The 57,671-nt window shown below is 28.7% G+C and carries 54 protein-coding genes and 1 tRNA gene (2 of these 55 cut by a window edge); 30 read left to right on the top strand and 25 right to left on the bottom strand.

Translation table 11 applies throughout. From position 1 onward, the window contains the following. The 3 genes in view from XO10_RS07035 to XO10_RS07025 are tightly spaced (at most 6 nt apart) and all read right to left on the bottom strand, a layout consistent with a single transcriptional unit that may run on beyond the window. On the bottom strand, positions 1–2,272 hold the 5' portion of the coding sequence (locus tag XO10_RS07035; RefSeq protein WP_175421325.1) for an N-6 DNA methylase. It extends 620 nt beyond the left edge of the window; only the first 2,272 of its 2,892 coding nucleotides appear in the window; it begins with the start codon at positions 2,270–2,272; the stop codon falls past the left edge of the window. Positions 2,273–2,278: 6 nt separating this feature from the next. After that, positions 2,279–2,986: a hypothetical protein gene (locus XO10_RS07030; protein WP_014296885.1), complete on the bottom strand. Its 708-nt coding sequence runs from the start codon at positions 2,984–2,986 to the stop codon at positions 2,279–2,281. Between the two features lie 4 nt (positions 2,987–2,990). Beyond that, complete coding sequence (locus tag XO10_RS07025) at positions 2,991–4,724, bottom strand: NAD+ synthase (protein WP_014296884.1); 1,734 nt, start codon at positions 4,722–4,724, stop codon at positions 2,991–2,993. A 915-nt stretch (positions 4,725–5,639) separates the two neighbouring features. Between XO10_RS07025 and pgeF the strand changes: the two genes are divergently transcribed. Next, complete coding sequence (pgeF, locus tag XO10_RS07020; RefSeq protein WP_175421324.1) at positions 5,640–6,407, top strand: peptidoglycan editing factor PgeF; 768 nt, start codon at positions 5,640–5,642, stop codon at positions 6,405–6,407. 56 nt (positions 6,408–6,463) lie between these two features. Then, on the top strand, positions 6,464–7,834 hold the full coding sequence (locus XO10_RS07015) for an MATE family efflux transporter (RefSeq protein ID WP_014296882.1): 1,371 nt from the start codon (positions 6,464–6,466) through the stop codon (positions 7,832–7,834). Between the two features lie 35 nt (positions 7,835–7,869). Here XO10_RS07015 and prfB read toward each other — a convergent pair whose 3' ends face one another. From prfB to XO10_RS06990, 5 genes are all read right to left on the bottom strand, one after another. Next, positions 7,870–8,976, bottom strand: a complete 1,107-nt coding sequence (gene prfB, locus XO10_RS07010; protein WP_175418407.1) for a peptide chain release factor 2 — start codon at positions 8,974–8,976, stop codon at positions 7,870–7,872. Between the two features lie 7 nt (positions 8,977–8,983). Further along, a complete protein-coding gene (secA, locus tag XO10_RS07005) occupies positions 8,984–11,434 on the bottom strand; it encodes a preprotein translocase subunit SecA (protein WP_014296880.1) in 2,451 nt (816 codons plus the stop codon). A gap of 8 nt (positions 11,435–11,442) precedes the next feature. Next, positions 11,443–12,783: a hypothetical protein gene (locus tag XO10_RS07000; protein WP_175421323.1), complete on the bottom strand. Its 1,341-nt coding sequence runs from the start codon at positions 12,781–12,783 to the stop codon at positions 11,443–11,445. A 110-nt stretch (positions 12,784–12,893) separates the two neighbouring features. Further along, positions 12,894–14,234, bottom strand: a complete 1,341-nt coding sequence (locus XO10_RS06995) for a hypothetical protein (protein WP_014296878.1) — start codon at positions 14,232–14,234, stop codon at positions 12,894–12,896. A 20-nt stretch (positions 14,235–14,254) separates the two neighbouring features. Next, the gene (locus XO10_RS06990; RefSeq protein ID WP_014296877.1) at positions 14,255–14,725 is read right to left on the bottom strand and encodes a hypothetical protein; all 471 of its coding nucleotides are present in this window, start codon (positions 14,723–14,725) and stop codon (positions 14,255–14,257) included. Positions 14,726–14,912: 187 nt separating this feature from the next. On the opposite strand from XO10_RS06990, the gene ruvC reads away from it, so the two are divergent. Genes ruvC through XO10_RS06955 form a run of 7 tightly spaced genes read left to right on the top strand, consistent with a single transcriptional unit; the run spans position 14,913 to position 21,146 of the window. Next, complete coding sequence (gene ruvC / locus XO10_RS06985) at positions 14,913–15,386, top strand: crossover junction endodeoxyribonuclease RuvC (protein ID WP_014296876.1); 474 nt, start codon at positions 14,913–14,915, stop codon at positions 15,384–15,386. 47 nt (positions 15,387–15,433) lie between these two features. Beyond that, positions 15,434–16,444: a rod shape-determining protein gene (locus XO10_RS06980; RefSeq protein ID WP_014296875.1), complete on the top strand. Its 1,011-nt coding sequence runs from the start codon at positions 15,434–15,436 to the stop codon at positions 16,442–16,444. Positions 16,445–16,461: 17 nt separating this feature from the next. Beyond that, positions 16,462–17,127 carry a hypothetical protein gene (locus tag XO10_RS06975; RefSeq protein ID WP_171814212.1) on the top strand — a complete coding sequence of 222 codons (666 nt, stop codon included), beginning with the start codon at positions 16,462–16,464 and terminating at the stop codon, positions 17,125–17,127. Then, complete coding sequence (locus XO10_RS06970) at positions 17,127–17,537, top strand: hypothetical protein (RefSeq protein WP_075780642.1); 411 nt, start codon at positions 17,127–17,129, stop codon at positions 17,535–17,537. The genes XO10_RS06975 and XO10_RS06970 overlap by 1 nt, the downstream gene beginning before the upstream one ends. Further along, positions 17,518–19,230 carry a penicillin-binding transpeptidase domain-containing protein gene (locus tag XO10_RS06965; protein WP_014296872.1) on the top strand — a complete coding sequence of 571 codons (1,713 nt, stop codon included), beginning with the start codon at positions 17,518–17,520 and terminating at the stop codon, positions 19,228–19,230. The genes XO10_RS06970 and XO10_RS06965 overlap by 20 nt, the downstream gene beginning before the upstream one ends. Further along, the gene (locus XO10_RS06960) at positions 19,227–20,477 is read left to right on the top strand and encodes a hypothetical protein (RefSeq protein WP_014296871.1); all 1,251 of its coding nucleotides are present in this window, start codon (positions 19,227–19,229) and stop codon (positions 20,475–20,477) included. Before XO10_RS06965 ends, XO10_RS06960 begins: the two co-directional genes overlap by 4 nt. A 15-nt stretch (positions 20,478–20,492) precedes the next feature. Then, positions 20,493–21,146: an HAD family hydrolase gene (locus XO10_RS06955; protein WP_175421322.1), complete on the top strand. Its 654-nt coding sequence runs from the start codon at positions 20,493–20,495 to the stop codon at positions 21,144–21,146. Between the two features lie 28 nt (positions 21,147–21,174). Here the strand turns inward: XO10_RS06955 and XO10_RS06950 are convergent, their stop codons facing one another. After that, entirely contained in the window at positions 21,175–21,447 is a 273-nt protein-coding gene (locus XO10_RS06950) for a stage V sporulation protein S (RefSeq protein WP_014296869.1), read from the bottom strand. 51 nt (positions 21,448–21,498) lie between these two features. Then, positions 21,499–21,575: transfer RNA gene (locus XO10_RS06945), tRNA-Arg, on the bottom strand. 152 nt (positions 21,576–21,727) lie between these two features. Between XO10_RS06945 and XO10_RS06940 the strand changes: the two genes are divergently transcribed. The 10 genes from XO10_RS06940 (at position 21,728) to XO10_RS06895 (ending at position 31,887) form a co-directional block, all read left to right on the top strand. Further along, complete coding sequence (locus XO10_RS06940; protein ID WP_175421321.1) at positions 21,728–22,195, top strand: metallophosphoesterase; 468 nt, start codon at positions 21,728–21,730, stop codon at positions 22,193–22,195. Continuing rightward, positions 22,171–23,151, top strand: coding sequence for an ExsB family protein (locus tag XO10_RS06935; protein ID WP_368494263.1), 981 nt, complete (start codon positions 22,171–22,173; stop codon positions 23,149–23,151). The genes XO10_RS06940 and XO10_RS06935 overlap by 25 nt, the downstream gene beginning before the upstream one ends. A gap of 16 nt (positions 23,152–23,167) precedes the next feature. After that, on the top strand, positions 23,168–24,646 hold the full coding sequence (lnt, locus tag XO10_RS06930; RefSeq protein ID WP_175421320.1) for an apolipoprotein N-acyltransferase: 1,479 nt from the start codon (positions 23,168–23,170) through the stop codon (positions 24,644–24,646). Positions 24,647–24,671: 25 nt separating this feature from the next. Then, a complete protein-coding gene (locus XO10_RS06925) occupies positions 24,672–25,520 on the top strand; it encodes a carboxypeptidase-like regulatory domain-containing protein (RefSeq protein ID WP_175418404.1) in 849 nt (282 codons plus the stop codon). Between the two features lie 28 nt (positions 25,521–25,548). Beyond that, complete coding sequence (locus XO10_RS06920; RefSeq protein ID WP_014296864.1) at positions 25,549–26,439, top strand: bifunctional enoyl-CoA hydratase/phosphate acetyltransferase; 891 nt, start codon at positions 25,549–25,551, stop codon at positions 26,437–26,439. 260 nt (positions 26,440–26,699) lie between these two features. Next, a complete protein-coding gene (locus tag XO10_RS06915) occupies positions 26,700–27,725 on the top strand; it encodes a hypothetical protein (protein ID WP_014296863.1) in 1,026 nt (341 codons plus the stop codon). Between the two features lie 13 nt (positions 27,726–27,738). Continuing rightward, entirely contained in the window at positions 27,739–29,037 is a 1,299-nt protein-coding gene (locus XO10_RS06910) for a TolC family protein (RefSeq protein WP_175421319.1), read from the top strand. Then, a complete protein-coding gene (locus XO10_RS06905) occupies positions 29,034–30,014 on the top strand; it encodes an efflux RND transporter periplasmic adaptor subunit (protein WP_014296861.1) in 981 nt (326 codons plus the stop codon). Before XO10_RS06910 ends, XO10_RS06905 begins: the two co-directional genes overlap by 4 nt. A gap of 11 nt (positions 30,015–30,025) precedes the next feature. After that, on the top strand, positions 30,026–30,712 hold the full coding sequence (locus XO10_RS06900; RefSeq protein ID WP_014296860.1) for an ABC transporter ATP-binding protein: 687 nt from the start codon (positions 30,026–30,028) through the stop codon (positions 30,710–30,712). Next, on the top strand, positions 30,709–31,887 hold the full coding sequence (locus XO10_RS06895; RefSeq protein ID WP_014296859.1) for an ABC transporter permease: 1,179 nt from the start codon (positions 30,709–30,711) through the stop codon (positions 31,885–31,887). Before XO10_RS06900 ends, XO10_RS06895 begins: the two co-directional genes overlap by 4 nt. Before the next feature lie 50 nt (positions 31,888–31,937). On the opposite strand, the gene XO10_RS06890 is transcribed toward XO10_RS06895, so the two are convergent. The 14 genes from XO10_RS06890 to XO10_RS06825 are packed head-to-tail and all read right to left on the bottom strand — an operon-like array spanning position 31,938 to position 45,913. Further along, positions 31,938–32,858: a nucleoside hydrolase gene (locus XO10_RS06890; protein WP_014296858.1), complete on the bottom strand. Its 921-nt coding sequence runs from the start codon at positions 32,856–32,858 to the stop codon at positions 31,938–31,940. 35 nt (positions 32,859–32,893) lie between these two features. Then, positions 32,894–33,796 carry a GTPase Era gene (gene era, locus XO10_RS06885; protein ID WP_075780637.1) on the bottom strand — a complete coding sequence of 301 codons (903 nt, stop codon included), beginning with the start codon at positions 33,794–33,796 and terminating at the stop codon, positions 32,894–32,896. Beyond that, positions 33,796–34,908 (bottom strand): TM0106 family RecB-like putative nuclease, encoded by a 1,113-nt coding sequence (locus tag XO10_RS06880; protein ID WP_014296856.1) that lies wholly within the window; start codon positions 34,906–34,908, stop codon positions 33,796–33,798. The genes era and XO10_RS06880 overlap by 1 nt, the downstream gene beginning before the upstream one ends. A gap of 26 nt (positions 34,909–34,934) precedes the next feature. Next, entirely contained in the window at positions 34,935–36,971 is a 2,037-nt protein-coding gene (gene glyS, locus XO10_RS06875) for a glycine--tRNA ligase subunit beta (protein ID WP_232223893.1), read from the bottom strand. Beyond that, positions 36,964–37,821 (bottom strand): glycine--tRNA ligase subunit alpha, encoded by an 858-nt coding sequence (locus XO10_RS06870; RefSeq protein WP_014296854.1) that lies wholly within the window; start codon positions 37,819–37,821, stop codon positions 36,964–36,966. The genes glyS and XO10_RS06870 overlap by 8 nt, the downstream gene beginning before the upstream one ends. Positions 37,822–37,835: 14 nt before the next feature. After that, complete coding sequence (locus XO10_RS06865) at positions 37,836–39,500, bottom strand: DAK2 domain-containing protein (RefSeq protein ID WP_014296853.1); 1,665 nt, start codon at positions 39,498–39,500, stop codon at positions 37,836–37,838. A gap of 12 nt (positions 39,501–39,512) precedes the next feature. Next, positions 39,513–39,854, bottom strand: a complete 342-nt coding sequence (locus XO10_RS06860; protein ID WP_014296852.1) for an Asp23/Gls24 family envelope stress response protein — start codon at positions 39,852–39,854, stop codon at positions 39,513–39,515. Positions 39,855–39,878: 24 nt separating this feature from the next. Further along, the gene (gene amrB / locus XO10_RS06855) at positions 39,879–40,685 is read right to left on the bottom strand and encodes an AmmeMemoRadiSam system protein B (RefSeq protein WP_175418401.1); all 807 of its coding nucleotides are present in this window, start codon (positions 40,683–40,685) and stop codon (positions 39,879–39,881) included. Between the two features lies 1 nt (position 40,686). Next, entirely contained in the window at positions 40,687–42,885 is a 2,199-nt protein-coding gene (locus XO10_RS06850; RefSeq protein ID WP_175421318.1) for a type II secretion system protein GspD, read from the bottom strand. Then, positions 42,882–43,469 (bottom strand): hypothetical protein, encoded by a 588-nt coding sequence (locus XO10_RS06845; RefSeq protein ID WP_014296849.1) that lies wholly within the window; start codon positions 43,467–43,469, stop codon positions 42,882–42,884. Before XO10_RS06845 ends, XO10_RS06850 begins: the two co-directional genes overlap by 4 nt. After that, complete coding sequence (locus XO10_RS06840; protein ID WP_041638548.1) at positions 43,466–43,858, bottom strand: hypothetical protein; 393 nt, start codon at positions 43,856–43,858, stop codon at positions 43,466–43,468. Before XO10_RS06840 ends, XO10_RS06845 begins: the two co-directional genes overlap by 4 nt. 7 nt (positions 43,859–43,865) lie before the next feature. Beyond that, positions 43,866–44,384, bottom strand: a complete 519-nt coding sequence (locus XO10_RS06835) for a hypothetical protein (RefSeq protein ID WP_014296847.1) — start codon at positions 44,382–44,384, stop codon at positions 43,866–43,868. Further along, on the bottom strand, positions 44,378–44,788 hold the full coding sequence (locus XO10_RS06830) for a hypothetical protein (protein ID WP_175418399.1): 411 nt from the start codon (positions 44,786–44,788) through the stop codon (positions 44,378–44,380). The genes XO10_RS06835 and XO10_RS06830 overlap by 7 nt, the downstream gene beginning before the upstream one ends. Continuing rightward, on the bottom strand, positions 44,789–45,913 hold the full coding sequence (locus tag XO10_RS06825) for a type II secretion system F family protein (RefSeq protein ID WP_175421317.1): 1,125 nt from the start codon (positions 45,911–45,913) through the stop codon (positions 44,789–44,791). A gap of 170 nt (positions 45,914–46,083) precedes the next feature. Between XO10_RS06825 and XO10_RS06820 the strand changes: the two genes are divergently transcribed. From XO10_RS06820 to XO10_RS06805, 4 genes are read left to right on the top strand one after another with little or no spacing between them, the layout of a single operon-like run. Continuing rightward, on the top strand, positions 46,084–46,308 hold the full coding sequence (locus tag XO10_RS06820) for a hypothetical protein (RefSeq protein WP_014296844.1): 225 nt from the start codon (positions 46,084–46,086) through the stop codon (positions 46,306–46,308). A 41-nt stretch (positions 46,309–46,349) separates the two neighbouring features. Further along, entirely contained in the window at positions 46,350–47,174 is an 825-nt protein-coding gene (locus XO10_RS06815) for a PHP domain-containing protein (RefSeq protein ID WP_014296843.1), read from the top strand. After that, positions 47,174–48,121, top strand: a complete 948-nt coding sequence (locus tag XO10_RS06810; RefSeq protein ID WP_014296842.1) for a cation diffusion facilitator family transporter — start codon at positions 47,174–47,176, stop codon at positions 48,119–48,121. Before XO10_RS06815 ends, XO10_RS06810 begins: the two co-directional genes overlap by 1 nt. A gap of 2 nt (positions 48,122–48,123) precedes the next feature. Continuing rightward, positions 48,124–49,191: an alanine/ornithine racemase family PLP-dependent enzyme gene (locus tag XO10_RS06805; RefSeq protein WP_175418398.1), complete on the top strand. Its 1,068-nt coding sequence runs from the start codon at positions 48,124–48,126 to the stop codon at positions 49,189–49,191. Between the two features lie 32 nt (positions 49,192–49,223). On the opposite strand, the gene XO10_RS06800 is transcribed toward XO10_RS06805, so the two are convergent. Then, positions 49,224–51,794: a hypothetical protein gene (locus tag XO10_RS06800; protein ID WP_175421316.1), complete on the bottom strand. Its 2,571-nt coding sequence runs from the start codon at positions 51,792–51,794 to the stop codon at positions 49,224–49,226. A 161-nt stretch (positions 51,795–51,955) separates the two neighbouring features. Here XO10_RS06800 and rimO point away from each other — a divergent pair, with 161 nt between their 5' ends. The 7 genes in view from rimO to XO10_RS06765 are tightly spaced (at most 51 nt apart) and all read left to right on the top strand, a layout consistent with a single transcriptional unit that may run on beyond the window. Next, a complete protein-coding gene (gene rimO, locus XO10_RS06795) occupies positions 51,956–53,260 on the top strand; it encodes a 30S ribosomal protein S12 methylthiotransferase RimO (RefSeq protein WP_014296839.1) in 1,305 nt (434 codons plus the stop codon). Next, positions 53,257–53,808 (top strand): CDP-diacylglycerol--glycerol-3-phosphate 3-phosphatidyltransferase, encoded by a 552-nt coding sequence (gene pgsA, locus XO10_RS06790; protein ID WP_014296838.1) that lies wholly within the window; start codon positions 53,257–53,259, stop codon positions 53,806–53,808. The genes rimO and pgsA overlap by 4 nt, the downstream gene beginning before the upstream one ends. Then, on the top strand, positions 53,795–54,385 hold the full coding sequence (gene thpR, locus XO10_RS06785; RefSeq protein WP_014296837.1) for an RNA 2',3'-cyclic phosphodiesterase: 591 nt from the start codon (positions 53,795–53,797) through the stop codon (positions 54,383–54,385). The genes pgsA and thpR overlap by 14 nt, the downstream gene beginning before the upstream one ends. Next, complete coding sequence (gene recA / locus XO10_RS06780; RefSeq protein WP_014296836.1) at positions 54,378–55,529, top strand: recombinase RecA; 1,152 nt, start codon at positions 54,378–54,380, stop codon at positions 55,527–55,529. Before thpR ends, recA begins: the two co-directional genes overlap by 8 nt. Further along, entirely contained in the window at positions 55,510–55,980 is a 471-nt protein-coding gene (locus tag XO10_RS06775; protein WP_014296835.1) for a regulatory protein RecX, read from the top strand. Before recA ends, XO10_RS06775 begins: the two co-directional genes overlap by 20 nt. 1 nt (position 55,981) lies before the next feature. Continuing rightward, the gene (gene rny, locus XO10_RS06770) at positions 55,982–57,553 is read left to right on the top strand and encodes a ribonuclease Y (protein WP_014296834.1); all 1,572 of its coding nucleotides are present in this window, start codon (positions 55,982–55,984) and stop codon (positions 57,551–57,553) included. A gap of 51 nt (positions 57,554–57,604) precedes the next feature. Beyond that, on the top strand, positions 57,605–57,671 hold the beginning of the coding sequence (locus tag XO10_RS06765; RefSeq protein ID WP_175421315.1) for a clostripain-related cysteine peptidase. It continues 1,379 nt past the right edge of the window; 67 of the gene's 1,446 nt are visible here — the first part of the coding sequence; it begins with the start codon at positions 57,605–57,607; its stop codon lies off the right edge, out of view.

Here is a 57,671-nt window from a genome sequence, read left to right as displayed (position 1 = left end):
TATATAATTCCAGCAAATATTTTTGCTTTGTGTATTTTATTACTTTATTTTCAAAATTTTGCATTTCCTTTATTGAATGAAGAGGTGATTCTATATAATGAAGTTCAAGAGGAGATGTTTCAATTAATTGTTTTTTTATTGCTATTATTAATTTTACAGCTTTAATGAGCATTTTTTCTTTTTTTGAATTTTTATATAATCCTGGAGCAATAGGAATATTTTTCAGATCTCCAACTTCAAGATCTACACTTCCTGCTATAAATCTATATATATAAAAAGCTAATTTGCTATTTAAAAATCCCAGTAATGCAAATTTAAAATTTTCATTATCAGTAAATATGCTACTTCCTTTACAATCGAATAAAAAATTTTCAGGTAATAATCTGAATGTTGGCCCTTTTGATGTTGTCATAGAATAGGTTATTCCTGATTTAAAATAGTATTGTCTGTTAGGTAAATGATTTCCCATTTTTTTTAAAAGTTTATAATTCTCTTCATCAAAGGCTATTACCCACCATAAATTCCCATACCATTTATTATAAGGTCCTCCTTTTGCATACGGAACCCATTTTTTACCATCTTTTTTGTGGTTAAAACTTATCTCTTCACGAGGAACTTCCCAATGATATCTTAAAAATCTTTTATTGTCACCTGTTGCAATTCCCTGCCTAACATCAGCAAAATTTATTAATTTCTCATATTCAAAGATTTTTTTTACTTCTTCATTTATCCAATATACAAATGGATAGCCCGGTATTTTTTTAAATTCGTTTTGATTTTCATAATATATATATTTTATTTCTTTTCCTTTTTTTATTATGTTATCTAATACTTCCTTCTTTTTGTTATAATCTATATCCCTTAAATCTATAAATAAACTTTTATTTTCTTTATTCCCTTTTTCTTTTCTAAGAATATACATGGCGGTATCAACAAGTGCATCTTCAAATACGCCTCCAAGACCAAAATGAACAAGAGATTCTATATGCATATTTTTTATTATAAACTTTCTTAAATCTTCATAACTGCTAATAAACATAAAGGTTTGTGGGGTTATCATACCAAGCAATCCGCCATCTCTTAAAAAATCATAATTTCTTTTTATAAAGCACGAATACAGGTTTTTTCTAAAATCAAAGTATCTTTCTCTTATAAGTTTTCTCAATTCTGGCGTATAATCATGAGAATCTGCATAAGGAGGATTGGATATAACTATATCATAGTTTAGAGATAATATTATCAAATATTTTTTCATTTTTTCTGCATAATGTTTTTCTAAAACTGTTTTTTCTGTAAATAATGAATATTTTTCATATTTTTTTATTATCTTTTCTCTATTTTCTTTTGAAAGAGTTATTAAACTCCCTAATTCTTTATATCCAGAAATTTCATTTTTTATAGATTTTAATATCTCCTTAAACTCTATATCTTCAATATCTTCTTCTTTTACAATATCAAAGTTTGTAGAAACTATATTAAAATTTATTGGTTTAATATATCCATCTTCCAGTGCTTTTATTTTCAGAATTGTCTTTGCTATTTCAACACCTTTTTCATCTATATCTATACCATAAATATTTTTTTCCAGTATAAACTTTATATATTCTTCTTTCTTATATCCCTGTTTTTCATAAAATTCTTTTAAGCGGTTATATACTTTTATTAAAAAATGTCCGCTTCCACAAGCGGGATCTATAATTTTTATATTTTCAAGTTTTATTTCTCTTTCTTGTTTCTTATATTGTATTTTGTATTTATTAGCTATTTCAGAATCATCATAGATTTCGCAATAATATTTTGTCAATGTATTGTCAACAAGATATTCTATTATCCACTCAGGTGTATAAAATTGAGATTGTTTATGTATCTTCGGAATATTTTCATCAAGATTGTAATATTGATATGCCCATCCCAGAATATCATCTTTATCCCAATCTTCTACACTACTAAAATTATTATGTATTTTTTTTAATAATTTTTCTTCAATTTTTATATTATATAATTCATCAAATAATTCTGGTATATATCGTTTTAATTCATTGTAATCATACGCATTTTTTAATATGCCTTTTTTATATAATAATTTTGAAGATATAATCTTACTTAATATGTTGAAGGTTATTTCATTTATAAATTTTTCTTTATTATTATCCTTTGCTAAAAATTCCCTGATTATTAAATTTTCCTTTTTAAAATTTTCTATGTTTTTAATAATAAACTCCTTTAGCGTTTTTTTTGATTCTAAAATGCTGTTTTTCAGGTTTTTATACATACTATTTCACCTTTTTTCCACTAAATATATCCTCAAAATATAGTTTTTATGTTCTATATTTATAATATAATATTCTTTGAAAAGCTCTGTTTCCTTTTCGAATAGGTATTTATAATCATCTATTTTATAGATGTTTTCAATATTTTCAATTACGAAATTGGTATACTTAGAACTGATATAAATTACATTTTCTTTTAAACCATTTTTTAACTCTTCAGGTAAATCATTTTCATTTATCTTTTTATATTGCCCAAGCAGAAACTTTGTAAAAAGTTCATCATAACAATCTATCAAATCAATAGGCACTTTATAAAATTCATATATTTTATTATTATAAAAATAGATATTTTTTATTCCTCTAATATAAAAAGCCGGAAAAGATAGTAATACTCCATTTTCTATATATCTAACATTAAAATATTTAAATCCTCTTTCTTCCAATTCCAGATTTTTATATTTTATTAAAAAAGTGGTATCGCCCCTTTTTATAATTTCAATATTACCATCATTGGTTTCTATATACCCCTCATCAAAATACATTTCATCCCAATCTTTTTTAGCCAATCTTAAATGAGGTAAAATTGTAAATTCATTAATTACATATTCAAATTCATCCCAGACAAACCATATAACAAAATATACAGCAAATAAAATCCCAAATATAAATAAAAATGATTTAAAATTCTTTTTCTTTTCATTGTTTGGTAATCTCATTCTATTACCACCATACCTTATATCCATTTGTTATTGGCATTCTTCTATCCTTTCCAAATGCTCTTTGAGTTACTTTTATACCAGGCGCTCCCTGACGTCTTTTATATTCATTAATATCAACTAATTTAACAACGTACTTTACAGTTTCAACATCAAATCCATCTTCTGTTATTTCATCTATACTCATTTCATATTCAATATACCTTTCAAGAATTGCATCTAATATCTCATATGGTGGTAATTTATCCTGATCTGTTTGATCAGGTCTCAATTCAGCTGATGGCGCTTTAATAAATACATTTTCAGGTATAACCCAACTTCCCTTTATTCTATTAAAATATTCCGCTAACTTATATACTTCGGTTTTATATACATCTTTTATTGGCGATAATCCACCAGCCATATCTCCATATAATGTTGCATAACCTGTTGCAACTTCACTTTTATTTCCAGTTGCAAGGGCAATATGGCCAAATTTATTTGAAAAAGCCATAACAATAGTTCCTCTAATCCTTGCCTGAATATTTTCCTCAGCTACATTCATTGGTAATCCACTAAAAGCTGCATCTAATTCTTTTAATAAACTTTCAAATGTTCTTCTAATTGGAATTGTATGCGTTTTTATACCGAGATTTTTTGCAAGATCATATGAATCCTTTATACTTCCTCTTGAAGAATACTGTGAAGGCATTAAAATGCCAAGAACATTCTCAGCACCCAATGCATCTGCTGCCAATGCTGCAACAAATGCTGAATCCATACCTCCACTTAATCCTAAAACCACTTTGCTAAAACCATTTTTATGAATATAATCTTTTAATCCAAGTTTTAAAGCATTGTATATCTCTTCATATCTTTCAAGTAATAATACCTTTTTGTTTCCTTTATAAACGTTGTCCTTCTTTTCTATTGTTTTATTTATTTTAATAACTTCAACATTGTGATTTTCATATATTAAATGTCTTCTTTTAGCTTCTCTTAAATTAGCTCTTGTTGAAGAAATAGGATCAATATCAATAAACTCTATTTTTTCTTCAAATAATGGTAATGAATGCACAACTTCCCCAAATGGATTTATTACCACGCTACCGCCATCAAATACTATTTCATCCTGACCTCCAACAAGGTTTACATATACTAACCATGTAGATAATTCTGCTGCTCTTGTTTTAAGCATTTCCAATCTACTTTCTGGTTTTCCTTTGGTATATGGAGATGCTGAAATATTTACTATTACATGTGCCCCCATTTCAGCAAGATCAACAGCAGGACCATTTGGTACCCATATATCTTCACAAACAGTAACCCCTATTTTTAATTTATTTTCAAGTTCTATCATTAAAGGGCTATGCCCGGGTGAAAAATATCTTTTCTCATCGAAAACAGAATAATTTGGCAAATATATTTTATGATACTTTGCTGATTCTTTTCCATTATACACAACATATGCTGAATTATATGCATCCACATCAAAATCAAGATTACCAATTACAGAAATTGTTTCTTTACCTTTAGAATATGAAATAAAATCATTTAGTGATTTTTTTGTGTCGTCTAAAAATCCTGTTTTTAAAACAAGATCTTCAGGTGGATAACCAACAAGAAATAATTCTGGAAAAACAAGTATATCAGCCTTATTTTCCTGTGCGATATCAAGAGCATTCTTAGCCTTATCAAGATTCCCTTTTAAATTTCCCACATGGGCATTTAATTGTGCCAATCCTATTCTCAACCTCATAACATACACCTCTTTTATAATTATTTAATTTATTAATTTTATTATACCATTATAATACTCATGAGTAAAGACTTAAAAATCACAACTTCCACTTTTTCACAAACCAAATAAAAAAACAAAAATTCCTTAAAAATATTTATTGTAGAAAACTTCATAAAAAGATTCACTCATGCGACTCGATTGCTAATCCTCAAAAACTGCTCATATACGCTGGGGCGCTCAGATTCCCCATCCCTGTGGAAGCTTCGCTCAAAAAAACATCCTGTTTTTTTGTCCCTCTTCATTCGCAGTTTTTTCGGGCAATCTTCGAGCATTCGTTCATCTTTTTATTCAATTTTCTTTTATGTTTTACTTATTTTAATATAATCTAATAAAGAAAATAAAAATAATAATATGAGTGAAGACTAAGAATTTCCCGCAGCGGGGATTACAGGATAGTTGGAAAAAATAAAAGCGAGTGAAGGCTCGCAGAGTGCCTGATTGTATAATAGAAAGTAGAAAAATAATATGAACGAAGACTAAGAATTTCCCGCAGCGGGGATTACAGAATAGTTGGAAAAAATAAAAGCGAGTGAAGGCTCGCAGAGTGCCTGAGAAAATTGTGAGTGGAAGGGGTCAAAATCACACGGATGTGATTTTGAGTGAAGACGAACATGGATGTGAGTCTGCAACGACCCCTGAGAACGAACAATTTTCGAAGATCAGCACTCAAGTCGCCTGAACAAGCTTTTATTTTTTCCAACACAAAGAATTTTCAAATGGAGCAAGGATCAGAAATTCTTGCCGTTTGAATGAACATTATTTTTATTTTTTTCAATCAAACACAAAAAGAACAATCATAACCGTGAGTTTGCAACGCTCGGTAGGAATATGCTATTATAATAGTAAAAAATAGCATTAAGGAGCTGATTATATATGTTATTAAAAGAAAAAGAAGGCCTTAAATTCCTTACATTCTCTCATTTCGAAAAATTCAACAACCTCTTTCATCTATTCACAACAAGAATATACAAAAACACCAATGATTTTAATCTCAACAAAAGACTATTAGATTCAGATATACAAATAAAAAACAACTATTCAACGCTGTGCAGAATATTCAATATCCCTCCAGAAAACTTAGTCTTTTCAGATCAGGTTCATGACAATAAAATAAAAATAATAACCCAAAATAGTGATTCCATAAAAGAAATAGATGGATTAATAACCAATGAAAAAAACATCTTCTTAGTTACATATTATGCAGATTGCACTCCAATATATTTCTACGATTATAAAAAAGAAATAATCGCATTGGCTCATTCTGGCTGGAAAGGAACCCTAAAAAGAATTGCACAAAAAACTATAAACACCATGGTAACTAATTTCAATTCCAACCCTTCAGATATATTAGTTGGTATTGGTCCCTCAATAGGACCAGAATCCTTTGAAGTAAAAGACGATGTAAAATCATTATTTGAAAAGGTATTTAACTATAACGACATTATAATAAGAAAATCCGGCAAAATATACATCGATATATGGAAGACTATAAAATACCAGCTTATTGAATCTGGTATTCCAGAAAATAATATTGAATCTTCTAATCTTGATACATATAAAAGAGCAGACTTGTTTTTCTCATATAGAAAAGAAAAAACCTCCGGAAGAATGGCTGCAATAATGGGATTAATTGACAAATAAAAATTATTCTGATATAATAGTTCGTAAGACTAACTGTTTGTCTGGAGGTTTTGAAATTGTCTAAAGCTACTATTAAAAAAAATCACAGGGTTGATATATTCTCGAGATCCATATTAAGTTCTTTATTTTTATTGTCATGGCCAATGATTGTTTCCAATTTAATGCAAACACTATATAACATAGTTGATGCATATTTTCTTGGCAAGTTAGGAAAAGTAGAATTTTCAGCAACCACCATCACATGGCCTCTGGTATTTGTATTTATTTCTTTTACAATAGGATTTTCAAATGCTACTGTAACCCTTGTTTCGCAATATACCGGCGCAAAAAATAAAAAGATGTCACAAAAAACTGCGGGACAGGCTTATGTTGTATCAATAATCCTTGGATTAATCCTGTCCACAATTGGGATTCTGTTTTCAAATCAAATAATACATGCAATAACAGGTGAAAAAAGTGCTGAAGTTATTCCATATGCCATAAGATATTTTAATATAATTATGATTGGTATGCCATTTGGATTTTTATTTAATATTTCTTCTTCTATATTAAGAGGTTGGGGCGATTCAAAATTTTCAATGCACATGATGTTCTACTCTACTATTATTAATATAATACTTGACCCTATATTTATATTTGGATTCTGGTTAATACCGGAAATGGGCGTTGCTGGTGCTGCATGGGCAACAACAATTTCAAGGTTTATTACAGGTGTTGTTTCATCCTACCTTGTATTCAAGGGAGAAAGAGGATTTAAAATTAATATAGAAGATTTAAAACCTGATATTGAGATTATAAAGAAAATATTATTTATAGGTTTCCCGGGTTCTTTAAGTTATACTATCACTTCAATTGGATTTGCTGTTATTATGAAATTTGTATCTTCATTTGGACCTGTTATAGTAAGCGCTTATGGAATAGGAAACAGAATAATAAATTTAATAACCATGATCTCCTTTGGTATTGGCTCCGCTGTTACCACAATGGTTGGTCAATTTTTAGGGGCTAATGAAATAGAAAATGCTGAAAAAACTGTAAAAACTGCTTTTATAACTAACTTTTTAATAATTACAGTATTGAGTACATTTACATTTTTCTTTGGCGGTCATTTAACAAAGTTCTTTATAAATGAACCTGAGGTTATAAAAATAGGGGACATATTCTTTAAGTATGTTTCTTTTTCACTTCCGTTTTTTGCATCTATGAGTGTTTTTGTAAATACCCTTGTAGGCGCTGGAAAAACAGGGCAGTCAATGATAATAAATATTACCAGATTATGGGGAATTAGAATACCGCTCATTGCTTTAATGTCTCAAAAATGGGGGTTTTTAGGTTTATTCTATGCTATGATTATAAGCAATATACTTGCCATGATATTAGCATGGCTTTTCGTTAAATTTGGAAACTGGCGAAAAAGCATTATATAAAACAAAATGCCCGAAAAAATCGGGCATTTTTTATATTATTCTTTATTCAATTGTGCAAAGTATAAAAGTTCTGCTTCTATAAATCCGTCAAGTTCTCCATCTAAAACCGCATCTGAATTTGATGTTTCATAATTAGTTCTATGATCCTTTACCATTTTATATGGATAAAGCACATAAGATCTAATTTGATTACCCCATGAAATATCCTTAACATCTCCCATTAATTTCATCTTTTCTTCCATTTTCTTCTGCATTTCCAATTCATATAATCTTGCCTTTAAAATCTGCATGGCTGTTGCCTTATTTTGATGCTGCGATCTTTCATTTTGACATGCAACAACAATACCTGTAGGTAAATGAGTAATTCTAACTGCAGAGTCTGTCTTGTTAACGTGCTGCCCACCAGCACCTCCAGCCCTATATGTATCTATTTTCAAATCATCTGGCCTTATTTCAATATCTATTTCTTCATCTATTTCAGGTGTCACAGAAACAGAAGCAAAAGATGTATGTCTCCTATTTGCCGCATCAAATGGCGAAACTCTTACCAACCTATGAACACCAGACTCATATTTTAATTTACCATATGCAAATGGACCGCTAATTTTTACAGTTACACTTTTTATACCTGCTTCATCACCAGGTAGATAGTCTATAATTTCCAATTTGTAACTGTTTTTTTCTGCCCATCTGGTATACATTCTAAGCAACATATCAGCCCAATCCTGAGATTCTGTTCCACCTGCACCAGGATGAATTGTAAGATAAACATTGTTTGAATCGTATTTGCCAGAAAGTAGCATTGCCAATTCAAAATCCTTAACCTTTTTTTCTATCTCTCCTAATATCTCCATTGCCTGTTCTTTCATTGAAGGATCCTCTTCGCCAAATTCTATAGCAACCGCTAAATCATCAAACAATGAAGATAAATTATTGAACTCTTCCATTTCATGTTTTAAATGTTGCAATTCACGAGAAATTTTTTCTGCCTTTTTTTGATCATTCCAGAAATCAGGATCTGTCATTTTATTCTCTAATTCAGATATTCTAGCAGTTGTTTTTTCAATATTAAAAAGATTCTTTAGATTTTCAAACTTCTCCTTAAGCTCGTCTATTTTCACTTTTACTTCATAATCGAGCATCGTCGTTTCACCTCTTCACTCTAATTCTTTTGTGGGATTTTTTATTTTGCTTTCTTTTTTCTTCTCTATTAATAACGCTACCATCATTATGCACAAAGTTTAATTGATGTATCTTCTTCTTTGTTTCTTCCTCTTCTTTTGAAGTATCTACCTTTACTATTCTTAATAGATACGATACTGTATCATCATATATATTGTTTATTAATTCCTCAAACATAATATACGATTCTTTCTTAAATTCCATTGTAGGATCTTTTTGACCATAGGCTCTTAAACTTACAGCCTCTTTTAAATGTTCTATAGCTTCTAAATGTTTTCTCCATCTTTCATCAATTATTCTTAACATTATAAATTTAGCTATTTTCTTAAAGTCTTCCCCAAATTCTTCTTTCTTGGACTTGTATTTATCCCATAATATTTTAAAGATTTTATCTTTGCATTCTTCAACTGTATCAAATTCTATATTTTCAACTATTCCATATGATAATAGTTTTTTCTTTAATTCTTCTTTATCTATAGTTTCTTCATCAGTTATTGAAGATTCAATTATTCTATCCACAACATCTTCAAATATTTCCTTTAGGTGATCATCATAATCACCCTGAGATAAAATCCAATCCCTATGAGCATATATAGAAGAACGCTGATAATCCATTATAGAATCCAATTCAAATAATCTTTTTCTTATGGAAAAATGTATTCCTTCTACCCTTTTTTGAGCATCTTTTATTATTTTACTAAGCAATCCATGCTCTATAGGCTCTCCATCCTGTATCTTTAAAGCACCCATTATACTCTTTAACTTTTCACCACCAAAGAGTCTTAATAGATCATCTTCAAATGAAAGGAAGAATCTTGATTCTCCAGGATCTCCCTGCCTTCCAGACCTACCTATGAGCTGATTATCAATCCTTCTACTTTCATGCCTTTCAGTACCAATTACATATAAACCACCAAGCTCTACAACACCTTCACCGAGTTTTATATCTGTACCCCTACCTGCCATATTTGTTGCAATGGTAATCATTCCTTTTTGACCGGCTTGTGCAACTATTTCTGCTTCTTTTTCGTGATACTTCGCATTTAATACATTATGTGGTATTCCTTCTTTTTTCAACATGCTACTGAGCAATTCACTTGTTTCAATTGACGTTGTACCAACGAGCATTGGTTGCCCTTTTTTATATCGTTCTTTTATTTCAGAAACAACTGCATTCCATTTTTCCTTTTGTGTTCTAAATATTAAATCATTTTGATCCTTTCTTATAACAGGTTTATTTGTTGGAATAACCACAACATCACAGTTGTATATCTGTTTAAATTCATCTTCTTCTGTTTTTGCAGTACCTGTCATACCAGCAAGTTTTTCATACATTCTAAAATAGTTCTGGAATGTAATTGTTGCATAGGTTAATGATTCTTCTTTAACCTTTACACCTTCTTTTGCTTCAATTGCCTGATGAAGCCCTTCACTATAACGTCTTCCATGCATAAGCCTTCCTGTAAATTCATCAACAATAATAACTTCTCCATCCTGAATTATATAATCTTTATCTCTTCTAAAGTAATATAAAGCTTTTAATGCATTTAATGTATGGAATAAAAAGTGTATATTTTTTGGATCATAAAGGTTATCAATTCCCAGCATCTTTTCAAGTTTTGATATACCTTCATCGGTTAATATTACCGCTTTACCCTTTTCATCTAAGGTAAAATCTTCGTCTTTTTTCAACTTTCTTGCAATTCCTGCAAATTTTGTATATAAATGTGAAGGTGTATCAGAAGGACCTGAAATAATAAGCGGTGTTCTGGCTTCATCAATTAAAATACTATCTGCTTCGTCAACTATTGCATAATGATGTCCTCTTTGAACTTTATCTTCAAGATCATATACAAGATTATCCCTCAAATAATCAAAACCAAATTCATTTGCTGTTCCATATGTAATATCGCATTGATAAGCTTTTTTTCTATCGGCTGTCTCCATTCCTGCCTGAATAAAACCTACGCTGAGACCAAGAAATTCATATATTGGCCCCATCCATTGAGCATCCCTTTTAGCAAGATAATCATTATGCGTGGCAAGATGTACTCCTTTTCCTGTTAATGCATTTAAATAAACAGCAAGCGTGGCAACAAGAGTCTTACCTTCACCTGTTTTCATTTCTGCTATATTTCCTTCATGTAGAGCAATACCACCCATTAATTGCACATCAAAATGCCTCATATTTAATACTCTTTTAGACGTTTCCCTTACTGTAGCAAACGCTTCAACTAATAAATCATCAAGCGTTTCTCCATTTTCCAATCTCTTTTTAAATTCTTCAGTTTTTGCCTTTAACGCTTCATCTGATAATTTCTCATATTCCGGTTCTATTTTATTTATTTTTTCCACCGTTTTTCTATATCTGTTTAATGTTCTTTTATTTTTATCAAATATTTTTGATAAAATACTCATCCTTTCACCTACCTTAATATTATTAACTCTTTAAATCTATTATCCTCTTCAGAATTTAAAATTAAAACTTCACCGGGAACTGAATCGCCTATATACTCCTCGAAAAAAGAATTTATATTTATATACCAGAAATATAATACATTATTTTCCAGATTATCAATATTTTTAAATACTCCTAAATTTGATATCTTTTTAGAACTTACTATAATATATTTCATTAAAGATGGAGAATTTGAAGATATAATTAACTGTTTTTCGTTTAAATAAAGATATACCGGATCTCCAATATTTTTATAATAAATAGTATAATAAGTATAATTCCCCAATTTTTTACTTTTGATGTTCCAATGAGAAAATTTTTCTTCCAATTTTTCGACGTTAACTTCACCTGGTATAATTATGGATATCCCATCACCCTTTCTCGAAAAATATTCGCTTATATATACTGAATCTACATTTTTTACGCTTTCAAGAATATATCTTAATACATTAAGCGAATAATCGTCATCTGGTGTAAAAATTCTCTTTGCGATATTTAAAATATTTTCTTTTTTTTCTATATTTAAATATACAACAGAATCACCAAAAATTTTATAATCTTTTTTCAGCGAGGTACTTTTTAATACTTTGAAATTTGTATCAATATTAAATATGATATTTTTATTTTCATATTGAACTGTTACTGTTCCCTCAGAAGTATCCGGATATTTTTGAATATATTTTTCCTGCAAAGGTTCAACAAAAAAATTAAATTTGTGATTTTTAAAATGGATATATACATTTGTGGTTACCTGTAATTTTAACTCGTTAAAATAATCTAAAAGCCCAAAAATTTCTGTTAAGTCTATTGCTTTTCCATTATAAAATATTATATGATCTGCTATTAATTGGAATTTTAAATTTAACTGTTTTATATTATATTTTCCATTATTATATTCTACCTCATAACTAAAAAGATTTTTTATCAAATAAATTAATTTTTCTATATCATTATAATCTGTTATTATATATCCATTAAAAGTAGATATAAATTTAATACTATCCTGTATAGGAATTATCCAGAACATATTCTCCAGAGATAATGTATCATTGGTTAAAAATAAAAAATCCGAATTAATAAACTTTAAAACATCATTTTTAAGACTTTTATCTATATTTTTTTCCAGAAAAGAATATAATTGTTCCTGTCCCGCACCTTCTTTAGAATACAAATATCTAAAAAATGGTATATTCTGATATACGCTGGAATAAAATCTTCCAGGAGATTTCCAGTAAAAAGATATATCAAACCCTATTGAAAATATGGTTATATTAATAAAAATCAATATAATTATCAGGATTTTCTTCAACACAATCACCTCTAAATTTTGATAAATCAATTATATCAAAAAAATTTTTGATATAAAAGTATAAAATAAAAACAAAGCCTGACGGCTTTGTTTTTATTTTATTTTATTTTTTATTCAACTGGGGTAAGGGGCAGGTTAAAGGTATATTCTATTGATCGCTTAAGTAATAAAATATACCATTCGCTATCCCCTGCTAAATTTCCAATATAATATTCCAGAGGAGAAGTCGAAGCGATTACCCTTCCATTTCCATATCTATATTCAATATATGTTGGATATTTTTCATTTGTAGAATATTCTTTTATAAATACCACAGGGTTAATTATATCTGCCGAACTTAAATTATCAAAACCTCCGTGACTTGCATAATTACCCACTAAAGATTCTTCAGGAAAGCCTGCCAATAATGGATGTGTTCTATTTGTTATTTCATTATAACTATCATAATAATCTCTCCAGGTTACACCGCCAGGAAGAGTTCCTGTAAAATCTCCTCCATTCCAGCCATTGTCGCAGGCAATCCAGAATAACGTTCCACCATTACTTACAAAAGTATTAAATTTATCCATATTGGTTTTATATATATCATAAAAATTACCTGTCTGATCACCCTCGATAATTATAGCCCAACTTGAATCAAATGAATTTAAATTATTAATATCTTCAGAACTTTTTATTTCATATTGTTTTATACCACTACCTTCAGAGAAACCTATATTATCTAAAATATCCGTAACAGCACTTGGTTCTGACCAGGCATCTACATCTTTAAAAATAACAACATGTTTTGCCGCTTTACGTAATATCAAATCCGGTGCCACTGTATTTTTTCCGTTTTCTATAACAATTGGTGCTGCATCTGCCGAATATTCAGAGTTTTCTTCGACATCTCTTGCATACACTATATAATTACCCACAGGAACAAAATCAAATGAATAGTTTCCATTTTTGTCTGAAAATGTGTACATCCCGGGCAAAGGTTCTCCTTCTGGCGTTCTAATTTCTAACAAAATACCTGTTTGGTCTGATTTATCAATATATTTAACTTTTCCATTTAAAGTACCATAATCTCCTAACGGATATAACACCAGAGATGCTCCTAAAGTCGTTTTTTCATTATTTTTTATATCTATAAATTTTTTTGTTGGAAAATACCCATCCTTTTCGGCCTTTATTATATATTTCCCTTCTGGAATATTCTCCAATGAAAAATAACCATCTTCAATTGTTTTAGTTTTATTTAAGGTACTTATAGTATCAACTGGACTAAATCCATTTCCTGTTGCCTCTAAACCTTCTATTGATACTTTAATATTGCTATTATCCACATTATCACTTAAATTTGCATATCCATCAACATCTCCATTTTCCATTATCGGATCAACTTTTTGACATGAAAAAAACAAAAATATGGTTATTAAACCTATTATAATAATTATTTTTCTTTTCATAATTTTTCCCTCCATTAATTTTAAAATCTTAATCCAAATTCACCATATACTCCAAATATTCCAAATGTCTGTTGAAATGACAGGTCAAAAACTGTATTAACACCACCTGTAATAACAAAAGGCCCTAAATATATTGAAATTCCTGCTTTTGTAAGATACATTGTATAGGAATAAATTGAAAATTCTCCATTGTAATATTGAATAATTGGACTTATTCCCGAAAATACCTTTATTCTTTTAGTTGGAATCTGGACTAAAAAAAAGATAGTTGGTTGCAGATATGTTATTTCACCTGTATTTATAATATCCTCCGGGGAAAAAACACCTATTTCCAATCCAAATATATCCTTATCACCAATAGTTACACTTCCACCCACAAAAGCTCTTTCATATCCAGACAATTCTTTTAAATAACTTCCTGAGATTTCAAAACCTAACATAATCCCTGAAAAAACACCTATAACCAATAACATAAATACCATTTTTTTCATAAATACACCTCATTTCCTTTATTTTATTATGCGATGCCACTATATTTAAGTTAATAATATTTGAATATTTTTTTAATGTATGTATTATGATTATACTCTTATTCTTGAATTAAAGCAAATTAAATAAAAATAATTGATTTTATGTTATAATCTGAATGAAAAAATATTATATTTAAAGGAGTAGAATATGAGAATATTAGGAATAGATCCTGGATATGGAAGGATTGGTTTTGGAGTTATTGATAAGATTGGAAACACCTTTAAACTAATAGACTTTGGAGTAATAGAAACAGATAAAAATGCAGATTTAAACAAAAGATTACTGGAAATATATGAAAAAATGAATGAGTTAATAAACAAATATAATCCTGATGAAGCTGCTGTTGAAAGCCTTTTCTTCTTTAAAAATGTAAAAACTGCTATTCAGGTTGGCGAAGCACGCGGTGTAATACTGCTAACTCTGCAACAGGCTGGATTAGTTATTGCAGAATATACACCTTATCAGGTAAAACAGGCAATAACCGGTTATGGACGTGCTGAAAAGGGACAAATACAAAGAATGTTAAAAACAATTTTTAACCTCAAAAAAACACCAACCCCTGATGATGCAGCAGATGCCATTGCAATTGCCTTTTGTCACGGAAATTATAGACGTTTTTAAGAAAATATGATATAATATTAAAAACATGAATTTCGGGAGGAAATAAAATGAGAGCTAATATAGGAATAGATTTAGGAACTGCAAATACATTGGTCTATGTAAAAGGAAAGGGAATTGTTGTTAACGAACCATCTGTTATTGCTATAGAAAAGGATACAAGGGAAATCTTAACTGTTGGAAAAGAAGCAAAAAAAATGATAGGAAAAACACCTGCAAATATTATTGCCATAAGGCCTTTGAAAGATGGTGTTATTGCTGATTACAATACAGCACTTGCAATGTTAAAATATTTCATAGATGCTTCTGTTGGTTCATTTACATTTTTAAAACCCATAGTTGTTGTTGGTATTCCAACAGATGCAACAGAGGTTGAAAGAAATGCTTTACATAAGGCTACACTGGACGCTGGTGCTGGAAAAGCTTTTCTTATAGAAGAAGCTATGGCAACTGCTATTGGTGTAGGATTAAATGTTGAAGAAGCTTCCGGTAATATGGTTGTAGATATAGGCGGTGGAACAACAGAAATTGCTGTAATTTCCCTTGGAAGTATTGTTCTATCAAAATCCGTTAGAATTGCTGGAGATGAATTAGATGAAGCAATAATAAATTATGTAAAAGAAAAAAGCGGACTTCTTATCGGAGAAAGAACCGCTGAAAGAATCAAGAAAAAAATTGGAAATACCTGGCCAAATGACGAATACGATAATGAAGAAGTTGAAATTATAGGAAGGGATATTTTATCAGGATTACCAAGAAATATTGTATTAAAAGGCTATGAAATCAGGGAAGCTATAAGCAATCCTGTATCAAAAATTGTAGAACAGATAAAATTAACTGTAGAAGAAACTCCACCTGAATTATTAACAGATATTGTTATGAAAGGTATTTACCTTTCAGGTGGTGGTGCTTTATTAAAAGGACTTAAAGAACTTATTGAGCATGAAACAAAAATTAATGTTGTTGTTGCTGAAGATCCGCTTACTGCTGTTGCCAGAGGTGCGGGAATGGTGTTGGATAAGGTTAAAATACTGGATAATCTTTCAAAACTTCATAAATAATTATGAATAGAAAGTTTTTGTATTACTTAATTTCTTTAATACTTTTATCTGTTATATCAACTATATACCCTCATATAAATTTTATTATATCCAGAGTAAATTACCCTCTGGATATTGTTTTTGTTGACCTGCGAAATAATTATCTTTTAACTATAAAAAATAGAGATTATTTAAATATTTTAGAAAATAAAATAGTAGAATCCACGAAAAGCTATTCCATAAAAACTAAAGAAACTAACATATCTTTATCTTTAACGCCTGGAATATATATAAATGAAGATGAACGATATATATATATAAAAAGTTCAAAAAACGTCAGAAAAAACAGTATATGTTTTTCAAAAGAAAATATTATTTCAGGATTTGTGGAAGAAAATTTAAGAGGTGAAATTGTTGTTCAAAAGCTCGGCTGGGGAAAAAGAGAATTTTTCGGAAGATATGATGGATACGATATTTTAATAAAGGAAACAGGAAATGGAAATCTTATTATTCATATTCCAGAAGGCATAAAACTTTTTGAAAATGGCAAAAATTATAAGATTTTAATTTCATATAAAAACTGGCTTCAATCAAAAGTTTATATTAAAGGGACCGCATATATAAAATCAAATACTTCTTATTTCTTTAAAAATGACATTCCACAAGCGGATATATTCCTATTTTCAGAATTAGAGGTGGAATAATGGATATTTTATATATAACACTAATGACATTAATTTCCGTTTCCTGGGATAGATGGTTTGGAGACATACTTTTCTTTACCTTTGGTATAGTTTTTTTAATTGTTCAATATACAAAACCCGAAAAGCTGATATTCTTCTCATTTTTATACTCAATAATATACTTTTCCTCCAAATATGATATTGGAGGAATGACAATTGTATTCTTTTTAATCACAATTGCTTCTGGAAAACTCTTGGAATTTTTAGAAAAAAGTTTTTTTAGAAGTATAATAAGCACACTTCCTCCTCTATTTTTTCTGGCATTATTAAACAAAAATTTCTATACACTTATAATCTCTTATATACTAATAGCCATAGCCCATTTTATTATAACCGGAAGGGTTGGAAAAAATGAAAGAATCACGCTTTAGAAGTATAATCTATGTAATATTTATCTCCTTTGCTTTTTTAATAATGAGAAGTGGATATTTGCAAATAATAAACCATAAAAAATATGCCCGTGATGTTGATGAACTAAGTACAAGAATTATCACTCTCAACGCAATTAGAGGAAATATATACGATAAAAACGGAATCTTATTGGCCTGGAATGAAAAGGAGTATGTAATTGAAAATTTCAATGAATCATTTTCTGAAGAAACATATGAAAAATTAAGAAAAGTATTCTCAGAAATCAGTGATTCTCCTGAAACATATATTGATAAACTGCTATTTCAAAAAAAGATTACTGTAAAATTAACACCTGCTGGTATTAAAACACTAAATAATCTTAAAGGTTTTAGAATATCTGAAAAATACGTAAGGAAATATAAAGACAAATCTATATATCCTATTGTTGGTTATGTAAACTCAGATGGAAAACCATTATATGGAATAGAAAAAGTTTATAATGATATTCTTGAAGGAAAACCCGGATATCAAATAGCTAAAATAACCCCAGGCGGTCGTGTAAAAAAAGTTCTCGAAGAAGTATCGCCTATAAAAGGAAAAGATATATATCTTACAATTGATTATAGACTTCAAAAGTTTATATATGATGAAATAGAAAAATATAAAAAACCCGGCGCAGTAATAATGTCAAACCCAAATAATGGGGATATTCTGGCGTTGGTAAGTTATCCTTCTGTAGAACCCAATCTATTCTCTTCAGGACTAACAATAAGGGAATGGAAGAAAATTTTATACGACACAAAGCAACCATTGGTTAACAGGGCTATTTCTACCACTTATGCTCCGGGTTCTGTTATAAAACCTTTTTTTGCGCTGGTTGGATTGGAAGAGGGAATTTCTCCGGAATCCACAATAATGTGTGATGGAAAGTTTGAACTAAAAAATTCTTCAGGAAAAATTATAGCTGAATATTATGATTGGAATATATTTGGTCATGGTATAACAAACCTTGTAAAATCCTTACGTGTATCATGTAATTTATATTATTATGAACTTGGTCTAAAACTCGGTATTGATACAATGAGTTCATACGCCAGTGCATTTAAATTATCCAAAAAAACAAATATAGATTTAACAGGAGAAGTCAATTCAATATTTCCAAGTAGAACATGGAAACAGGAAAAATTCCATCAGGACTGGTATATTGGGGAAACTGTTTTAACTTCAATAGGTCAGGGATATATGCAATTTACTCCAATAAGTATTTTGCGATTATATAATATATTAAGCACACAGGGAAAATACTATAGATTTCATGTAATGGACAAATATATAACAAATATAACAGGAAATTTTAAAAATTTTGAAAAGCATCTTGATTTTTATCATCCAATAAATGAATTTAATTATTTTAATATATTAAAGGGATTAGTTGAAGTTACAACATATCCCGGTGATAGTTCAAACGGCGGAACGGCATATCATGTTTTTAAGGACTTCAAAGAATTAGTTGCTGGTAAAACTGGAACAGCAGAAGTAATGGGAGGAAAATCGCCTCATTCATGGTTTGCCGGATTTATGCCTGCAAACTCGCCAGAAGTATCCATTGTATCCTTTATTGAAAATGGTGGCTACGGTTCCGCAGTGGCTGCTCCAATAGCACGAAAAGCTTTAGAAAAATATCTTTATTTAAAGGGGGAAAACAAAAAATGAAAAAAATTTTAATTTTATCATTGTTAATTCTGTTTGCATTTTCAGTTTTTGGAGATAAATTACTGATATTTAGAAATACTGGAATTATAAGCAAAGAATTGCCATGGACAGAAAATTTTAAGTTTTCTCTGGAAAAAGACCAATCTGTAATCTTCATAGAAAATGCCGAATATTACAGTATATCCTTCCCGGCTCCTGAGGACGTAGCTTTTAGAATAATAGGAAACAATGAAAAACTTCATGAAGCTATAAATGGCAGGGTAAAAATATTAAACCAAAATCCTCTTATAATAGAAGATACATTTAATCCGGCATTTATCTATTACTTTGATAATAATCTAAAAATGTGGTGTAAAACAGAAAAAGAAAATCTCAATAAACTCTTTAATAATAAAATTCTAACTGCAAAAAAGATTAAAGGATTAATATTAATATCCACCCCTATGAAATGGGATATAGTATATGATATGAAAGATGACGGAACATTATATGCAACATATAAAATATCCGGAAGATTAAACCAGGAATACGATACAATACTAATAAATGAAAACTTTACACAAACTGCAAAACCACAAATTAAAGAAAATTATTACTCAAAATCACTTGCAATGGAAAGACCTGTAGAAAACTATGATATACCTCAATTAATTAATGAATCCACAATAATAAACATTGGAAAAATATTGCCTTTTAATGGAGATTTCAATAAAGTAGTTTCACTTGGTAAAATAAAGAAATACGAAGACATACAGTATCTTACATTTGATTTTTATTCTGGTTCAATAAAAAATAGATACCTCGATGTTTTAAGAAGGTTCTTAAATTCAAAAGAAAACGGTTTAGGTGTTCCTCTTATTTCAGGAGATTTTAGAATATACACAAAAAATGGAAAAACAGAATTTATAAACAAAGTTTCAAAGCTTACAAAAACTTCCATAAATGACTATGCTGAAATAAATCTTGGAAAAGGCTGGAATGTAAAAGCCGATATAATACTTTTAAATGAATACAGAACAAAAGATTACATTGAAAAAACATACAGGATAAATCTAACAAACAGCTCTACTACAACTAAAAAATTCAAAATCAAAATAACCGGATATTCTGTAAACCTTGAAAATATAAAATCCAATTTAAATAATATTGAGAAAAAGGTTTTTGGGGATTATATCGAATTATTTGGAGTGATTAAAGATAAAGGATTCATAGAATTAAAATTAAAAGAAAATATAATGAGTTACTAAAATGGCGGTGAAAAAGTGAATTTTATATTTGACCTCGATGGAACATTAATCAATACAGAAAACATTGCAATACCTGCAATAAGACAATTATTAAAAGATCTTGGATATAATCCTAACATTGAAAAAGAAGAAATCTTACAATACATAGGTTATACAATAGATGACATCTTTTATGGTCTTTTAAACACAAAAGACCCCGAAATTATAGAAAAAGCCATAAAATTGCTTGATAAATACGAAATTGAAATAATAGAAAAACTTCCTAAAAATGAAATCTTTTTTGACGGCGCAATCGAAGTACTAAAAACATTAAAAAACGAAAATCACACATTATATATACTTTCCAATTGCAACAAAAAATATTTAAACGCATTGTTGGAAAAAGAATTAAATAAATACATAGATTTCCCACATTGTTCTGAAATGTATAACTGGGCAGAAAAGGATTATGTATTAAAACTAATAACCAAAGGGAAGAAAGATTTTGTTATGATTGGAGATAGACATAAAGACGTAGATGCAGCAAAGAAGAATGGAATATTATCTGTGGGTTGTACATATGGCTATGCACTGGAAGAAGTAAAAGATGCAGATTTTATAATATATGACATAAAAGAACTTTTAACAATAAAAAATAAAATAATAGAAAGTGCTTATAATACAATATAAAAAAAATAAAAAGGGCGTTAAGCCCTTTTTATTTTCTTGGTTGAACAACGAACTTTATAGCTGTTCTTTCTTCTGAATCGATTTTTACATCAACAAATGCTGGAATACATACAAGATCAATCCCGCTTGGTGCTACATAACCACGTGCAATAGCAACTGCTTTTACAGCCTGATTAACAGCACCTGCTCCAATAGCCTGGATTTCAGCTTTCCCCTTTTCCCTTATAATTGCAGCTAATGCGCCAGCGATAGCAATAGGTTTTGAGTTTGCAGCAACTTTTAATACTTCTACTTCTGCCATAAATCTTACCTCCCTTTTTTTAATACTATTTCTGCGATTATTGGCGTGTAATGGCGCACCTGGAGGGATTCGAACCCCCAACCTGCGGATCCGAAGTCCGACGCTCTATCCAATTGAGCTACAGGTGCAAGACTTCCTTATATATTATACTGTAAAAATCGAATTTAATCAAGTGATAAAAAGAAAATTTTTGCATACTGTATTCTATTTTCTCATTGAACAATAGAAATTTAATAAGAAGTTTATAAAAAATCTGGTATAATAAAAGTGGGTGATATATATGAAAAAAATACTCTTAATTTCAGATATTCATATTCCAACACGCAGCACGTATTTGCAATTGGAAAAAATTGATTGTTCAAAATATGATTATATTATAGCCTCAGGTGATTTTATAGAAGAAGAGGTTATTTTTTATTTTAAAGCTCAGTCACCTGAATTTATTGGCGTATATGGAAATGCAGATTATTATGATGTAAAATATTCATTACCTGAAAAACGTATTATAAATATTGAAGGCAAAAAAATTGGAATTATACACGGACATCAGGCAGGATGGGGAGATCCTGAGCGTCTTATAAAAAGATTCAGCAATATTGATATTATGATATACGGACATACGCACAGACCTGATGACAGAATAATAAATAATATTAGATGCATAAATCCAGGTGCATTTTGTGAAAACAGTTATGCAATATTGGAAATAGGGAGTGATGAAGTATCTTTGAAATTCCAGAAAATATAGAAAAAAAGGTTGAACAGATCAAAGCAGAAATAAAGGATTTAGTAAAAGACGACATATTATACGTAGCCTTTTCTGGCGGCATGGATAGCACAGTAACAGCATTTTTAGCAAAAGAAGCTTTGGGGAAAAACCGCGTAAAATTAGTAAACGTATTATTTGGTCCATTTGCTTATTCAAAAAGTATAGAATCTGTTTTAAGAACCGCTGAGGATTTGGATCTTGAAATTATATTTACTGACAAGCACATGGCACAATACAAAATAATGAAAAAAGGACCAAACTGTAATCAATGTACTAGAAAACTTAAAATGTCAGGAGTAAAGTCTGTTGCAGGAGATAAACTTGTTGCAACAGGTGCAAATCAATCGGACTCATGGGGAAAAACAGAAATAAAAGTAATGAACAATCTCTATTCACCCATTATTGGCTTAACAAAAGAAGAATTAAGGGAAATTATTAAAATATATAACATTAAAATCAGAAAAGTTGGGGAAAATGCCCATAGAGAAGGATGCAAATTAAAACATCTTTTAAAATTATTAATAAACATGGATTATCACGGAAGAGCCGTTTCATTCGCAAACGAAGTAATACATGACATTTTAGACAAATATAACTACAAAAGAGAAATTGCTAATGTAAAAATAATAGGTCCTTTATCAAAAAATATTGCTTTAATAAACATAAAACCATATCCACCTGAGGAAATATACAATGAAATTATAGATATCTTAAATTCAGAAAAAAGCATTGATGAAGTCTATATTGTAAACAAGCCTATAAAATTAACAATAAGCGTAAATCCTGGTATATTTAACCATAAAGAATCAAAATATTGGGTAGACAAAGGAAGATTACAACCAGAATTTGCTGCACCAATAGAAATAGAATGGAAAAAAAGTAAAAACGAAAGACTTGCAACATTCCATGTAGTAGATTTTGAATACATGAAATAATTTCAGGAGGGATATTTTGAACTATATTTTGCCTTTGATTTCAGGAATTTTAACTGGATTATCAATGCCGGGAAATTTATCTTCATTTCTCGTCTGGTTTTCTGTTGCTCCATTTATATATTCATTTGTAAACTCAAAAAAAACATTAGAAAGACTGATAAAAGTCTTTTTATATAGTTATTCGTTAATGGTAACCACATTATGGTGGGAAGTACCTGTTTTAACCAAAAACATTCCCGAGGTAATAAAAACATTCCCGGGATATATAGGCTTTTTCTCATATCTGCTTATGATTCTAATACTTACAATTCCATATTATATTATATGGATTTTAGGAGAATTATATTTCAGAAAATCGCGCGTTATAAACAAAACATCTTTAATACTATTTTCTGTATTCTCATATGCAGCAGCTGAAATTTTAAAACAATTTGGAGACCTTGCATTTACAGGTGCAAACTTATCCGATGCGCTTTACATGCACACAGGATTTCTACAAATACTCCCTTTTACAGGTAGTATTGGACTTACCATATTAATATTATTCGTTAATGCATATATTGCATTTTCATCTGAACGCGAAAGACTTAAAATCGGTATTTTTATTATAGGCATACTATATATAATAAACTTTACAATCTCAGAAAAATTACCTATGATAAACACCTCAGAAAATTCCGTTAAAATCAGTGTATTCCAGACAAATGTTCCTCAGGAAGTAAAATACTCAAATGACATGTGGAAATCATATGTGGAAATATCAAAATACATAGAAAAAAGCAAGGATAATTCTGAACTATTAATCCTGCCAGAAGCTGTATTTATAAAAGACATAAGAAATGATGAAATATTCAAAGTCATTAAAGAAGCCATTAAGTTATCAGATAAAAACTGGCTCATGGGTTTTCCCACTGTTGATTATGAAAAACGTGAATATTATAACAGCGCTATATACATAAACAAAAATGGTGAAATAGAAAATATATATAACAAAATTAGATTAATGCCTTTTGCAGAGTTTCTACCATATAAAAGCGTCTTCAGCTTATTTTCTTTCTTTAAGTTAGTAAGCTTTTACACACCAGGTGATGAATACTCTATACTCAACTTAAATGGCAAAAAATTCAGTGTTCAAATCTGTTTTGAAACATATTTTCCAGAACTTTCAAGAAACTTCACAAAAAACGGTGCTCAATTCTTAGTCGCCATAAGTAATGATGGATGGTTTTCTCATAAAACAGCTCTACTACAACATTTTTCCAAATCTGTTTTACGAGCGGCAGAAAACAGAAGAACATTTATACAGGTTTCAAATACCGGTATTACCGGAATAGTAGATAAATACGGAAGAATAATAAACACATTACCAACACATACATATAAAGGTGCTCAATTTTCAGTTCCATTAAATAACGAAATTACATTCTATACAAAATATGCAAATATCATAATTGTAATTATCCTTATTTTAGCAATAATCTTTAGTCTTATATAAATAAAATAAAAAGAGGTGAAAAATTTTGCTAAAAAAAGTATTTATAACCACAATGATACTCATTATTTTCCTTTTCTCATTAACCGGATGCGTTAAACCAAAACCTCAACCCTCAGAAGAATTAACCAAAATAATTGTTTATCTAACCGATGCACCAGATGAAAGCATTTCAGAAGCAACTTTAAAGGTCGCATCAATGAAATTAACCTCTGATTCCACCAATATTGAATTATTAAGCAATTATGAAAAAAATTTTCTTACACTTGCTGGAACTCTTGAAAAGATCAAAGAATTTAATATTAACGAAAAAGACTTAAAAAACGCTAAAATTTCTGTAATTCTTTCACCAACGGCAACAATTGTAGAAGAAGATAAAACAAAGAACATATCTATTTCATCAACTGAAATGGATATTACAGTTAATATTGATTCTATAAGTGCCGGAAGAACTTATAACCTAATCATTGATTTTGATATTGGAAATTCATATAATTCATCGCTTGAAGAGTTTTCGCCAATAATACGGGCATGGACTGTTGCAGATACCGAAGCAGATTATAGAACTATAGAAGGACATGTATATGACAATTCAGACTTAGGAGAACTGGCAACCCCAAAACCTGGAAGAGTTGTTTTAATACTTCCAACAGATAATTCAACTGTATTATATTCAACAATTACCAATAAAGATGGATATTTTAAGTTTAATAAAATAAAACTTGGACCAGGAATTTATAATATCGGTGTCGCAAAAAGTAATGCTACTTTTTATTACGAGAATGATCCTGATCTGGGATATTCTTACTATCTTGCAAGATATATTGAATTAGAACCTGCCACCGTTCAAATTAATATTTCAATAGGTGATCAATAAAAACTCTTATATAAAGGGGGAATTCAGGTTGAGAACTTTAAAAGATGTTATTGAAAAAGCAAAAACAGTAAACAAAAAAAGGGTTGTAGTAGTTGGTGCAGAAGATAAAGAGGCTTTAAAGGCTGTTTCTGCCGCATACGACGAAGGTTTTGTAGAACCTGTATTAGTTGGTAACAAAGAAATTATTGAAGAAAATTTAAAGGAATTAGGAAAAGAATTCGATATAATCGACGCAAAAACAGAAGAAGAAGCCGCAGAACAGGGAGTTAGATTAGTTTCTTCAGGTGCAGCAGATATTGTAATGAAAGGTTTAATAAAAACATCAAAATTATTAAAAGCTGTATTAAATAAAGAATGGGGTCTTAGAACAGGAAGCGTATTAAGCCATGTAGCAATAGTTGAAACAGATGCACTTGATTCATTAAAATTAGTAACAGACGGTGGAATGATAATAAAACCTACATTAGATCAAAAGGTTGCTATAATCAACAACGCTGTTGAATTAGCTCATTCAATGGGAATTGAAAATCCAAAGGTTGCATTATTAGCCGCTGTTGAAGTTGTAAATCCAGATATGCCAGAGACAATGGATGCAGCAATTATCACACAAATGAACAAAAGAGGTCAAATTAAAGGCTGTACAGTTGACGGACCTTTGGCATTGGACAATGCATTGAGCGAAATGGCAGCAAAAATCAAAAAGATTAAAAGCGATGTTGCTGGTCATGCAGATATCCTTGTTGTACCAGATATTCATGCTGGTAATGTTCTTGGAAAAGCTGCTGTTTACCTGGCAAACGGTAAAATAGCTGGTCTTGTTTTAGGTGCAAAAGCTCCTATAGTTATTGTATCAAGAGCTGACACAGCCGAGTCAAAACTTGCATCACTTGCACTTGCTGTATTAAAATCAGAAAAATAATTTATAAGTTTAATAAACAAAAAGCCTGATTCATTATGAATCAGGCTTTTTATTATTCTGTTTCAATTTTACTTTATTTAAAAAACACTAATATTGACAAATTCATATAATACGATAAAAAGTAAATTACAAGATTATTTTTAAATTTTTTTGTTAATTTTCAGTTAAATTTTATTTTTATGGTTGAAACCATAGAAAAAAATGATATAATATTATATCGAGAAAAAAGAATTTATTCACATTATGAAAGGAGTGGGATTGTGAAAAAGTTTTTTGTTATTTTACTTTTAATTGGTACCGTTATTGTTTATGCAGAAGGAATTAAAGATTATATCTCTTCTTTCAAAGAAAATAACGTGGATTATCTGTTAAATGAGTTAAGCAGGGAAGAACAACTTATGGAATATGAAAATGCCAGAATCACAGCAGATAGTACTATAGCATTAATAAAAAGTGAAATAATGCATTTAGATAAAACCGGGTATTATTTAAATACACAAAAGGATTTATACAAAAGATTTTTAAATTATCTATTCAATCTTGATGTAACTGCAAGAGATTTAAATATTAAAAAATTAAACTACGAAAATGCTAAATATAACTATGAAAAATCTCAAAAATTATACAATAAAAATCTCATAAGCAAAATAGAATTATTAAATGCTGAATATCAACTAAAAAACGCTAAGTACATATATGATACGATAAATGAAAAATATAACAATATAATAGATGAATTCAAAAAGTTTTGTGGAATTTCGCAAATAAATTTAAATAATATTGTTGTAAATGAGGATAAAATAACCAAAAAACACTTTGATATTAAATCATTAATGAATAATGATATTGATTTAAAAAGGCAAATGCTAAATTATGAAATTCTGGAAGAAGAATTTAATGCCACAAAAGATATTCTAAGCGGATTTGAACTAAAAAAGAAAGAAATAGAATTTAAAAAAGGGCAATATAATCTTTTAAAAGTTAAAAATTTAAAAGAAAAACAAATAAATGACTTAATAAACAGATTTAACAGTTTGCTGAATGAAATTAGAATAAATAAACTTCAACAGGAATATATCAAATTACAATTAAAAAATGCTGAAATGAAATTAAAAAATGGACTTATTGAAAAAACACAGTATAATCAATTAAAGATTGATTATCTTTCCACATTAAATCAAATAACCTTAAAATATAATGAAGTTGTTTCAGTTTATATAGATCTTATATCCTTAGAAGGAAGCGATTTTGAGAGTTGTATTGAAGAAATCATCTCTTTAAATTAATGAGGTGTAGATTATGAAAAAAAGCTTTTTAATTTTATTCTGGACATTATTGACCCTTACAATATTTGCAAATTTCGTTGATAAAATAGTTGAAAAAATAGAAAATGATACTCAATATTTAATGGCTTTAAATTCTTATAATAATGCTTTGAATAATCTAAAAATGGAAGAATCTATCTTAAAAAATATAGGTATCAATGAAGGTGTATTTACAAGCAGATTTTACGACAACAATAATTTTAAGCAACTTGAAATTCCTTTATCTTTAAATATGAAAATTTATGGTTTTGATATTATTGGAACCCTCAAATATACGTCTGATTTTAACAACAATAATAATTCTTACTCTGTTAGCATTTCTAAAAAATTATTTTCTTTTGATGATTTAAATAATATAGATAAAAAGATTTTATTATTATCCACAAAATGGGAATTAAAAAATTTAAAAAATTCTCTATTTATAAATACTTTAAAAAACGCTTATTATTATAATTATTATAGTAATTTATTAAATCTTCAAAAAGAAGCTTTTGAAATAAGGAAACAATTGTTCTATGAGGCTAAAAAGAAGTATGTAAAAGGCATTATTGGAAAAATAGAATATCTAACTCTTCAAAAAAATTATTTAAATGAAAAGATATCTATTAATAATCTGCAGATATCTATTAATAAAATTAAAGAATATAATATCCCCGATGTTATATTAATTGAACTCTCTATGCCCTCAACAATAACGGAAATTCCATTAAATAGAGAAGATATAAGAGCTGCTCTTCTTGAAGTTGAAAAAAACAAAGCAAAGCTCAAAAGAAAATTTGTTTATGATCTTCCTGATATAAATATGGGAATTTTAATGAATTATAATAAAAACGATTTAACCAATAGCTATAAAACAGATACAACAATATTTTTAAATTTTTCATACAATATATTTGATAACAACTATCGACAAAATACGAAAAAAAGCATGGATATGGATTATATTATTTCATTAAAAAAATATAAGAACAAATTAAATGCTATTTCCACCGAAATAAAAAACATCCAGGAGAAAATAAATAACGACGAATTACAGCTTAAAAGTATTGATCTTGAAAAGCAGATTTCTGAAATCAATTATGAAACTGCAAAAAAACAATATGAGAAAGGATATTTGAGTTTAAATGAATTAAAACTTGAAAAAATAAATATGTTAAAAACACATTTTGAATATGAAAGAATAAAAGCTGAACTGTTATTTGATAAACTTACATTATATAATGTCCTTGGATATGATATTATAAGTATTTTTGAGGAGGAATTAAATAGATGAAAAGAAAAATAATTGTTATCTCTATTATTTTAGCTCTTATTATGATATTAATATCCTGTAATGCAAATAAAGCTTTTTCAAATATAAATAATGAAATAGAATATGTTGTAAAAAAAGGGGATTTAACGGAATTTATTAATGTAGACGGATATGTATATCCTGAAAATTTTTATATAATATACTCAAAAATAGGCGGAGAAGTAAAGGAAATATTTACTAAAAACGGGCAGTATCTAAGAAAAGGGGATAAAATTTTGAAAGTGGACGATCTTGACTATAAGATTTCCATGTTAAATGCTCAATTAGCTTATGAAGAAGTGAAGGGTACAAATACATTGGAAGAAAAAATTAAAAAATTATCTTATGAAAAAGCTAAACTAAATTATGAAAATACGCTTATAAAAGCTCCTATCAACGGTATAATATTTGGATTAAATGTAAGAAAAGGAGATATTTTGCCTTCTCAACAAAAATTATGCATAATAGCAGATGATTCAACATTAGAATTTATTGGATATATTGACATTTTTGACTATAATAAAATTAAATTAAATCAAAAAATAAAATTAAAAATCAATGGACTTTCCGGGGAATATTTTGAGGGAGTAATTTCCTATATTTCGCCAGGAACTGTTGAAAAAGGTTCATCTGATAAAGTGAAAATAAAAGCGAAAATCATTACTAAAAATAGCGATAAACACAAAAAGATTTACTTTGGAGCAACTGCAGAAGGTGAAATTACAACGTTAAATCTTACAGATATAATAAAAATTCCATCAGATGCTGTAATTTTTGAAAATGAAAAAACCTATGTAAAAATCAAAAATGGTGTTGATGAAAATGGAAATCCCAAAATTGAAAAGAAAGAAATAAAAATAGGATTAATTACTGATGATTTTATAGAAGTAAAAGAAGGATTAAAAGATGGTGATACAATAATGATTAAAGCTGCAGATAAAAATCTTTCCATTTTTTAGAAGGTGAAATAATGGAAAAGGTGATTTTTGAAGTAAAAGATGTTAAAAAGGTCTATAAAATGGGAGAAGTTAATGTAAATGCACTTGATGGGATTAATTTTAAGATAAAAGCTGGAGAGTTTGTTATAATTATGGGCCCTTCTGGCTCTGGAAAATCTACAACTCTTCATATAATAGGGTGTCTTGATACTCCAACCTCTGGAAAAGTATATGTAGACAATATGGATGTAAGTAATCTTTCAGAAAAAAAATTAGCCCGTATCAGGCGAGAAAAAATAGGCTTTGTATTTCAACAATTTAATTTATTACCAAAACTTACTGCATTGGAAAATGTTGAATTACCAATGATTTATAAAGGACTTCCATCTTCTAAAAGACGAAAAAAAGCCAAAGAATTATTGGAAATGGTTGGATTAGGTGATAGAATTCATCATAAACCCTCGCAACTTTCTGGAGGACAAATGCAAAGAGTTGCAATTGCAAGAGCACTTGCAAATGACCCACAATATATACTGGCAGATGAACCCACAGGAAATCTAGATTCAAAAAGCGGTGAAGATATTATAAATATATTAAAAGATCTCAATAAATCTGGAATGACTGTAATTATTGTTACACACGATCCTGATTTAGAAAGTCTTGGAACACATAATATTTATTTGAAAGACGGATTAATACAAAAGGAGAGTTTCAAATGATTATAGAAATGATAAAAGAAGCTTTCAGATCATTATTTGGAAATAAAATGCGATCATTTTTATCAATGCTTGGAATAATAATAGGTGTAATGGCTGTTATAGTTGTATTATCTCTTGGAAATGGAGCTACATATTCAGTAAAAAAAGATATTGAATCCATTGGATCCAATATAATTATCGCATATGCTTATTCTCCTAAAGAAAAAATTACTATAAAAGAATTAGAGACTTTCAAAAAAAATTCTCAATATATTTCCGAAATAACTCCTAATATATCAAGTTTTGCAGAAGCATCATACAGAAAAAACAAATTTCCCGGTCAAACATTTGGAACAACAAATGATTTTATAAAATTATATAAATTGGAAATATTACAAGGGCGATTAATAAATGACGCCGATAATAAAGCACGTTTAATGGTTGCTATGATAGGAGAAAATATAGCTCAAAAATTGTTTAAACATGAATTCCCAATAGGAAAATATATAAAATTAAAAATTAAAGACAGAGTTATAAAATTAAAAGTTGTAGGCGTTTTAAAGAAAAAAGACATTAACATGTTCCTCAATGTCGCTAATAGTATCTTTATACCTTATACTACATTAATTGAACGAATTTTAAAAACCAATGCTATAAATGAATTTTTTGCCAAAGCCAAAAATGGAGCAGTTATTGAACAGGCAAAAGCAGAAATTCAATTTTTTCTAAAAAACAAGATAAAAGATAAAAAATACTTTGAAATATACAGTCAAACAGAGATGCTGGGAACTGTTAATGAAATAACAAATATGTTAAATCTTGTTTTTGGTATTGTGGCTGGAATTTCATTGCTTGTTGGCGGTATAGGTATTATGAATATAATGCTCGTTTCTGTTACTGAACGAACTCGTGAAATTGGTATAAAAAAAGCTATTGGTGCTACAAACGCTAATATACTTATGCAATTTTTAACAGAATCAATCTTTTTAACAACAGTGGCTGGAATAATTGGACTTATTATAGGATTATACGTATCAAAAGGTATTGGTATATTAATAAAGATTACTCCGTTCTTTGATATTAATCAGATAATAATGACTGTTCTTATTTCTATGAGTATAGGCCTATTTTTTGGAGTGTCTCCTGCTGTAAAAGCTTCTAAACTTAACCCGGTTGATTCTTTAAGATATGAATAATAAAAAACAACAAAAGCCATATAGGCTTTTGTTGTTTTTTATTATATTTACTAATATTTTTTTAATTCTTCAAATAATAATTTTATAAATTCTTCTCTATTTACCTTCAATGCCCACTTTGAATTTGGTTTTTCAAATTGCCAGTAATCAACTACTGTTTCTCCATATGTCAATTCGCCTTTTACCTCAACCTGAGCATAATATTCTTTGAATTCAAATAACTCCGGTTTTATTAAATAAGCTATTGTACATGGATCATGTAAAGGTGCTCCTTCTATTTTAAAAACATCATAATATGTCTGGTGAAAAAATTCCAATAAAATTCCCATCTTTGATACTATCTCAGAACTGAATTTTTGCATTTCTTTTATTTCATTCATATGTATCTTTGCCTGATGTGTAACATCAAGTGGAAATACTGTAAGGTTAAAACCAGCATTAAAAACTATTTGCGCTGCTTCTGGATCCGCATATATATTAAATTCCGCACGCGGTTTCACATTTCCAAATTCTATTCCTCCACCCATTATTACCAGTTCTTCTACCTGTGAAACTAATTCCGGATAATTCAGAGCAAATTTGGCGATATTTGTTAAAGGACCCACAGCAACAAAGGTTATTTTGCCAGGATTTTCCTTTACCTTTTCAGCCATAAATTCTAAGTAATTTTTCTCTTCAACCTTTTTTGTAGGTAAAGGAAGGTTTGCTCCTTCCAGACCACTTTCTCCATGAATATCCGGTGCCACTATTTGATCTCTTATTAAAGGTTTCGCAGAACCCTGAAAGACAGGAACATTTATTTTTCCCATTTCCGTAAGTATTAATGCATTTCGTGTAGTATTTTCTACATATGAATTACCTGCAACAGACACTATTCCCAATAAATCTATTTTTTCTGAAATACCTGCAAGTAATATTGCCACTGCATCATCGTGTCCAGGATCACAGTCAAGGATTATCTTTCTTTTCACATTTTCCCCCCCAGTCAAATATATATAATAAACAATTATTCTAAATCATCTTTTAATCCTATTGTGTTTAAGATTATCGAGTCTTTTTTTCTCCATTTTTCTTTTACTTTTACATATAAATCAAGATATACCTTATCGTCTAATAAAGCTTCTATGTCCTTCCTTGCAAGCATACCTATCTTCTTTATCATACGCCCATTTTGGCCTATTATAATACCTTTTTGAGACTTTCTTTCAACATATATTTCAGCTCTAATATATACCAGATCCTCTTTATCTGTAATTTCCTCAACAACAACAGCTGTTGAATGTGGAATTTCCTCTGAAGTTAAATGGAAGATTTTCTCCCTGATTAATTCAGAAATCATAAAAGCAAGAGGTCTGTCTGTTGCCATATCTTCTGGATAATATTGTGGACCTTCTGGTAAATTTTCTATTATCTTATCCATAAGGACTTCAAGATTTTCACCTGTTAATGCTGAAATTTTTATTATTTCTATTAAATTTTTTGCATCTTCAAAAGCTTCTTTTATTCTTGTTTCTGCTTCCTGAACCTGCTCTGGTGTTGCTGCATCAATTTTATTTATTACCAATATTGTTGGGATATTTGATTCTTTTATTATTTTAGCTATATTAATATCTGATTCCCTCACCTGATCAATAGGATCAACAAGGAATAAAACCATATCCTGGCTTTTTAAGGCATTAACCGCTATCTTTACCATATATTCTCCAAATTTATGCAAGGGTTTATGAATACCCGGAGTATCTACCAATACTATTTGTGCATTTTCAGTATTTAAGATACAGTTTACCCTATTTCTTGTAGTCTGTGGTTTATCAGAAACTATTACAACCTTTTTCTTCATTAATGCATTTATTAATGTCGATTTCCCAACATTAGGCTTTCCCGCTACAGCAACAAATCCGCTTTTCATTACATCAGCTCCTTTAAGCTTTTCATTATTTTTTCAGTAGCTCTGCAATCATCTTCATTATATGTAATTATTTTATCCAGACTTTCCTTATTTCCACGCAGAAAGTTTTTATACTCAATAAATATTGCATATCCATTGAGGTCTGTTCTCCATTTAAATCCAAAGAAACGACTGATATCCTTTAAAGAGTATGAAGTTACAGGTAATGCCACATTCTTTTGAATCTTTTCATATAAATCATATGACCTGTTTTCAATTTTATCGAGATATTTATATAAATGAGAACGATTCTTGGTAATTAATTGCAATCTTTTTATATCATATACATCATAATGCACAATTATCTCTTTTGTTCCTTTTAAAAATTTCAAAAATTTTTCAAGGTTATCATCTGTATTCTGAACATTTAAAAATGGTTTATATTTTCCCTGATATAATATTCCATGAAGAAAATCAAGTTCTTTATAAGTTTCCACATCATATACTATGTATTTCTCAGGAATATCAAATTTATTTATTATTATAGGTTTATTTTCCATTAATGATTTTAAGTTATATAATGGTTTCCTGAACTGCGGAGGAACCTGCTCAATTCTATTTTTTTCAACTGTTTTTAAAGGATTAATTCCCAGATCCTTTAAAAGATTCAGGTAACTTTTTGAAATACCAGGCACTATATTTAGATTGCCTTTTTCAAGCAATTCTTTGTGACATCTGCTTTTTAATTTACAGAATTTACAATAATTGCCGGGATTTTTTTCATTTAATCGTTTAAAGGTTTCTATTTCTTTTTCAAAAGTTGGAAGCTTTTTTATAATCCATCTTTCTGAAAAATAATGCATTTTGCTTTCTAAGGTTATTTCAACTCCGCGTACTTCTTTACCCTTTTTTTTAAAGTAAAGATATACGCTAATTATATGAAATATATGACTTAGTTTTAATTTTCTTGATTCTCTCGATATCCTTATTACCTTACGTCTTTTATCATAATCATCATAATTGGCTGTAATTTTTACTCCATTTAATTCTATATCAAAGTATTTCCCCGGCCTTTTATAACTTGAAACAAAATACGGACATTTTTTTATATTTTGATAATTTAACAAATCCATTTTTTCAGCTCCAACTTTTTATTTTATTAACTGTATAACTTGGATATATCTCCAAATTCAAGGAATAGATTGGCTATATTTTTCAAAAATCCCAATCTATTCATTCTAATACTCTCATCTTTATCCATAACAAATACATTATCAAAATAATTGTCAATACTATCTTTCATGGTTAATAATTCATCTATTGCTTCTTTGTAGCTTAATCTTTCTAATTTTTCTTCTATCTTTCCTTTGGTTTCAAGGTATTTTTCAAACAATTGCTTTTCTGCTTCTTCTTTAAATAATCTTCCTTCATATTTCAATGAATTATGCTTTTTAGATATATTCTGAACCCTCTGGAATGTTTTTATAAATACCTTAAATTCTTCGGAATTTACAACTTCATTTAAAGCTTCTGCTGCAAGATATGCTCTTAATGGTTTATTCCAATTTACCAAAACTGTATTTATAACCTCTGAAGAGATTTTCTTTCTTGATAAATAAGTTTCAAACCTATTTTTAAAGAATTCGGAAATTTCATTTTCCTTATATTCAACACCTATTAATTCTGAAATTTTTCTCATTAGTTCTTCAAGATCTATATCCCAGTTGTTTTCTATTATTATTCTTAATACACCATATGCCTTTCTTCTTAAAGCAAATGGGTCTTTTGAACCTGTTGGAATTTTATTTATTCCAAAGAATCCAACTATATCATAAAGTTTATCTGCCATAGAAACTATTAAAGAATTAAGTTCCAAAGGCAAAGTATCGGTTTCTTCAACTGGTTTATAATGTTCTTCAGCAACAATATATACATCTTCAGAATAATTATGATGTTTTAAATATATCCTTCCCATTGCTCCCTGTAATTCCGGGAATTCATAAACTATATGTGAAGGTATGTCTATTTTTGAAAGTTCTGTTGCTTTTATGAGATTTTCGTTTTTATAATCCAATGATTTTGCTATTAATTCTGAAATTTTCATCATTATATTTATTTTATTTAAATATGTTCCTAGACCAGCCTGATATGTAATTTGATTTAATTTCTTTAAATACACCTCAACAGGTGTATTTAAATCTTCATCATAATAGAATTTTGCATCGTCAAGTCTTGCGTTAATAACCCTCGAATAACCGTTTACAACATTTTTTTCTTCACTTAATCCATCCTGAAATGCTATATAATTATTTGAAATCTTACCATTTTTTCTTGCAACAAAACTTCTTTGATGATGTTTAACTGTTATTTTTATTACTTCCTCTGGAAGCATTAAATATTCTTCGTTAAATGTTCCCACAACAGCTGCCGGATATTCTGTTAATTGAGCAATTTCATTTATTAATTCTTCATCCATTTCTATTTCCAATTCATTATTTACAGCAACCTTTTCTAACTCTTCTTTAATTCTTTCTTTTCTTTCTGAGTAATTAGCAATTACAAAATTTTCTCTTAATATGTCAAAGTACTCATCAGGTCTGGAAATAAATACTTCGCCTTTACTCATAAATCTATGCCCGAAAGTTCTTCTTGAAGAGTTAATTCCGAACAATTCAAAATCTATTATATCATAATCTAATAACGCCATTATCCAATGCACCGGTCTAACAAATTCATATTCACCATTTGACCATCTCATTGGTTTTTTAAATCTCAATTTTTTTATTACAGCTGGATATATTTCTGCAAGGGATTCGGAAATAGGTCTACCTGCTTTTTTTATCTTTGCAAATAAATATATATTGCCTTTTAATTCTTTCTCTTCAATTTCATACTCTGTTCCTTCAAGAGATCTTAAAAAACCCTGATATGGTTTTGTTGGATTTCCGTCTTCATCAAATGAAACCTTTTTAGCAGGTCCTTTTCTTTCCATTATCATGTCTGGTTCTTTTTCTGGTAAACCTTCAAGATAAACACCAAATCTTCTTGGGGCAATGAAAACTTCCAGCTTTGTATAAGATATATTATGTTTTTTTAATTCTTCTTCCATATTTTGATATAACTGAGTAATTATATTTTCATATTCACTTGAAGGTAATTCTTCAACGCCTATTTCAAGTAATGACTTTTTATTCATCATTCTCTCCTCCAATTGCTTCGAGGTATGTTTGTGCTGTCTTTCTTGCCATGTCTCTAATTAAAAGTATATATTTCTGTCTTTCATTTACACTTATTGCATTTCTTGCATCAAGTAAATTAAACGCATGCGCTGCTTTTACAAGATAATCATATGCAGGTAAATATAATTTATTTTCAATAAGATACTCAAATTCGTTTTTATATGTTTCAAAAAGATTATACAACACTTCTATATTTGCTTTTTCAAAATTAAAGATTGAGAACTGTCTTTCATTTTCTTTGAACATTTCTCCATATTTCACATACTTATTCCACATTGTTTCATATACATTCTCTTTTCCCTGCAAATACATAGCAAGTCTTTCTATTCCATATGTAATTTCAAGTGAAATAGGTTTTAATGAAACTCCACCCATTTGTTGGAAATATGTGAATTGCGTAATTTCCATTCCATCTAACCATACTTCCCAACCTACTCCCCAGGCACCAAGTGTAGGTGATTCCCAGTTATCTTCTACAAAACGTATATCATGTTCATCTGGATTAATTCCTATCGCCTTTAAAGATTCTATATAAATTTCCTGGGATTCCTTTGGTGACGGTTTTAATATTACCTGATATTGATGAAACCTTTGCATTCTATTTGGATTTTCACCATATCTTCCATCTGTTGGTCTTCTACTAGGTTGAACAAATGCAACATTAAATGGTTTTTCACCTAATGTTCTAAAAAATGTTGATGGGTGATAAGTTCCTGCACCCATCTCCATATCGTAAGGTTGTTCTATTACACAACCATATTCAGACCAGAATTTATCTAATTTTAATATTAAATCCTGAATATACAATGTCAGTTCCTCCTTTATTCAAGTGAAATTAACAGCGGATAATGAGGTTGTCCGCCATTGTGTATTTCAACCTCTAAATCTGAAAATTCTTCCATTAATTCATTTGCTATTAATTCTGCTGTTTTTTGTTCTATATCCTGACCATAGAATATTGTCATTATTTCAAATCCTTCAGCCAATTTTTCTCTTAATACCTTTAAAACAGCTTCATTTAAATCAAATCCATGTGCTTTTAATTCTTTTCCCACAAATACCAGATATTCATCTTTTTTAATGCTTTCTCCTGCTATTTCAGAATCTCTAACTGCATATGTTACTTGAATAGGAACAACTGCTGAGATTTCAGACTCAATTGCCTCTTTTAATTCGTCCTTTTCCATTGTATCATCAAATGCAAGCATTGCAGCTACGCCTTCCTGAATATACTTTGTTTTTACAACCAATACTTCTTTATCTTCAACCATATCTGCAACTTTTTCTGCTGTAAGTATAATATTTGGATTATTTGGCAATATTAATATCTTCTTTTGTGGCAATTTTTCTATGGCTTCCATGAAATCCTTTACACTTGGATTCATTGTTTGGCCACCAAATATTACCATATCAACACCTAAACTCTTAAATATCTGAGTCAATCCGTCTCCCGGAGAAACGGTTATTATTCCCCAATTTTCATTATTTGTTTCAAAAACTTCATTTTGTTCTTCTGTATTATCTGTAGTATTTTCGGCAGTATATGTTTCAGTTACATGTTCATGTTGTACCTTCATATTATCAACTTTTACCTTATATAGTTCTCCATATAATAAAAATTCTTCAAAAACCTTTCCAGGATGATTTGTATGTACATGTGTTTTTAAGAAATCTCCCTGATGAACCAGCACTATAGAGTCACCTAATTCTTCAAGAAATGCTCTTATTTTATCCAATTCTTCCTTTGAAATATCCGGATCATTTAATTTCAAAACACATTCTGTACAATACTGGAATTTTATTTCTTCGTATGCAATTTCTTTAATCTCTTCAGCTGAAGCACTTTCTATATTCTTTAAATCTACTTCAGTATCTCCATTTATAGCATCTCTAAAACCTTTTATTATATAGCTAAGCCCTTTTGCACCAGCATCTACAACATTAGCTTCTCTTAATTTCTTCAAGTATTTTGGCGTTTCTTCTACTATTTCTTCTGAAATTTCATATAATCTGTTTATAAACTCTTCAAAATCTTCTATATCAGATAATTCTTCTTCTGCTCTTTCTGCGAGTTTTCTAATCAATGTTAGCATTGTACCTTCAACAGGCTTAATAACCGCATGATATGCAACCTCTTTCGCTTTTTTCAAAGCTTCTATAAAATCTTTTGTAGTTACAACTTCTTTATCTTCAAGGGTTTCTGTAAAACCTCTAAAGATTTGAGATAAGATAACTCCAGAGTTTCCTCTGGCTCCCATTAACAATCCATCTCTCATATTTTTCATTATATCTTTCATTTTATTTTTATTCTTAGTCTTATCAAGCCATTCACATGCTTCAAGCATACCCGATGACATATTTGAACCTGTATCCCCGTCCGGAACAGGAAATACATTTAATGCATTTATTTCATCTTTTTTCACTATAAGGGTTTCTGCTGCTTTTTTAAATGCTATATAAAAATCCTTTGCATGTAATTCCTTCATGTTTTCACCTCTTTAAATTTTTATTCCTACTACTTTTACATTTACTGTTACGTCTACATCCCCCAGAGCTTCCTTTATACGATGATAGACATTTTCCTGGGCATTAGCAGCAACCCTTTTTAAAGGAAGACCATATTCCATATAAATATAAAGATTTACAGTTACCTTATTATCCTCTTCAATTACTTCTACACCTTTTTCCTGTGGCTTTTGTAATACAGATGCCAATTTATTTAATAAACCACCTTTTCCAATATCTACAGTACCATATGATTCAAGTGCTGCTCTATATACTATTTCATTAAATACTTCCGGTTTTATGGTCACTGTTCCGAGATCTGTTTCTATAATCATAAATAACACCTCCGTTATTTTTATTTATTCGAGTATAGCCGAAAGATATCCAACGGTTCTTTCATAATCTCCAAATATTTCTCCACTTGTTGTATGATGTAATATTCTTACATTTTCAAATCCTGTATATAATAATGTATTTATTGCTCCAAATCCACATGCTGTTATATTATATTTTTTTATATACTCATATACCTTTTCAGGCGATTTTTCTTTTAAGGCTTCTATAATAAAATTTCCCTTTTCCAGGGTTACTTCATGATTTTCATAATGATTTAAATCACTTGATGCAATTATAACCACACCATCTTTAGCAAGTTTTTTTATAACTTTACTTAACTTTTTCGACATTTCTAATGTTTGAACTCCCATTATTATAGGAACTATTTTAAAATCATTTCCATATAAATATTGCAAAAACGGCAATTGCACTTCTATAGAATGCTCATATTCATGAGCTATAATATCTCCTTTGATTCTCAATTCAGATAATATAAAATTAGAAATTTCCGTATCCACATCTATGGTTCCAAACGGGGTTAACCATGAACCTTCTGGATATACCGACAAAGATGGACCTACACCTGTATGATTAGGTCCAATAATTATTGCTGTTTTTACTTTTCCTTTTTTCATCAATTCATAATATCCATATGCCGCTGTTTGTCCTGAAAAAACATAACCAGCATGCGGAACAATTAATCCCGTTAAGTCAATTGATTTTTCAGGTATTTCAATCTCTTCAAATCTTTCAAAAAAAGATGAAATTTGTTTTTTTAATTCTTCATAATCAGCAGGATAAAATGTTCCAGCCACTACAGGATATCTCATTTTATTCGCCTCCATATCCTGTTAGTTTTGGCCAAATAAACAATGTCAAATTATATTCTCGATTTCTCTCTTCTGTTGTTTTAAACAATTCGCCCAAAAAAGGGATATCTTTTAAAAACGGGACTCCGGTATTTAATTTTTCCTTTTTTAATAATTTTAATCCACCAATAACTCCAACATAACCATTTTTTATTAACATCTTTGTTTTTAATTCGCGTGATGTTTCCGCATTATATTTAGATATTGAAGATTTTTCCGGTTCACTGACTTTTAAAGATAAATCTAAATCTATTAAATCCTGATATTTATTATATCTCGGTTCTATTTCAAGAAACAATCCACTTTCTATATACTGTATAGAAGACTCATTTACTATAGGTACTCTATAAACAGATTTAAACATAGCTTTACTTCCAGATTTTACTATTATTTTGGGTTTAGATAATAGTTGCGAATTTGATTTTGAGTTAATGTTTTTTACATCAAATACCGCCTCAATAATTTCAGCATATAACTGTGGTGTAATTATTCCATTATTTAAAGATGCCACTATATCTTTAGAATTAAACCTGTTCTCTATTTTCCTTATTGTTTCTTCTAAAATCGAAGAATCGATTATAGATATTTCTATTGATATAACCTCTGGGATTTTGCTTTTTATTATCAAAATCCCTTCTTTATCTTCCAATATATAATTATATTCATTTAAAAGATATTCAATATTTTTTTTATTTGAATAATCTACATTATAATTATACACCGAAATAGCTTTTAAATCATCATTATTTATCAAACTGTAATTTTTTTCTTTTGCAAATTTTTCAATAATTTTATACAGAGAAATTGTTTCATTTTTTTCTTTATTTTTATTAATTATATCCTGTTTCAGTAATGAAATATCTGCTTTTACATCTGTCGCTTCATCTGATTCATCGGAAATCTCTTCTTCATTTTCGAATTTTTCTATATAATCTTTTATAATGCCTATATCTTCTTCTTTCCCTCTTATTATATAATTTTTTTCTATCTTTTGAATTATAGTATCTTTAAAAATTTTATTAAAAGGTAATAAATCTAATTTTGACTCTATTATTTCAATTTTAATGTTATTTTTATTATTTATATTATTACTTTTTTTATTATTATAATTAATATTAATATTTTCTATTTTTTTCAGTATTTCTTTAAGTTTTTCTATTTTTTCCCCTTTAACCAGATATAATGTTGTTGCAATTTGCGAAATTTCCACATCAAAAAAAGCTTCTAATTTTCTCAAATCATAATTGCTTTTTATTATATCAACTTTATATATTTCGTCTGATTTCTGCATTTTTGCGGAGTTTTCTCCATTTTTTTCAACTTTTTTTAAATGTATCTCTCCATTCTTTTCAGGATATATCACTTCTATTGCATGATTTATTTTTTTTATCTGTTCTGTTTTTTCGTTTGTTGCGTATATAAGATATACATTTTCATTTACTTTAATTCCTTTTATTCCCATAAACCTGATTAATCCCAAAAAATCAGGTATGTTAGATTCTATTAAGCTATAAATATACTCTTCCTTTTTGGTATTCGCATTATTTTCGCGAACAATTATTGGAAAAGCTGTTTTTTCAATATTTAACTTTGAAAAAAGTATGTTATTTTCATCTATATAAAAATACTTTAATCCGCTTTTTTGAATTAATATTCTGAAAATATCTTCTGGATAAAACTTTTTCAGTGTTAAAGAAATATACTTTTCTGGAACTGGATCTATATAATACCTATTCAACTTTACTTCATCCAATACCATTTCAAGAATATCCTTTATCAATATCTTTTTAAAATAATAATCTTTATCTCCTATTTCACCAAATCCTTTTACAATTATTTCCAAATTTTTATTATCCAGTTTATTGATTTTTATATCTCCCTTATTAACAGGAAATATCGTTTCAAATTCAATAATATTATTATATGTATGAATTTTTTTTACAGGCCCATGATAAATCTCCATAGTTTTATCTTCAAATTTTATATTATCTGAAAATATGCATTTATATATATTTTCTCTGTTAAACATCTCAAGAGATGTTAAAATATTGGTAATTTTAATAATTGTTGTATTTTCCACTTGATCAATAATTATTTTATATGAAAATAAATTTATATACATCATCAAAAAAAGAATAAATGGTATGTATAATTTTTTCATCTCAACACCTCAAATCTTTTTTTGTTATTGTCATATAACAATATACCATCTTTAAATATTTTTATAACCCGTTTATCGTTTTTTATTTCTCCATTTTTCAATTTTATTAATTGATTTCCTATATATACATATCCTATCAAATTACCTTCATTTTCTACAACACCTGCAAATTTTAATATTTCAGATTCAGGTAAAAAATTTTTTTCTTTCCAGAGTTCATCTACATCAAAATCTATCCCTTGAAAAAAATTTTTATACTTATTTTGTTTCTCTAACTGAATATTTATAACTTTAACATTTTCAGGAATTTGTCTTTCAATATATATATCATAACTATTATCAAAAATATCTTTTTTTCTCAAAAATAATTTGTCTATTATTACTCCGTTTTCATTTTCCAATTTAGATATTATACTGGATATTTCAATTGAGGATAGATTTTTTTTTATTATCGGGTTTTCAGAACATGCTATCTTATACTGAGGAATTTCCACGCTTTTTTTCGGGATATTTACCTGTGTTTTATTCATAATAAACAAAGAAATTATAATAATTATTATTGAAAGAGCGTATCTATATATCATTTTCTCAACTCCAGTATTTTATATTGCTTGTATACCAGATCTATATCTCCCTTTTCTTCAATTTCAAATGGTGCCACTATTTCAACCGAATCTTTAATAGATACTGCTATTGTCGCTTCCAGTGTTGTATTAGCAGAATATTTCAGAGATAATATACGAACTTCAGTTTCAAGTTTCTCAAGAAATTTTAAAAAATTAAAAAATTCTTCATTAGTCTTTCTGGCTAATTCTATTCTTTTTTTGTATTCCTGAAACATCTTTTCTCTATTATCAATATAATTGAGTTTAATTTCATAAATTTTATTATTGTAGTAATATATAGAAAATCCCATAAATATTATTGAAATTGATAATATCACATAGGAAAATATATTTAAATATTTTCTCAATCGAGATTCAAACCCCCACAACATTTTTAAAATCACCTTCTAATATTATTTTTTTTATTTTTTCACAATCCAGATTTACACAATAAATATCTTCTGACACATTATTTATATATATTCCATACTCAAAAAACTCTTTTTCTCTATAATAAAGAATTTTTCTTTCCTGAATTTCAAATACTATTGTTTTATATTTTGAAAAATCATTATTAGAAAGGTGTTTCCATAATAATAAATTTATTGGTATATAGTAATCATATTTAATTGAAAATCTGTATTTAAACATAGATTTTTTCAAATATAAATAATACATATTTTCTCCTAAATCTATAACACCAACCTTTTCCTTTGAACTCTCGTAATCTCTTGCATTATTTATAATATACATGTTTAATTCATCTTTATCACTGAATTTTTTTATAATTCCGTAATTATGAACAATATTTATTCTCTTTTCTCCAAAAAAAGATTTCTCTTTTATCTTTTCTTTAAAAAGATATTTATTGTTATAATAATACTTTTTTACCACTTTATCCCTCCCCATGAAAAGGCCGAAGTTACAGGAAGTATTGAAAATCTTAAATATACATTATCGTTTATATATATAGTTCCTCCAGGCCCCTGCATCATTAAATTAAAAAATTGATATACATGAGCATAATTTTTATACTGGGTGTATGGAAGCTGAAGAAATATATTACCAATAAAATATATTTTACCTGCTACTATAACCCTTGAATTCTTCTTTTTAAAATCTATAGAATGATACTTTGCCTGCACAAAAGTATCCATCATATACACAAAATCTATTCTCTTTTTTATGTCTTCAAAAAATGTATGTTTTATAATTATAGGAGCAACTAATATTAAAATACTTTCTATTAACAGTACAACAATCACTTCAAAAAGTATAAATCCTTTTTTTGACTTCATCTATATCCCCTCAAACATATTAATAGCATTAAACATCCCATTATAAAAGGTATATACAATTTCTAAAATTATAACGGACAATATTGATATTAAAATTGGTTCAAATATCTTTTTTAATTTTTGAACATAAGTACCTATTTCCAGATTAAGATGGGTTTCCATTATCTCCAATGGCTTTTTCATATTTCCAATATCATTTGATAAAGATAGTGCATATATTAATTCACCAAAAGAGCTGTCTTTAAATGCATCGGATAAATCTTTTCCATTTTTTATTTTCAAAAGCATCTCATTTATTTCTTCCGCTACTTTTTTAGATGTTGCAATTTCCGAACTCTTTTCAAATGCTGAATATAAAGTATCCCCACTTTCTATAAAAATTAATGTATTCTCAATAAATTCCAGCAAATAAAACTTCATATATAAATTACCTAAAAAGGGGATTTTATATATTATTTTATCAAATTTTCTTCTATACTTTAATAGAACAGCTACGGCTATAGCAATAATTGAAAACAATAATATTATCCCCCAGGAGAAAAGAAAATTAAATTTTACATTAAATGTTTTTGAAAAAATAGGGGATATATAAAATTGAAGAAAGAAAAGAAGGGATATTATTGCAGAAAACAATAACAAAGGGTAAGCAATTATATTTTTAAATTCTTTATAATTATTAATTCTATTTTGATATATATTCTCAAGCCTTTCAAGCATTTTAATCATTTCTTTTTCATCTGAAACACCAGAAAGCGATACCCTTAATTCATAATCAAAAAAATATGCGGAACGTAAACTTTCCACATATGTATTACCAGCTATTAAATTATTTACAATAAAATCAAGTGCAACCTTTAATTGATATGTAATCCCTGTATTTTTTCTCATTAAATCTACAGCATCAAAAAATGTAATATTGGTTGCCAGTAATGCTTTTAAAGATTTTATAAAGGTAAGATGTTCTTTTTGAGATAACTTCTTAAATTTTATTCTTTTCACAAATTCGAATTTCTTTATTAAAATACTTTTATTAACCCTTTTAAGTGCATCTGTTTCATTTTTTCCAAATACATATCCTTTTATTTCTCTGGAATATTCTTCGCCTTCGAAATAAAAGAGTTTCATAGACTATACCCCCTATCCCTTTAAACAATCCGAAAAAAATTATATCATAATCATGTACAATTTAAAAAGCTTTGACATAAAAGGATAAATATGGTAGAATTATTCTGTAAAGCCCCGATTTTTTTATACGATATATATAATGGACCCTGAAAACAAAGAAGGTGATAAAGATGATTAATGGTGTATCGGGAGTTGGCTCATATCAATATACACCTCAAATCAATACCAGAAATGCTGCATCATCTGCAGCTAATCAGCAAATGGCTCAAAAAACCAGCCAGGACTTTGATAATCTATTAAACGCTATAGTTTATCAACAGGATGGTTTAACCCGAAAATTAGTAAGGATAATCGGTGATATGTATCAGGGAAAAAATCTGGATATTTTAGCTTAAATGCGGGCTTTAATGCCCGCATTAGTTATTGGAGGGAAAAAATGCTTTTAGACTTACATTCACATTCAACATATTCAGACGGAACATACAAACCAGAAGATCTAATATTATTGGCTAAAGAAAAAAATTTAGAATTATATTCTATAACAGACCACGATAATATAGATGCACAAAAAGAAGCTATTGAATTTGCAAAAAAATATGATGTAAATTATATTACTGGCGTAGAAATCAGTTGCAAATTTAAAAATATGTTTGATCTTTTGGGATATGGCATTGACATAAATAACGAAAAATTAATATCCACACTTAATAGAATTCAGGATTATAGAAAAAATAGAAATAATTTAATGATAGAACGACTCAAAGAACTTGGTTTTGAAATAACCTTAGATGAAGTTGCCGAAGAAGCTCAGGGAGATGTTATTGGTCGACCACATTTTGCACGTGTTCTGTTAAAAAAAGGATATGTCAAAGATAGAGAAGAAGCTTTTGATAAATATCTTGGAGACGGAAAACTTGCATATATTCCAAAACAAAAATTACAACCAGAAGAAGCTGTTTCTTTAATAAAACAGGCTGGGGGTTATCCTGTAATTGCTCATCCAAAGTATTTAAAATTATCTCCATCGAAACTTATAGATTTAATATACTATTTAAAACCTTTTGGATTATGGGGTATTGAAGTTTATTATTCCAAACATACAAGAAAAGAAATTGAAATTTTCAAGGATATTGCTTTAAAAACAGGATTAATGATAACAGCAGGAAGTGATTTCCACGGAGAAAACAAACCTGAAATTGACCTTGGAATGAGCGTGGAAGATGAATACCTAAAAAAATCTATAGATGTATTAAAAGGGTGATGAATTTGAATTACAAAGAAAGAGAAAGATTATCAACCATATCATCTATAGTTTCCATAATTGCAAACGCATTACTTGCAATACTCAAAATAGGTATTGGATTCTTTACCAATAGTATGGCTATATTAGCCGATGGTCTTGACACAGCAACAGATATATTAACCTCTGTTATGACATTAATCGCAGGAAAAATCTCCAATAAACCACCGGATATTGAACATCCATATGGACATGAACGTGCGGAAACAATAGCCACAAAAATTGTATCTCTTATAATAATGTATGCGGGTATAGAAGTATTTACAAATTCCATAAAACGTTTAATAAATCATGATGCAAATATAGATAATCTGCTTTTTGTAGTTATTATTTCTGCTATTTCCGTAGTGGTAAAGTACTCCCTGTACAAATATAGATTATATATAGGAAAAAAAATAAATAGCAACGCAACAATTGCAGATGCTTTAAATATGAGAAATGATGTTTTTACTTCTTCTTCTGTTTTAATAGGAATATTAGTTCTATACTTCACAGGATTATGGTGGATTGATTCCGTATTAGCTATTTTTGTATCTTTAATGATTTTAAAAACAGGATTTGAACAGTTTATGGAATCATCAAGTGAATTAATGGAAAGTTCCCCTGAACTAAAAGAATTATATGAACTCGTCGCAAACTGTTCATGCAAAACAGCCAAAGCACAAAATCCTCATAAAATAAGGGCAAGAAAATTTGGTCATAGATATTTTGTTGATATGCATATTGAATTGCCACCGGAAATGACAGTAAAAGAAGCAAATGAAATATGTGCAGAATTGGAAAAAAGAATAAAAGAAAAAAATCCTGCTATTAAAGATATAATAATTCACGTAGAACCATATGGCAATGCCGAAAAGGAATGTTTTGGATTATCAATAGATAATATAAAACACATGAAGGGGGAATAATTGTGTATCCTGTAGTTCATATTTATCCTGAAAAAATAAAGGAAAATGCTCTAAACATCAAAAAAATTTTTGAAGAAAGAGGAATTTCATTTACTGCTGTTACAAAAGTTACCGCCGGAAATATTGATGTAGCAAATGCTTTAATAGAAGCTGGCGTTAAATCAATTGGGGATTCAAGAATACAAAATATAATTGATATGAAAAATGCCGGTATTGATGCAGAATATATGCTCTTAAGAATTCCTATGAAAGACGAAATAGAACTGTTGGTTAAATATGTTGACGTTACACTTGTTTCTGAAATAGAAACAGTAAAATGGATAAATGTTGCAGCTGAAAAAGCTGGAAAAATACAGGATATAATCTATATGGTTGATGTTGGTGATTTAAGAGAAGGCGTATGGTATGAAAATGCCGTAGAAGAAATATCTAAAGTCAAAGATTTTAAAAATATAAAACTCAAAGGTATAGGAACAAACCTTGGATGTTTTGGTGGAGTTTTACCTTCAAAAGAAAATATGACAACATTATTGAACATAAAAAAAGAGATTGAGGAAAAATTAAACATAAAAATTGAAATAGTGTCCGGTGGAAATACTGCAGCATTACCGCTTGTAGAGAAAAATCTATTGCCTGAAGGAATTAATCATTTCAGACTTGGCGAATCTATTATATGCGGAACCGATGTAACAAATAATAGAATTGTACCAGGAAACAATGTTGATACAATGATTTTAGAAGCACAAATTATAGAATTAAAGGATAAACCTTCAGTACCTGTTGGAGAAATAGGTTTTGATGCTTTTGGAAGAAAACCAGAATTTGAAGATAAAGGAATAAGAAAAAAAGCCATTCTGGCTATAGGTGAACAGGATATTATCGCAGATGGACTTATTCCTTTAGATGAAAAATTAGAAGTATTGCACGCAAGTAGCGACCATACCATCGTAGATGTAACTGATTCTGAAAAAGAATATAAGCTTGGAGACACTATAAAATTCAGAATGAGTTATGGATGTCTTTTAAAAGTAATGACAGGTAAATATGTTGAAAAAATAATCCATAAATAATTAAACCCCCGGGTATTTAACCGGGGGTTTAATTAAAAAGAGTAGCTATATATTTTATTATCGCTTCCGTAAATAAATGTGGTATTAGAAATCCATTTTACAAAGGTTATATGTTCATAATCAGTAATATACTTCGCTATAGTTTCATTTGTATTTATATCCTTTATTAATATAAACTTTCCATCTGTAAATATTATCCTTCCATTATATATATCCAGCGAAATAATCTTTCTAAGTGAATGAGATATTATTTTCTCCATATTGCCTGTGAAAATATTATATATATATAAATTAAATTTTGTATCTTCAACAAGAAGTTTATCGCTGGAGTATGGAATTATTGTTTTTACTGGATAACGAATTACAATTGTTCTATCATATTCTGGTTTATCGTTATAATGAATTATAATCCTGTTTGATGGCGAGGTTGTGAATCTTTTAAATTTGTCTTTTGAATAATATGAAATCATGGTTTTATTGTCAGGTGTTCTTTTGATTTCCGAAATCAATCCCCAATTTCCATAGTATTTTTCAACTATTTTTTTATTTTTATAGTCATATTTTACTATTTCTCTGTTTTTATTTCCATAATAGATATAATCACCATCAAAGTCTGCAGATAATTGCAATTTCTGGTCTTCAAATAGTTCTTTGCCATTTTTTAAGTTATATAGTCTAACTTCACCGTCATTACATGAAATAAATAAAATATCCTTTATTATTTTTAAATTTGAAAGGTAATCAAATAATTCTATATTTAAGATTTCATTTCCATCTTTTTTTATTGATACTTCACAAAATTCATTTTCTATTATTTCATAATCTCCTATTTTCCAGTAATTATTTATATTATTTTCTGTTTTAAAAAGTAATTTTTCGTTTTCGATATAATCTGGATAGTCCTTTAAGCTACGAATTTTTCTGTATAATTCTTTATTTTCAGGTATTGTATAGTCCAGAGCATAAAACCTTAAATATCCATCGATATTTTTTGCAAATAGATTTTTTGTAAGGTATCCTATTTCAGGATATGCAATCCTTCCAACATGCATAATATTAACAGTTTTAAATGTATTTAAATCTATTTTCAGTATTTTACCGGAAAGATATAATACATACAGATAATTTTTGTTATTTGAAATCTGGCTGAGATAATCATTTTCTAAAAATAGTTCTTTTACTATTTTCAAAGTGTTTTTATCTAAAATGGTTATTTTATTAAATCCGGAGGTTACTATAATATAATTTTCTGCAGGAATTATATGCTTTATAAACCAGTCTGAGATTTTAATACTTTTTGTAATTTTATTGTTTTCAAAAATAGATACCGTTCCGTCTTCATTTCCAAGGAGTAATTTATTTCCAATTCTTTTTACAACATCGGTATTTATATTATCTATTATTTTCTGTAGTTTTCCTGTATTTAAGTTGTACTTATATATTTCATATCCAGTTGAAAACACAAATATATTATCTAAAATATCTCCTTTAATAAGCGCAGGTTTATCAACTTCTAAAGGTATTTTATGAATTAAAAGACCGGTGTTTTTATTATATATATTTATAATTATATAATCTGCCAAATAATTATAGGTTATAACATAATTATTATCAATATAGGATAAAAATCTTCCGTTATAAAGAGAATACCTTTTATTAAAAAGATCATATACTGCAATAGAATTATTTATTCTTCCAACTATTTGATTATTATAATTTAAACCAATTTCCCCCTTAAGATTATATATATTTTGAAGCTGAATATTTCCTATAATATAATTTTCATAATATAAATAATAAAAATAATTTGCGGCATATATACCATTAAATGAATTTCCAGAATAATTTTTAACCCATTTAAGCCAATCGCCTATTAATTCATCAAAGTTTTTTCCAGAAATATCTTCAATATTCGTAAAGTAATTTATGTAAAGGCTTTTTATTTCATCGATTGTATAATGCTGCAACATATACTCAAAAAATGAAGAACCATATCTATATATATTATCGTTTTTTTCCAGTTCTTTTAATATTTTGTCTGGATTATCAAAATCAAGTTTTTTTCCGTATTTAAAAATAAATTTTAAATATGCAGTATTATATTCTGTGGTAAAATATTGAGGAATTGACTCAACGAGTATTTCAGAATGTATTTTATCCTTTTTATATTCCTCTTTATATTTTTCATATTCAAATTGTGCTTCAACAAAATGTATTAATTCATGACGTAAAGCCCAGCTGGTAGTATAAATGGTATTGCCACCGCTGTTTAATCCTCCAATATCCATTATATTTCGCATTTCAAAATCCTTTAATATATATACATTAGCTTTATTTTTCACATTTTTAATTTTAAAAAAATCAAATAATCTATCAAGATTTTGCTGTTCTCTTTTGGCTATTATTCTTGAATATCTGGCAAATTCGCTGTCCTTTTCAAAATGAAATATAATGTTTTTTGTTGCGATTTTGCACCAATGTTTATCAGCATAGTCTTTAAAATTGTTCAAAACAAAACGATTTTGGTCAATTTTTCCGTAATTAATAGAAAAGGATACAACTGTTAGAAAAATTAAAAAAAATAAAAAAAAGAATCTTTTCAATATCCCCACCTCCATTGAAAATATTCACTAAGATTATAACAAAAATTTTCGAATAAAAAAAACTGTAACATTGTAAAAATTTCTTTATTTGTGAAACATCTTTTCCTGTAATGAAAAAATTATGTTATAATTAAATTTGAGAATAATTTTAGGAGGATTTTATGAGCAAAAAAATATATATTTTAACACTTGGCTGCCCCAAAAATGAGGCAGATATGGATGTTTTAAAGGGAGAATTTATAAAACGAGGATATGAAATAATAGATAATCCGCTAAAGGCGGATATAGCAATAATAGATACATGTGGATTTATAGAACCTGCAAAAGAAGAATCTATAAATGAAATATTTAATCTTGTTGCATTAAAAGAAGAAAATCCGGATTTAAAGGTCATTCCTATTGGCTGTCTTATTGAAAGATATTATGAAGACTTAAAAAAAGAATTAAAAGAAGTAGATGGTCTTATAGGTGTTGTTCCGCCTTCGTTAATTGCTGAAAATATAGATAAAGGTAATTTTTATTTTAAATTAGAACAGCCATATGATGTATATTCATGTGATTTTAGAGTTATTCCAGATAAACCATATGCATATATAAAAATAGCAGATGGATGTAATAGAAAATGCGCTTTTTGTTCTATACCATATTTTAAGGGGAATCCTTCAAGCAGGGAAATAGAAGATATCGTAAATGAAGCAAAATTCCTCATAAGTAAAGGAATAAAAGAAATAGTACTTGTATCCCAGGATAATACATTATATGGTGTGGATTTATATAAAAAACAGGCTTTACCAGAGCTTTTAAAAGCGCTTAACGAAATAGAAGGTGATTTCTGGATTAGGGTTATGTATTTACATCCAGATTTCATCAATGATGAAATTATAAATACTATACATCAACTGGATAAAGTTGTAAATTATTTTGATATTCCTTTGCAACATGGTTCAAATAATGTTTTAAAACGCATGGGAAGAATAAGAACGGTTGAACAATTAAAAGAAATTATACAAAAAATAAGAAAAAATTCAGATAGCATAATAAGAACAACATTTATAGTGGGTTTTCCTGGTGAAACGGATGAGGATTTTGAAAAATTAATTCAATTTGTTGATGAAATGGAATTTGATAGACTTGGAGCCTTTACATATTATGATGAAGAAGGGACACCTTCATATGCCTTTGATAAAAAAGTTAATGAAAAAACAAAAGAAATAAGACTTGAAGAACTTATGGAATTGCAAAAAGAAATCTCACTGGAAAAATTAGAACAATTTGAAGGAAAGAAATTAAAAGTGTTAATAGAAGAATTAGAGGATAATGTATATGTTGGAAGAACATATATGGATGCACCTGAAATTGATGGAAATATATTTGTATCCTCAAACAGAGAAATAAAAATTGGAGATTTTGTCGAAGTTGAAATAACCAATACATTTGAATATGATATGGAGGGCTTTACAGTATGAATCTCTGGACTGTTCCAAACATATTAACCTTTATACGAATAATAGCAACAATTCCAATGTTTATGATTACATATGACAAAAATCTCTATATAATAGCTTTTTTTGTGTATATATTAGTATCTTTAACAGATTTATTAGATGGATATATTGCGAGAAAATATAATCTTGTTAGTGATTTTGGAAAATTTATGGATCAGATAGCGGATAAAATATTAATAAATGCTTTGTTTATAGCCTTTCTGGATATTCATTTAATTCCAGGTTGGTTTGTGGCTATTATTATAGTTCGCGATATTTTCATTAGTGGATTGAGAATGTTTCTGGCAAATAAAAATATTGTAGTGGCTGCAGATATGTGGGGAAAATTAAAAACCTTTTCTCAGACTATCTTAATTGGTTCATTATACTTAAGCGTTCAGTTTTCATTTTTAAATAGTATAAATACATTTTTAATATGGATTACAGCTTTCTTTTCCATCTTTTCGGGATATAATTATCTGGTAAAAAACATAGCAGGATTTAAGGGGGAGGAAAATGGACAGAAATAAAAAAATCAGAACATTTATAGCAATAGAAGTAAATCAAAGTATTCAGGATATATTGAGAGATACAATTGTAAGATTGGAAAGAATGGGGTTTAAGGGAAACTGGACAAAACCCGAAAATATTCATTTAACCCTATATTTCCTTGGAGATACTCATATCACAAAAATAGCAGAAATCGCAAAAAGAATGGAAGAAAGAATAACCGGATTTCCAACATTTGCATTTGAAGTTAATAGGGTTGGATATTTTAAAAACAGGAATTTTCCACGTGTTGTATGGCTGGGAGTAGACGGTGGAAATACTCTAAAACAGTTACACAATGAGGTTATAAAATCCTTAAAATTATCAGGTATTCATGTTTCTGAAAGTGAAGAACAATTCCATCCACATCTTACAGTCGGTAGAATAAAAAAGGCACCAGAATTCTGGGAAAAGCTCATAGCGGTATTACCTGTAGAAAGAGTTCTGGTTCCAGTAAGTTCTGTTGGTATATATTCTTCAACATTAACCAAAAAGGGACCCATATATAAGAGGTTGTACACCATCGATTTTGAGGGAGGTTTGATTATTAATGGCTAAAAAGGCATCAAATAAAAAGAGCAGTGTCAGTTCAAACAAAGGCGTAAATAAAGAAGAAATGCTCGATAAACTCGTTAAAGAGTTAGAAAAAAATTATGGTCAGGGTTCTATAATGATCCTGGGAAAAGGTCTGGAAGATGAAAGAAAGCTGGATATAGTTCCAACAGGTGTATTATCTGTTGATATTGCTTTAGGTGTTGGTGGATATCCAAGAGGAAGAATTATCGAAATATACGGTAATGAATCAAGTGGTAAAACAACCCTTGCTCTTCATTCAATTGCTGAAGTTCAGAGAAGAGGCGGTATAGCAGCATTTATTGATGCTGAACACGCTCTTGATCTTGAATATGCAAAAAAGTTAGGAGTTGATCCTAACACTTTGATTCTTTCTCAACCAGATTTTGGAGAACAGGCACTTGAAATAGTAGATAGCATTGTTCGTTCAAATATCGTTGATCTTGTTGTTATAGACTCTGTTGCTGCTTTGGTTCCAAGGGCAGAAATAGAAGGTAATATGGGAGATTCACACGTCGGGCTTCAGGCAAGATTAATGTCTCAGGCATTGAGAAAACTTGCTGGAAGCGTTAATAAGTCAAAAACTATAGTTATTTTTATTAACCAGACACGTATGAAAATTGGTGTAGCCTATGGAAATCCGGAAACAACAGCAGGTGGTGTAGCTCTTAAATTCTATTCAACAATAAGAATGGAAGTAAGAAAAGGTACCACATTAAGAGAAGGTAAAGATGCATATGGTAACGAAGTAAACATCAAAGTTGTAAAAAACAAAGTGGCTCCGCCATTTAAAGAAGCAAAGGTTGATATGATCTATGGCCAGGGGTTAGCAAAAATCAATGATATTTTCAACATTGCTGTAAATCATGATATCGTAAAAAGAAGTGGAGCATGGTTCTCCTATACAGATTTAAATGGCAATGAAATTAGTCTGGGACAGGGTAAAATAAAATCTCTTGATTATTTAAAAGAAAATTCCTATTTACTTGATGAAATTGAATATCGAATAAGAAAAGAAATGGATTTACCAATTCCAGATGATTTAAAAGAAAAAGTGGAAAATCCATCTAACACCTTAGAAGAAGCAGAAGGAGAAGAAATTACAAATAATGAAGAAAAAGAAGATTGATCCTACAGATATTATGCAGGCAGAAAAAAAGGCCATTAGCTTATTAAAGTATCGAGCAAGATCAGAATATGAATTAAGAAAAAGACTGCTCGAAACAGGTTTTTATAAAGAAACCGTTGACGAGGTAATAGAAAAGCTCAAACGCTTTGATATGATTAATGATGAGCTATTTGCATATTATTATCTATATGATAAAATCACCTTTAATTACAAAGGACCATTTTTATTGAAAATGGAATTAATTTCAAAATATCATATAGAAGAAGAGATTATATATAAAGCTTTACAAAAAGTATTGGAAGAAATAAATTTGAAAGAAATAATTCGTGAGATAGTGAAAAAACAAAAAAGATTGGGAAAAGATTCAAGAAAGATAAAAGAGTATTTGTATAAAAGAGGATTTGAAATTTATCAAATAGAAGAAGTTTTGGCAGAAGATGGAGGTGAATAATATGGTAACGTTGTTATATACGTTAATCGTTATATTGGTAATTTTGGTATTTGTAGCATATAAAACAGGTATGACAAAAGGTTTAGAAAAAGGAAATAAAGAGTTTCTTGAAAAATTAAAATCTGAAAAAGAACAGTTAAAAATGGAAATTGAAATAGCTAAGAGAGAAAAAGATGAAATAATAAGAAATGCACAAAAAGAAGCAGACAACATAGTAAAATCAGCTCTCATTGAAAGTAAAGAAGAAATTCAAAAAATGAAAGAAGAATTCAACAGAGAAATAAAATTAGAAAAAGAAGAATTAAAATCAATGGAAGAACGTTTAATCAGAAGAGAAGAAATGATTGACAGAAAAGAGCAAAACCTTGAAGAATTAAAAAATAGATTAGACTCAGAAAAAGAAGAAATCTCAAAGCTAAAGGAAGAACTTGAAACAAAATTATATGAAATAGCGAATTTAACAATGGAAGAAGCAAGAGAAAAGGTGCTTAATGAAGCAAAAGAAAAATATGAATTAGAACTTGCTCAAACATATAAGGCAATGAAAGAAGAATATGAAGAAGATGCAAAGAAACATGCTCAGTGGGTAGTTAGCATAGCAGTTCAAAGATACGCTTCCGATGTAACATCTGAAATTACAACATCTACAGTTTCATTACCAACCGATGATATGAAAGGTAGAATTATAGGTAGAGAAGGTAGAAATATAAGGGCATTTGAAAAAATGACAGGCTGTGATTTAATTATTGATGATACACCAGAAGTAGTTGTAATATCAGGATTTAATCCATTAAGAAGAGAAATAGCAAAAAGAACGCTTGAAGCACTTGTTGTAGATGGAAGAATTCATCCAGCAAGAATTGAAGAAGTATATGAAAAAACAAAGAAAGAATTGGAAGATATAATAAAAGAAGCTGGTAAAGAAGCTGTAATGAGAGTTGGCATTAAACCATTACATCCAGAATTGGTAAAACTTTTGGGAAGATTAAAATTCAGAACAAGTTATGGTCAGGATGTTCTTGAACACTCAATTGAAGTTGCAAACTTCGCAGGATTAATGGCAGCAGAATTGGGACTTAATGTTGAATTAGCTAAAAGAGCAGCATTGTTACACGATATTGGAAAGGCAATAGACCACGAAGTTGAAGGGTCACATGCTATAGTAGGTGGCCAGATCGCAAAGAGATATAATGAAAAATTAGAAGTAGTTAATGCAATACAATATCACCACAATGAAGTTGATCCTATGACACCTGAAGCTGTAATTGTTGGTGCTGCAGACGCTGTATCAGCTGCAAGACCAGGTGCAAGAAGAGAAACACTTGAAAACTATATTAGAAGAATTGAACAACTAGAAGAAATTGCAAAAGAATTTAGACATGTGGATAAAGCTTATGCTATTCAGGCTGGTAGAGAACTAAGAGTTATTGTTCAACCTGATAAAATTGATGATGCTCTTGCAGATAAACTTGCAAGGGATATTTCAGCTAAAATCGAAGAAACAATGGAATATCCTGGAGTTATAAAAGTTACTGTTATTCGAGAAAAAAGAAGCGTATCCTACGCATCATAAATTAAATGGCGGCAATTTTTGCCGCCATTTAATAGATTAGAGGTGTTAATTTTGAAATACAAACCCCAGATAACAAATATTCTTATATATATATTATTATTACTTACATTAAACTCAT

The organism is Marinitoga sp. 1135 (assembly GCF_013363245.1).
Lineage (GTDB): Bacteria > Thermotogota > Thermotogae > Petrotogales > Petrotogaceae > Marinitoga > Marinitoga piezophila.
This window is presented reverse-complemented; position numbering and strand designations above follow the sequence as displayed.

What these genes read in the sequence shown, in the direction of transcription:
- XO10_RS06845 (WP_014296849.1), bottom strand. Translation starts at nt 43,469, where the DNA reads ATGATATATAGATACGCTCTTTCAATAATAATTATTATAATTTCTTTG.
- XO10_RS06950 (WP_014296869.1), bottom strand. Translation starts at nt 21,447, where the DNA reads ATGGCAGAAGTAGAAGTATTAAAAGTTGCTGCAAACTCAAAACCTATT.
- XO10_RS06990 (WP_014296877.1), bottom strand. Translation starts at nt 14,725, where the DNA reads ATGAAAAAAATGGTATTTATGTTATTGGTTATAGGTGTTTTTTCAGGG.
- XO10_RS06995 (WP_014296878.1), bottom strand. Translation starts at nt 14,234, where the DNA reads ATGAAAAGAAAAATAATTATTATAATAGGTTTAATAACCATATTTTTG.
- XO10_RS06905 (WP_014296861.1), top strand. Translation starts at nt 29,034, where the DNA reads ATGAAAAGAAAAATAATTGTTATCTCTATTATTTTAGCTCTTATTATG.
- XO10_RS06965 (WP_014296872.1), top strand. Translation starts at nt 17,518, where the DNA reads ATGAAAGAATCACGCTTTAGAAGTATAATCTATGTAATATTTATCTCC.
- XO10_RS06900 (WP_014296860.1), top strand. Translation starts at nt 30,026, where the DNA reads ATGGAAAAGGTGATTTTTGAAGTAAAAGATGTTAAAAAGGTCTATAAA.
- XO10_RS06820 (WP_014296844.1), top strand. Translation starts at nt 46,084, where the DNA reads ATGATTAATGGTGTATCGGGAGTTGGCTCATATCAATATACACCTCAA.
- XO10_RS06860 (WP_014296852.1), bottom strand. Translation starts at nt 39,854, where the DNA reads ATGATTATAGAAACAGATCTCGGAACAGTGACCATAAAACCGGAAGTA.
- XO10_RS06960 (WP_014296871.1), top strand. Translation starts at nt 19,227, where the DNA reads ATGAAAAAAATTTTAATTTTATCATTGTTAATTCTGTTTGCATTTTCA.
- XO10_RS06910 (WP_175421319.1), top strand. Translation starts at nt 27,739, where the DNA reads ATGAAAAAAAGCTTTTTAATTTTATTCTGGACATTATTGACCCTTACA.
- XO10_RS06815 (WP_014296843.1), top strand. Translation starts at nt 46,350, where the DNA reads ATGCTTTTAGACTTACATTCACATTCAACATATTCAGACGGAACATAC.
- glyS (WP_232223893.1), bottom strand. Translation starts at nt 36,971, where the DNA reads ATGAATAAAAAGTCATTACTTGAAATAGGCGTTGAAGAATTACCTTCA.
- rimO (WP_014296839.1), top strand. Translation starts at nt 51,956, where the DNA reads ATGAGCAAAAAAATATATATTTTAACACTTGGCTGCCCCAAAAATGAG.
- XO10_RS06880 (WP_014296856.1), bottom strand. Translation starts at nt 34,908, where the DNA reads ATGGATTTGTTAAATTATCAAAATATAAAAAAATGTCCGTATTTTGTT.
- prfB (WP_175418407.1), bottom strand. Translation starts at nt 8,976, where the DNA reads ATGCTCGATTATGAAGTAAAAGTGAAAATAGACGAGCTTAAGGAGAAG.
- XO10_RS06980 (WP_014296875.1), top strand. Translation starts at nt 15,434, where the DNA reads ATGAGAGCTAATATAGGAATAGATTTAGGAACTGCAAATACATTGGTC.
- XO10_RS06895 (WP_014296859.1), top strand. Translation starts at nt 30,709, where the DNA reads ATGATTATAGAAATGATAAAAGAAGCTTTCAGATCATTATTTGGAAAT.
- XO10_RS06775 (WP_014296835.1), top strand. Translation starts at nt 55,510, where the DNA reads ATGAAGAAAAAGAAGATTGATCCTACAGATATTATGCAGGCAGAAAAA.
- XO10_RS06865 (WP_014296853.1), bottom strand. Translation starts at nt 39,500, where the DNA reads ATGAAGGAATTACATGCAAAGGATTTTTATATAGCATTTAAAAAAGCA.
- XO10_RS06810 (WP_014296842.1), top strand. Translation starts at nt 47,174, where the DNA reads ATGAATTTGAATTACAAAGAAAGAGAAAGATTATCAACCATATCATCT.
- pgeF (WP_175421324.1), top strand. Translation starts at nt 5,640, where the DNA reads ATGTTATTAAAAGAAAAAGAAGGCCTTAAATTCCTTACATTCTCTCAT.
- rny (WP_014296834.1), top strand. Translation starts at nt 55,982, where the DNA reads ATGGTAACGTTGTTATATACGTTAATCGTTATATTGGTAATTTTGGTA.
- XO10_RS06850 (WP_175421318.1), bottom strand. Translation starts at nt 42,885, where the DNA reads ATGAAAAAATTATACATACCATTTATTCTTTTTTTGATGATGTATATA.
- pgsA (WP_014296838.1), top strand. Translation starts at nt 53,257, where the DNA reads ATGAATCTCTGGACTGTTCCAAACATATTAACCTTTATACGAATAATA.
- recA (WP_014296836.1), top strand. Translation starts at nt 54,378, where the DNA reads ATGGCTAAAAAGGCATCAAATAAAAAGAGCAGTGTCAGTTCAAACAAA.
- era (WP_075780637.1), bottom strand. Translation starts at nt 33,796, where the DNA reads ATGAAAAGCGGATTTGTTGCTGTAGCGGGAAAGCCTAATGTTGGGAAA.
- secA (WP_014296880.1), bottom strand. Translation starts at nt 11,434, where the DNA reads ATGAGTATTTTATCAAAAATATTTGATAAAAATAAAAGAACATTAAAC.
- XO10_RS06940 (WP_175421321.1), top strand. Translation starts at nt 21,728, where the DNA reads ATGAAAAAAATACTCTTAATTTCAGATATTCATATTCCAACACGCAGC.
- thpR (WP_014296837.1), top strand. Translation starts at nt 53,795, where the DNA reads ATGGACAGAAATAAAAAAATCAGAACATTTATAGCAATAGAAGTAAAT.
- XO10_RS06825 (WP_175421317.1), bottom strand. Translation starts at nt 45,913, where the DNA reads ATGAAACTCTTTTATTTCGAAGGCGAAGAATATTCCAGAGAAATAAAA.
- XO10_RS06970 (WP_075780642.1), top strand. Translation starts at nt 17,127, where the DNA reads ATGGATATTTTATATATAACACTAATGACATTAATTTCCGTTTCCTGG.
- XO10_RS07030 (WP_014296885.1), bottom strand. Translation starts at nt 2,986, where the DNA reads ATGAGATTACCAAACAATGAAAAGAAAAAGAATTTTAAATCATTTTTA.
- amrB (WP_175418401.1), bottom strand. Translation starts at nt 40,685, where the DNA reads ATGAGATATCCTGTAGTGGCTGGAACATTTTATCCTGCTGATTATGAA.
- ruvC (WP_014296876.1), top strand. Translation starts at nt 14,913, where the DNA reads ATGAGAATATTAGGAATAGATCCTGGATATGGAAGGATTGGTTTTGGA.
- XO10_RS07025 (WP_014296884.1), bottom strand. Translation starts at nt 4,724, where the DNA reads ATGAGGTTGAGAATAGGATTGGCACAATTAAATGCCCATGTGGGAAAT.
- XO10_RS06830 (WP_175418399.1), bottom strand. Translation starts at nt 44,788, where the DNA reads ATGAAGTCAAAAAAAGGATTTATACTTTTTGAAGTGATTGTTGTACTG.